General features: G+C 67.2%; 44 protein-coding genes. 20 read left to right on the forward strand and 24 right to left on the reverse strand.

Going from position 1 to position 43,924, the window contains the following annotated elements:
• From Rhe02_RS39430 to Rhe02_RS39445, 4 genes are all read right to left on the reverse strand, one after another.
• The coding region (locus Rhe02_RS39430; RefSeq protein WP_203913606.1) for a hypothetical protein at window positions 1-339 on the reverse strand (339 nt) is incomplete at its 3' end.
• Complete coding sequence (locus Rhe02_RS39435) at window positions 336-1,442, reverse strand: CapA family protein (protein WP_203913607.1); 1,107 nt, start codon at window positions 1,440-1,442, stop codon at window positions 336-338. The genes Rhe02_RS39435 and Rhe02_RS39430, both read right to left, overlap by 4 nt.
• Complete coding sequence (locus Rhe02_RS39440) at window positions 1,439-2,611, reverse strand: YncE family protein (RefSeq protein ID WP_203913608.1); 1,173 nt, start codon at window positions 2,609-2,611, stop codon at window positions 1,439-1,441. Before Rhe02_RS39440 ends, Rhe02_RS39435 begins: the two co-directional genes overlap by 4 nt.
• 27 nt (window positions 2,612-2,638) lie before the next feature.
• On the reverse strand, window positions 2,639-3,385 hold the full coding sequence (locus Rhe02_RS39445; protein ID WP_203913609.1) for a hypothetical protein: 747 nt from the start codon (window positions 3,383-3,385) through the stop codon (window positions 2,639-2,641).
• On the opposite strand from Rhe02_RS39445, the gene lysX reads away from it, so the two are divergent.
• Window positions 3,362-6,631, forward strand: a complete 3,270-nt coding sequence (gene lysX / locus Rhe02_RS39450; protein ID WP_275412679.1) for a bifunctional lysylphosphatidylglycerol synthetase/lysine--tRNA ligase LysX — start codon at window positions 3,362-3,364, stop codon at window positions 6,629-6,631. The two genes, Rhe02_RS39445 and lysX, sit on opposite strands and share 24 nt — an antisense overlap.
• Here the strand turns inward: lysX and Rhe02_RS39455 are convergent.
• The gene (locus tag Rhe02_RS39455; protein WP_203913611.1) at window positions 6,623-7,381 is read right to left on the reverse strand and encodes an AfsR/SARP family transcriptional regulator; all 759 of its coding nucleotides are present in this window, start codon (window positions 7,379-7,381) and stop codon (window positions 6,623-6,625) included. The two genes, lysX and Rhe02_RS39455, sit on opposite strands and share 9 nt — an antisense overlap.
• Before the next feature lie 69 nt (window positions 7,382-7,450).
• Between Rhe02_RS39455 and Rhe02_RS39460 the strand changes: the two genes are divergently transcribed.
• Complete coding sequence (locus Rhe02_RS39460) at window positions 7,451-8,065, forward strand: hypothetical protein (RefSeq protein WP_203913612.1); 615 nt, start codon at window positions 7,451-7,453, stop codon at window positions 8,063-8,065.
• 426 nt (window positions 8,066-8,491) lie between these two features.
• Here the strand turns inward: Rhe02_RS39460 and Rhe02_RS39465 are convergent, their stop codons facing one another.
• Window positions 8,492-9,628, reverse strand: a complete 1,137-nt coding sequence (locus Rhe02_RS39465) for a DNA glycosylase AlkZ-like family protein (protein WP_203913613.1) — start codon at window positions 9,626-9,628, stop codon at window positions 8,492-8,494.
• Between the two features lie 60 nt (window positions 9,629-9,688).
• On the opposite strand from Rhe02_RS39465, the gene Rhe02_RS39470 reads away from it, so the two are divergent.
• Window positions 9,689-10,114: an NUDIX hydrolase gene (locus Rhe02_RS39470; RefSeq protein WP_203913614.1), complete on the forward strand. Its 426-nt coding sequence runs from the start codon at window positions 9,689-9,691 to the stop codon at window positions 10,112-10,114.
• On the opposite strand, the gene Rhe02_RS39475 is transcribed toward Rhe02_RS39470, so the two are convergent.
• Window positions 10,105-11,181, reverse strand: coding sequence for a DUF5925 domain-containing protein (locus Rhe02_RS39475; protein ID WP_203913615.1), 1,077 nt, complete (start codon window positions 11,179-11,181; stop codon window positions 10,105-10,107). The two genes, Rhe02_RS39470 and Rhe02_RS39475, sit on opposite strands and share 10 nt — an antisense overlap.
• A gap of 28 nt (window positions 11,182-11,209) precedes the next feature.
• Window positions 11,210-11,914: an ArsR/SmtB family transcription factor gene (locus Rhe02_RS39480; RefSeq protein WP_203913616.1), complete on the reverse strand. Its 705-nt coding sequence runs from the start codon at window positions 11,912-11,914 to the stop codon at window positions 11,210-11,212.
• A gap of 64 nt (window positions 11,915-11,978) precedes the next feature.
• On the opposite strand from Rhe02_RS39480, the gene Rhe02_RS39485 reads away from it, so the two are divergent.
• The 3 genes from Rhe02_RS39485 to Rhe02_RS39495 are packed head-to-tail and all read left to right on the forward strand — an operon-like array spanning window position 11,979 to window position 14,037.
• Complete coding sequence (locus Rhe02_RS39485; RefSeq protein WP_203913617.1) at window positions 11,979-12,734, forward strand: hypothetical protein; 756 nt, start codon at window positions 11,979-11,981, stop codon at window positions 12,732-12,734.
• 32 nt (window positions 12,735-12,766) lie between these two features.
• Entirely contained in the window at window positions 12,767-13,495 is a 729-nt protein-coding gene (locus Rhe02_RS39490) for an isocitrate lyase/PEP mutase family protein (protein WP_203913618.1), read from the forward strand.
• Between the two features lie 5 nt (window positions 13,496-13,500).
• Window positions 13,501-14,037, forward strand: coding sequence for an XdhC family protein (locus Rhe02_RS39495; protein ID WP_203913619.1), 537 nt, complete (start codon window positions 13,501-13,503; stop codon window positions 14,035-14,037).
• Here the strand turns inward: Rhe02_RS39495 and Rhe02_RS39500 are convergent.
• A complete protein-coding gene (locus Rhe02_RS39500; RefSeq protein ID WP_203913620.1) occupies window positions 14,034-15,242 on the reverse strand; it encodes an erythromycin esterase family protein in 1,209 nt (402 codons plus the stop codon). The two genes, Rhe02_RS39495 and Rhe02_RS39500, sit on opposite strands and share 4 nt — an antisense overlap.
• Window positions 15,239-16,387, reverse strand: coding sequence for an acetyl-CoA C-acyltransferase (locus Rhe02_RS39505; protein ID WP_203913621.1), 1,149 nt, complete (start codon window positions 16,385-16,387; stop codon window positions 15,239-15,241). Before Rhe02_RS39505 ends, Rhe02_RS39500 begins: the two co-directional genes overlap by 4 nt.
• 37 nt (window positions 16,388-16,424) lie before the next feature.
• Here Rhe02_RS39505 and Rhe02_RS39510 point away from each other — a divergent pair, with 37 nt between their 5' ends.
• Window positions 16,425-16,790 (forward strand): PH domain-containing protein, encoded by a 366-nt coding sequence (locus tag Rhe02_RS39510; RefSeq protein WP_203913622.1) that lies wholly within the window; start codon window positions 16,425-16,427, stop codon window positions 16,788-16,790.
• 1 nt (window position 16,791) lies between these two features.
• Here the strand turns inward: Rhe02_RS39510 and Rhe02_RS39515 are convergent, their stop codons facing one another.
• From Rhe02_RS39515 to Rhe02_RS39525, 3 genes are read right to left on the reverse strand one after another with little or no spacing between them, the layout of a single operon-like run.
• The gene (locus Rhe02_RS39515) at window positions 16,792-17,598 is read right to left on the reverse strand and encodes a carbohydrate ABC transporter permease (RefSeq protein WP_203913623.1); all 807 of its coding nucleotides are present in this window, start codon (window positions 17,596-17,598) and stop codon (window positions 16,792-16,794) included.
• Window positions 17,595-18,440: a carbohydrate ABC transporter permease gene (locus tag Rhe02_RS39520; protein WP_239124345.1), complete on the reverse strand. Its 846-nt coding sequence runs from the start codon at window positions 18,438-18,440 to the stop codon at window positions 17,595-17,597. The genes Rhe02_RS39515 and Rhe02_RS39520 overlap by 4 nt, the downstream gene beginning before the upstream one ends.
• Window positions 18,441-18,494: 54 nt before the next feature.
• Complete coding sequence (locus Rhe02_RS39525) at window positions 18,495-19,769, reverse strand: ABC transporter substrate-binding protein (RefSeq protein WP_203913625.1); 1,275 nt, start codon at window positions 19,767-19,769, stop codon at window positions 18,495-18,497.
• A gap of 107 nt (window positions 19,770-19,876) precedes the next feature.
• Here Rhe02_RS39525 and Rhe02_RS39530 point away from each other — a divergent pair, with 107 nt between their 5' ends.
• Window positions 19,877-20,998, forward strand: a complete 1,122-nt coding sequence (locus tag Rhe02_RS39530) for an ROK family transcriptional regulator (protein ID WP_203913626.1) — start codon at window positions 19,877-19,879, stop codon at window positions 20,996-20,998.
• Window positions 20,999-21,042: 44 nt separating this feature from the next.
• Here Rhe02_RS39530 and Rhe02_RS39535 read toward each other — a convergent pair whose 3' ends face one another.
• Window positions 21,043-22,014: a LacI family DNA-binding transcriptional regulator gene (locus Rhe02_RS39535; RefSeq protein ID WP_203913648.1), complete on the reverse strand. Its 972-nt coding sequence runs from the start codon at window positions 22,012-22,014 to the stop codon at window positions 21,043-21,045.
• Window positions 22,015-22,078: 64 nt separating this feature from the next.
• On the opposite strand from Rhe02_RS39535, the gene Rhe02_RS39540 reads away from it, so the two are divergent.
• A complete protein-coding gene (locus Rhe02_RS39540; protein ID WP_203913627.1) occupies window positions 22,079-22,978 on the forward strand; it encodes an ROK family protein in 900 nt (299 codons plus the stop codon).
• A gap of 147 nt (window positions 22,979-23,125) precedes the next feature.
• A complete protein-coding gene (locus Rhe02_RS39545; RefSeq protein WP_203913628.1) occupies window positions 23,126-23,521 on the forward strand; it encodes a hypothetical protein in 396 nt (131 codons plus the stop codon).
• Between the two features lie 24 nt (window positions 23,522-23,545).
• Here the strand turns inward: Rhe02_RS39545 and Rhe02_RS39550 are convergent, their stop codons facing one another.
• Window positions 23,546-24,007 carry a VOC family protein gene (locus tag Rhe02_RS39550; RefSeq protein WP_203913629.1) on the reverse strand — a complete coding sequence of 154 codons (462 nt, stop codon included), beginning with the start codon at window positions 24,005-24,007 and terminating at the stop codon, window positions 23,546-23,548.
• A 151-nt stretch (window positions 24,008-24,158) separates the two neighbouring features.
• Here Rhe02_RS39550 and Rhe02_RS39555 point away from each other — a divergent pair, with 151 nt between their 5' ends.
• The 3 genes from Rhe02_RS39555 to Rhe02_RS39565 all read left to right on the forward strand — a co-directional run bounded on the left by Rhe02_RS39555 (window position 24,159) and on the right by Rhe02_RS39565 (window position 27,162).
• Window positions 24,159-25,001 (forward strand): DUF4397 domain-containing protein, encoded by an 843-nt coding sequence (locus Rhe02_RS39555; RefSeq protein ID WP_203913630.1) that lies wholly within the window; start codon window positions 24,159-24,161, stop codon window positions 24,999-25,001.
• A gap of 65 nt (window positions 25,002-25,066) precedes the next feature.
• On the forward strand, window positions 25,067-25,624 hold the full coding sequence (locus tag Rhe02_RS39560; RefSeq protein ID WP_203913631.1) for a class F sortase: 558 nt from the start codon (window positions 25,067-25,069) through the stop codon (window positions 25,622-25,624).
• Window positions 25,625-25,635: 11 nt separating this feature from the next.
• On the forward strand, window positions 25,636-27,162 hold the full coding sequence (locus Rhe02_RS39565; protein ID WP_203913632.1) for a serine/threonine-protein kinase: 1,527 nt from the start codon (window positions 25,636-25,638) through the stop codon (window positions 27,160-27,162).
• Here Rhe02_RS39565 and Rhe02_RS39570 read toward each other — a convergent pair.
• Complete coding sequence (locus tag Rhe02_RS39570; protein ID WP_203913633.1) at window positions 27,159-30,296, reverse strand: GH92 family glycosyl hydrolase; 3,138 nt, start codon at window positions 30,294-30,296, stop codon at window positions 27,159-27,161. The genes Rhe02_RS39565 and Rhe02_RS39570 overlap by 4 nt on opposite strands.
• 116 nt (window positions 30,297-30,412) lie before the next feature.
• Here Rhe02_RS39570 and Rhe02_RS39575 point away from each other — a divergent pair, with 116 nt between their 5' ends.
• On the forward strand, window positions 30,413-31,510 hold the full coding sequence (locus Rhe02_RS39575; RefSeq protein ID WP_203913634.1) for an aromatic ring-hydroxylating oxygenase subunit alpha: 1,098 nt from the start codon (window positions 30,413-30,415) through the stop codon (window positions 31,508-31,510).
• A 7-nt stretch (window positions 31,511-31,517) separates the two neighbouring features.
• Here Rhe02_RS39575 and Rhe02_RS39580 read toward each other — a convergent pair whose 3' ends face one another.
• Window positions 31,518-32,723, reverse strand: coding sequence for an MFS transporter (locus Rhe02_RS39580; protein WP_203913635.1), 1,206 nt, complete (start codon window positions 32,721-32,723; stop codon window positions 31,518-31,520).
• Between the two features lie 49 nt (window positions 32,724-32,772).
• On the opposite strand from Rhe02_RS39580, the gene Rhe02_RS39585 reads away from it, so the two are divergent.
• Window positions 32,773-33,138: a hypothetical protein gene (locus tag Rhe02_RS39585; protein ID WP_203913636.1), complete on the forward strand. Its 366-nt coding sequence runs from the start codon at window positions 32,773-32,775 to the stop codon at window positions 33,136-33,138.
• Here Rhe02_RS39585 and Rhe02_RS39590 read toward each other — a convergent pair.
• Window positions 33,135-33,551, reverse strand: a complete 417-nt coding sequence (locus Rhe02_RS39590) for an Rv0361 family membrane protein (protein WP_203913637.1) — start codon at window positions 33,549-33,551, stop codon at window positions 33,135-33,137. The two genes, Rhe02_RS39585 and Rhe02_RS39590, sit on opposite strands and share 4 nt — an antisense overlap.
• Window positions 33,552-33,669: 118 nt before the next feature.
• Here Rhe02_RS39590 and Rhe02_RS39595 point away from each other — a divergent pair, with 118 nt between their 5' ends.
• Window positions 33,670-34,410, forward strand: a complete 741-nt coding sequence (locus Rhe02_RS39595) for a CE1 family esterase (RefSeq protein ID WP_203913638.1) — start codon at window positions 33,670-33,672, stop codon at window positions 34,408-34,410.
• Here Rhe02_RS39595 and Rhe02_RS39600 read toward each other — a convergent pair.
• The 4 genes from Rhe02_RS39600 to Rhe02_RS39615 are packed head-to-tail and all read right to left on the reverse strand — an operon-like array spanning window position 34,392 to window position 38,650.
• Window positions 34,392-35,222 (reverse strand): nucleoside hydrolase, encoded by an 831-nt coding sequence (locus Rhe02_RS39600; protein WP_203913639.1) that lies wholly within the window; start codon window positions 35,220-35,222, stop codon window positions 34,392-34,394. The genes Rhe02_RS39595 and Rhe02_RS39600 overlap by 19 nt on opposite strands.
• Window positions 35,223-35,259: 37 nt before the next feature.
• Window positions 35,260-35,703, reverse strand: coding sequence for a hypothetical protein (locus Rhe02_RS39605; protein ID WP_203913640.1), 444 nt, complete (start codon window positions 35,701-35,703; stop codon window positions 35,260-35,262).
• A gap of 30 nt (window positions 35,704-35,733) precedes the next feature.
• Window positions 35,734-36,978 (reverse strand): Gfo/Idh/MocA family protein, encoded by a 1,245-nt coding sequence (locus tag Rhe02_RS39610; RefSeq protein ID WP_203913641.1) that lies wholly within the window; start codon window positions 36,976-36,978, stop codon window positions 35,734-35,736.
• 22 nt (window positions 36,979-37,000) lie between these two features.
• The gene (locus tag Rhe02_RS39615) at window positions 37,001-38,650 is read right to left on the reverse strand and encodes a pectate lyase family protein (RefSeq protein ID WP_203913642.1); all 1,650 of its coding nucleotides are present in this window, start codon (window positions 38,648-38,650) and stop codon (window positions 37,001-37,003) included.
• 261 nt (window positions 38,651-38,911) lie between these two features.
• On the opposite strand from Rhe02_RS39615, the gene Rhe02_RS39620 reads away from it, so the two are divergent.
• The gene (locus Rhe02_RS39620) at window positions 38,912-39,736 is read left to right on the forward strand and encodes a hypothetical protein (RefSeq protein WP_203913643.1); all 825 of its coding nucleotides are present in this window, start codon (window positions 38,912-38,914) and stop codon (window positions 39,734-39,736) included.
• Window positions 39,737-39,738: 2 nt separating this feature from the next.
• Here the strand turns inward: Rhe02_RS39620 and Rhe02_RS39625 are convergent, their stop codons facing one another.
• Window positions 39,739-41,010 carry a glutamate-cysteine ligase family protein gene (locus tag Rhe02_RS39625; protein WP_203913644.1) on the reverse strand — a complete coding sequence of 424 codons (1,272 nt, stop codon included), beginning with the start codon at window positions 41,008-41,010 and terminating at the stop codon, window positions 39,739-39,741.
• A gap of 65 nt (window positions 41,011-41,075) precedes the next feature.
• Between Rhe02_RS39625 and Rhe02_RS39630 the strand changes: the two genes are divergently transcribed.
• The 3 genes from Rhe02_RS39630 to Rhe02_RS39640 all read left to right on the forward strand — a co-directional run bounded on the left by Rhe02_RS39630 (window position 41,076) and on the right by Rhe02_RS39640 (window position 43,286).
• The gene (locus Rhe02_RS39630; protein ID WP_203913645.1) at window positions 41,076-41,225 is read left to right on the forward strand and encodes a hypothetical protein; all 150 of its coding nucleotides are present in this window, start codon (window positions 41,076-41,078) and stop codon (window positions 41,223-41,225) included.
• Window positions 41,226-41,234: 9 nt separating this feature from the next.
• Complete coding sequence (locus Rhe02_RS39635) at window positions 41,235-42,428, forward strand: CgnE/CgnB domain-containing protein (protein ID WP_203913646.1); 1,194 nt, start codon at window positions 41,235-41,237, stop codon at window positions 42,426-42,428.
• An 84-nt stretch (window positions 42,429-42,512) separates the two neighbouring features.
• Window positions 42,513-43,286 (forward strand): alpha/beta fold hydrolase, encoded by a 774-nt coding sequence (locus tag Rhe02_RS39640; protein ID WP_239124346.1) that lies wholly within the window; start codon window positions 42,513-42,515, stop codon window positions 43,284-43,286.
• On the opposite strand, the gene Rhe02_RS39645 is transcribed toward Rhe02_RS39640, so the two are convergent.
• A complete protein-coding gene (locus tag Rhe02_RS39645; protein ID WP_203913647.1) occupies window positions 43,283-43,798 on the reverse strand; it encodes a hypothetical protein in 516 nt (171 codons plus the stop codon). The two genes, Rhe02_RS39640 and Rhe02_RS39645, sit on opposite strands and share 4 nt — an antisense overlap.
• Between the last annotated feature and the right edge of the window lie 126 nt (window positions 43,799-43,924).

Below are 43,924 nucleotides of genomic sequence, written 5' to 3' on the forward strand. Positions count from 1 at the left end.
GACTCGGCGGGCGGTGTGGCGGAGGGTGGCGACTTGGCGGGCGGTGTGGCGGAGGGTGGCGACTTGGCGGGCGGTGGTGTGGCGGAGGGTGGTGGCGCGGTGGGCGGTGGTGTGGAGGCGGCGGGTGAGGTGGCGGAGGCGGGCGGTTGCTGCTCTGCTTGTGATTTCCGCGCGGGCGCGGCGCAGCCTGAGGGCTTGGGCTGCGTGGCGAAGTGGGGATTGCCTGCGCGCCCATGCCGTGAGCAAGGATCGTCCAAACGCGACCCCGGCGGCGAGACGTCGGGTGGACGCGGCGCGCAGGAGGCGAAGCGCGATCGCGCGCAGGTGTGCCGGAGTCATGAATGTCCGATGAGGATGAGGCCGGACTGGTCCGCGCCGCGCGAGGTCAGCCATCCGGCGATGCGGTCGTAGGCGCGGCGGTAGGTGTCGCGTTGGGTCTCGGACAGGCCGGACCGGGCCAGCTCGGTGGGCAGATCGACGACGCGGGAGGCCGGCTGGTACTCCATCCAGGTGGGAAGCGCCTCCACTTTGGACACAGCCCAGCGCCCGCCCGATTTGGTGAAGGTATAGCGGGTCAGGTGAGCGTCCTGGGTGTCCTCGGGCGACCCATCGGGAAAGCGGACCATCACATTGCCCATGCCGTAGGCGACCCACTTGGTGCCGATCTTCTCCATCGGCTGTACGACATGCACATGGGTACCGACGATCAGATCGATGTCGGGCGAGGCCAGCAGCTCACGTGCCAAGCCGAGCTGGCCGTCGTCGGCTTCGTGCTGGTATTCGGTACCCCAATGAAGGCTTAAGACAACCACTTCCGCTCCGGCCTCCCGGGCGCGCCGGGCCTGCGCCTGGATCGCGGCAGCGTCTATGAGATTGGCGCTCCACGGCTTGTCCTCGGGAAGCGGCAAACCGTTGAAGCTGAACGTGTAGGACAGGTGACCAACCTTGATGCCGCGAGCGCTCACCAGCGTCGGGGTGGCCGCTTCCGCGGCCGTGCGGGCGGAGCCGGCGTGTTTGAGGCCGACCCGGTCGAGCCCGTCGAGGGTGCGGACCAGACCTTCCCAGCCGTAGTCCAGGGTGTGGTTGGAGGCGGTGGAGCAGGTGTCGTAGCCGAGGTCGGCCGCGGTGTCGACGAGCGAGGGCGGGGCGTTGAAGGTGGGATAGCCGGTCCACGGATCGCCCGGCGCGGCCAGCGGGGTCTCCAGATGGCAGATGGCCAGATCGGCCGTTGAGACCATGGGTTTAAGCGCGCCAAGGATTTTCGCGAAGCCACCTTCGGCGGTGGCCTGCTCGGACAGTTCCGGCTGGGAGATGAAGTCGCCCGAGGCGACGACGGTGAACTCGGTGACCGGTGGCGAGGCAGCGACGCTTGCCGAAACGGCCGGCTCGGAACCGCATGCGGCCAGCCCCACGGCGAGCAGGGCGACTGCGACCAATCTCATCGAATGTTTCCTGTGTGTCCAAGCGAGTAGCGGCCTGGCTGCGGCCAGACCAGAAGTCCGTGTGGTCCGGCCCCGACCGGGATGCGGCCCTTCAGCTCGCCGGTGGTGGTGTCGAAGGCGTAGACCTCTCCGTGATAACGACCGGCCAGCCACAGCGTGGTGCCGTCGGGAGAGACACCACCCATATCGGGGCTGCCGCCGCCGGGGATGGTCCATTTCGCGATCGGCTGGAGGGTGGCCATGTCGAGCACGCTCACCGAGCCTTCGTTGCGGTTGGACACGTAGGCGATGGCCCCGTCTCGGCTGAAGTAGATGCCGTGCGCGCCCTTGCCGGTGGGGATGTAGCCGATGCGCTGGGTGGCCTGCGCGTCGAACACGTAGACGCCGTCGGCGTGCATGTCGGCGACGAGGAAGACCGATCCGTTGGGTACCAGCCTGGTGTCCTGCGGCATCCCGTTGGGCACCACGTCCAGGTCGAACCGGCGCAGCTGCTCACCCGAGGCCACGTCGAAGGCGATCATCCGGTTGGCGAACTCGCAACTGGCCAGGCCGGTCTTGCCGTCGAGGGTGAAGTCCATGTGGTTGATGCCTTCGCAGTCCGGAAAGTGGCTGCTTTTCACCAGTTCCCAGGTCTGCGGGTGATAGAAGTCGAGCCGCTGGTAGGCCTCGGCGACGACGATGGCGAACTGCCCGTCGGGCGTGTAGTAGAGGTTGTACACGTCCTGGACGTTCACCATCTGGCCGGGTTTGCCGGTACGGGGGTCGATCGGAAGGACGGCTCCGCCCGGTACCCGGGAGGAGGTGACGTAAAGGGTGCGCATGTCGTAGGAGGGCACCACGTGCTGCGGCTCGGGCCCGCCGTAGAACTCGTCGACCACCTGCATCGTGTTGGGGTCGATCACGTGGACGCGGTCGCTGGCCGGGTTGGGCACGTAGACCAGCTCGCGGTCCTCACGCAGATCGGTGCGCACCATGTTGGCCCCGGCGGCGGCGTAGATGTTGCCGCGATCGGGGTAGGCGGGCATCCCTTCAAGCAGGTCCGCCGCGGGGACCGCGTGCGGCTGGTTCGCCTCGTGTTGCTGAGCTTCGGTAGCCAGCGGGGCCCTCACTGTTTCCGCGCAACCAGCGATCGTGGTAGCAAACAGTAATGCCAGCACTACTCTACGCATATGGGACATCTTGCCATATTCAGCGCATCAGGACGGTGGAAGATCATGCCTTCCCGCCACGAGATCCTGCAGCCTGACCTTGGCGCGGATCATCGGGTTGCGCAGGCGCTGCTCGCGCCAGGTGGCCCTTTCCAGCTTCGACCGCGCGCGAAGGTCGGGCCGGGCATAGCGCCAGCGCGACCAAGGCGAACTCGGCCGGGCTAGCCTGATCGCGCCGACGTAGAGCAACACCGGGACGAACAGGCCCACCAGCCCGGTCCAGATCTTGCCCTTGAGCACAGTGATCACCGCGAGCCCGAGATGGAACGCGCCGAGCAGCACGCCGCCGATGCCGGTCAGCCCCTCCAGGATCACCGGACGCAGCCCGAGCACGAGCATGCCGGTCACGGCGACCGCCACGAACACGGCATCGATCGAGGTGCGTCCGCGTTCCTGCCAGTACACGTCGTCGAGATGCAGGATCAACGCGAACTCGTCGAGTACGAGAGCCGCGCCCACGCCGAACACGAAGGCCACCACCGAGCTCCAGAACAGTTCCTCGTTCGGAATCAGCAAGCCGGCCACCCCGCCCACGAGCATGAAGACGACCCCGAAGACGACGTGATGGATGTGCAGGCCGCTGGGATTGACGTTGCCCGGCCACCAGCGCACCTTGGCCCGGATCATGCGTACGGACAGGCGGATGAAGAGAAAGCCGCAGACGACCCCGATGAAGAACCAGAAGAGCGGTAGTCTTCCGGATTCCGCAAGATCCCGGAACCAAGCTCCACTCACAAAGCAACACTATATGGTCAAAACGTGCGTAAATACGTACCTCGTATCTTCGCCACCCTGCTGGCCTTCGTCGCCTTGCTCAGCGCGCTCGGCGCGCTCGGCGGCGCCCTCGGCCGGGGTGCCATGCGCGTTCGGGAGCTGCTGGAAAACGTCCTGCTGCTTACCCCACTCAACCTCGGCTACGCGGCCGCTCTGGCCGTGCTGGCGGGCGCGACCGCCCGGCGCAAGCGGGTGGCCTACTGGGTCCTGATCGCCTACTTCTCATTCCTGTTCCTGGTGGTTCTGCTCGTCATGGGCATCGCCATCAGCGGCGTCGCCGACGAGCCGGGCAAGCCTTACCTGAATCGCGGCGACACCATCGGCCTCGCCCTGGCCGGGCTGGTCAGCATCGGCGCGCTGAACCTGCTGTTCTGGGGACGGCACGAGTTCTATGCCCGCGTGCGCAAGGGCGGCCTGCGCCAGGCGTTCAAGGTTTTCGCCGGGGTGGTCGCCATCGGCATCGGCCTGGGCTACACGCTCGTCAGCGTGTTCCCCGGCTCGCTGGAAGGCGCGGCGGAGAAGCTTCGCTACAGCGTGGACAAGGTGCTCGGCGGCTTCGGGTTCGCCCTGGACACCCAGGGCGCGGCGCCGGGCTGGGTCAACTTCATCCTCGGCCTGTTCGGCGCCGTCGCCGTCTTCGCCGGCCTGTTCACGCTGTTGCGTTCGCAGCAGGTCACCTCCGAGCTGAGCGGCGAGGAGGAGTCCCGGATCCGGGGGCTGCTGGACCGGTACGGCGAGCAGGATTCGCTCGGCTATTTCGCGACCCGGCGGGACAAGGCCGCCGTCTTCTCCCCCAACGGCAAAGCCGCCATCACCTATCGCGTGGTGAACGGGGTGAGCCTCGCCAGCGGTGACCCGGTGGGCGATCCGCAGGCGTGGGACCCGGCCATCGCCGCCTGGATCGAGCACGCCCGGCGCTACGCCTGGGTTCCGGCCGTGATGGGGGCGAGCGAAGAGGGCGCGACCGCCTACGACCGGGCCGCGATGAAGGTGATTCACCTTGGCGATGAAGCGGTGCTGGACGCCAAGGAGTTCACTTTGGAGGGTCGCGACATGCGGCCCGTGCGGCAGGCCGTCAACCGCGTCGAGCGGGCCGGGTACACGGCCACGGTGCGGCGGCACGCCGACATCGCGCCGCCCGAGCTGAAGGAGGCCGCGGACCTGGCGACGCGTTGGCGCGACACCGAAAGCGAGCGCGGCTTCTCGATGGCGCTGGGCCGCCTCGGCGATCCCAACGACGGCGCGTGCGTGCTGGTGAGCGTGCAGGACGGCACGGGCGCGACCAAAGCCCTGCTGTCGTTCAGCCCCTGGGGCAAGCGCGGGCTCTCCCTCGACCTGATGCGCCGCGATCCCCAGGCCGAGAACGGTGTCATGGAGTTCATGGTCAGCGAGCTGATGCGCCAGGCGCCGGGACTGGGCGTCGACCGCGTCTCGCTCAACTTCGCCGTCTTCCGTTCGGTGTTCTCCGAAGGCGGCCGGATCGGCGCCGGGCCGATCCTGCGACTGGCCCGGCGCCTGCTGCTTTTCTTCTCCAAGTGGTGGCAGCTGGAGTCGCTCTATCGCGCCAACGCCAAGTACCACCCGCAATGGGAGCCGCGCTTCCTGTGCATCGGCGAGCGGCGCGAGCTTGCCCGGGTGGGCATCGCCTCCGGTATCGCCGAGGGATTCCTCACCTTGCCCGGCACCCACGCCGCGCCGCTTGACCACTCGTATGCCCCGCTCTTGCCCGCCACGGAGATTCTGCCGTCGCCCGAGGAGGAACAAGAGAAAGTTCCTGAGCAGATGGGGGTACGGATGGAGAAGCTCGATCACCTGAGAGCGGCCGGCTACGAGCCGTATCCGGTGACGTTCGCGCGCAACTCCACCTGCGCCCAGATCACGCGCCACCATCGGGAGCTGCCCCCGGATCAGCACACCGGCGACCACGTGTCGCTGGCGGGCCGCATCATGTTGCTGCGCAACCACGGCAGGGTCTGCTTCGCGACGTTGCGCGACTGGAGCGGCGACCTGCAGCTGATGCTGGAGTCCGATCTGGAGCGCTGGAAGTCGACCGTGGACATCGGCGATCACGTCGGCATCAGCGGCGAGGTCGTCACCAGCAGGCGCGGCGAGCTGACCGTCCTCGTCAGCTCATGGACGTTGACGGCCAAGTGCCTGCGTCCGTTGCCCGACAAGCACGCCGGCCTGTCCGACCCGGAAGCCCGTGTTAGGCAACGCTATCTTGACCTCATCGTGAACCCGTCGTCACGCGACACCCTGCGCACGCGCAGCCTCACCATCCGCAGCCTGCGTGAGTCGCTGGCCGAGCGCGGTTTCATCGAGGTGGAAACGCCTATCCTGCAACGTATCCACGGCGGAGCCAACGCCAAGCCGTTCACCACACACATCAACGCCTACGATATGCGGCTGTACCTACGTATCGCCCCGGAGCTGTACCTCAAACGGCTATGTGTCGGCGGCGTCGAAAAGGTCTTCGAGCTCGGCCGAACGTTCCGGAACGAAGGGGTCGACTTCAAGCACAACCCTGAGTTCACCATGCTTGAGGCCTACCAGGCATATGCCGACTACAACACGATGCGAGAGCTGACCCAATCGCTCGTGCAAGCGCTGCCAGTGGCTCGGGACGACCTAGACCTCTCCGGACAGTGGCCTGTGGTCACAGTCAATGATGCCATCTCGCACGCGCTCGGGGAACAGGTCACCGCCGACACCACGCGCGAAGAGCTGGTGCGCCTTTGTGAGCGGGCCGGCGTCCCGGTGGATCCGGGATGGGGTGCGGGCGCGGTGGTGCTGGAGATGTACGAGCGCCTGGTGGAGTCGAAAACGGTGCAGCCCACCTTTTACAAAGATTTCCCGGCCGAGGTTTCACCGTTGACCCGTTCCCATCGCGACGACCCGCGGCTTGCCGAGCGCTGGGATCTCGTCGCCTTCGGCTCCGAGCTCGGCACCGCCTACTCCGAACTCATCGATCCGGTGGAACAGCGCCGCCGCCTCACCGAGCAGAGCCTGCTCGCGGCGGGCGGTGACCCGGAGGCGATGGAGCTCGACCTCGACTTCCTGGAGGCGCTTGAACATGCGATGCCGCCGTCGGGCGGTCTGGGCATAGGCGTCGACCGTCTGGTCATGCTGCTGACCGGAAAGTCGATCCGCGAAACTCTCGCTTTCCCGTTGGTCCGGCGCACCGTCGGCCAAAACAACCTAGGCTGATCCGCGCAGGATGCTGGCTTCTACCGCGCGAAGCTCAGGGCCGGGTTCAACTCCCAGCTCCTCGGCCAGCAAGCGGCGTGCCTTCTGGTAGACGGCGAGCGCTTCGGCGCGGCGGCCGCAGCCGGCGAGCGCCGTCATCAGCTGAGCGTAAAAGCCTTCATGGTAAGGGAAATCGCTTACGAGAACGGCCAGGTGCGGAATGACTTCGAGATGGCGTCCAATGCGCAGTCCCGATTCGATGTAGCGGGTCCACGCCGTCAATTGGAGTTCCTCCAATCTAGCCACTTCTCCGCGCGCGGCTTGGAGGTCCCGCACATCGCACAAGGCCGCCCCACGCCACAGATCGAGCGCCTGGCGCAATGTTTCGGCGGCCAGCTCCGGGTCGTCGCGCTGAAGCCATCGCGCGCCTTCAGCAACAAGAGACTCAAACTGGAATACGTCAAATTCTTGTGTGCCAACCTCTATGAGGTACCCGGCGGTGGTGGTGATAAGAAGGCGAGCCTCACTTCGCGGAGCTCGGTCGGGTTCGAGTTGCTGACGCAGGCTGGAGATGTGCGCCTGGATCACCAACGACGCCGAACGAGGGGGAGTTCCTTTGGGCCATAGCCAAAACATTAGCTGGTCAATGGGCACGATTTTGTTCGCGTTGGCCAACAACGCGATGAGCAGGGCGCGCCTCTTGGCTCCCCCTATGAGCAAGGGAGCTGTCGCATTGCGCACCTCTAAAGGGCCTAGGATCGCGAAGTACATCTATCTCGCCTCGCCGGAAAGCTAGCACACCACAAACGAATCGCAAGTAGCACCACGAAAGATTTAGATATGTACTCCCACAATGCGGCCTCCGTAGACTGGTCCCCGCGCCAGATTTACCGTCTGGTCCGCAATTTCTATCGCGAGCCCGCCTCCTGGCTGGCGTTGGCGATCTCGACGGTGGTGCTGGTCTATGGCGGCGGGGCGCTCATGTTCTGGTATCACTCCATTTATCTAGGCGAGGGCGGACCCGCGATCAGTCCCGCGCTGCACTGGTTTGTGGACTCAACCGCAGGCCTGTTCTTCCTGACGCCGGTCGTCGCCGTCGTCCTGCCCATCGCCTCCCGGACCGCGTCGCGCTACACCGGCAAGCTGGGTGGCGCCTACTACGCGATGGTGGGCGGCACAATCTTCGCCCTGGCAACGGTGCCGGGGCCGGTAATGCACGACAACCTCGTCGGCCGGGGAACCTGGCTGGCCAACGAGATCACCCGGATGTGGGGCGACGGCCGGATCCCGGGGCCGAATCACCACTACACGGTGCCCGTGTCCCTGTCCCTGCAATTGGCTTTCGCACTGCCCCTCTACATTGGGCTCATGTGGCTGCTGTGGTCAGGCGCTTCAGTCGCCCGCTCGCGCAAGACCGAACAGTCCACTGTGGATAGTGTGGTTAGCCAAGCCTAAGGCGCGAACTGGCCCCGTTGCCCGCGGGGCCAGTTCCCCTTTATTAAGACTTTCTTTCCGGCCCTTTGCGCAGTGACGCCGTGATGGAACGGGGATCGGTGTGCCCATCGGCATACCGATCGGCATACCCATCAAACCGGCCTCGCCGCGGGGTCTTTGGCGATCAGTCCGAAGACGACGGACAGCCAGAAAAGGGCAGCACGAAAGGGCCATCAAGCCGAGCGCAGCTACCCGTTGCAGCGCATCGGCTCACGGCGGAATACCGATGGCGATCGCAAGCCCGGCCACGGCAGCGGTCGGGATGCCCAGCCTCACCACGCTCGCCACGACATGCCCGGTCAGCACGGTCGAGCCAAGGATCGGAAGCGATCGAAATCGGTCAATGGTACCACGGCCCGGCCGCCCGCGGCGGATCGTGGAATCCGGTCAGGCCGAGCGAAGCGCCGCCAGCCGCGGCTCGCGGGACCGCGGCGAGTCGAGGCTGAAGCTGCGCGCGTCACCGAGCTCGTCGCGGATGAACGCGGTCGTGCGATCCAGCTCGGCGTTGAGGGCCTTGTCCGGCTTGCCGTCGAAGACCCAGCTGACGATCTGCTCGTGCTCGGGGTCGTACTGCCACAGACCGATCACCCGCCCCCGGTCGATGATCGGGTGGTCCGGCAGATCGGGCATGTTGAGCAAGCTGTGCTTGTCGCCCGGCACGGTGACATCGACGTCGACGAGCGAGTGATGATCGCGGCGCAACAGGATGAGCGCGTCGATCCCGGCGAGCAGGTTGTAGACCGGCTTACGCGGCGCCTGGTATGCCTCGTACTCCGCGACCTGAGCCCGTGGCAGGAACAGCCCGTCCACCTCGACCAGCTCGGGCAGGCAGGTCTTGGCCTGGCCCGCGCTGAACGCGCTGAACCAGCGCAGGTGCCCGACCGAGGCCGGGCCGATCCAGTCGAAGTAGAGCCGGGCCAGCTCCGCGGCGGCATCGCCGTCGAAGGTGGGCGGATCCCACCGGGTGTACGAGTACCGCTGCTGATCGAGGCGGCCGTTGCTCGGTACCCGTCTAATCTGGCCCTTGGCCTGTAAGAGCCCGAGCGCGGCCGGCAGGGTGGTGCTCTGGCCCTTCTTCTTGCCCTCCTCGCCGAGGCTGCGGACCTTGTCGCCGACTGCCGCCTTGAGCTGGGCCGGATCGAGCGAACCGTTGTCCGGCAGCACTTCCAGCACCGCCTGGCACAGCTGCTCGATCTCTGTGCGGGGCACCCCGAGCTTCTCCAGAACCCGCAGATCGGCTTCGGGCGCACCACGGCCCACGGTCAGGCCGAGCCCGAAGTGCTCGTGCGGCAGGACGTAGGTACAGCCACGCGCCGAGGGCAGCTCGTAGATCTGTAGTGCTTCGACGGCTTTGTCGGCCTGTGCCCGCGATGTGCCGGCACGGGCGAACAGTGACAGATAAGGGTTTGCCCCACCGACCGAACGAGCCCAACCCGTCTTGGCGAGGACGGCCGCCGGATCGGCTCCTCGTAGCGAGCCGTCGAGTCCCTGGCGGTGCCACCACCAGGCACGGAGATCCGTCATGTGCTAACAGTAGGTGCCCGCTCTGGTCGCCGCTGGTTAAACGTGGCAGGCTTTTGCCTCATGACACTGGCTCGGCAGGTGCAGCGGGTGTCGGCCTGCGGGCTCGCCCGTGACGGCGACGCGGTGTTGCTCGTTCAGATAGGCCGGAGCGCCTATGGCGAAGCGGGCAAATGGATGCTGCCCGGCGGCGGCATCGAACACGGCGAGGACCCCCGCGAGGCGGTGGCCCGCGCCTTCACCGAGCAGATCGGCCTGACCGTTCAGGTCGATGAGCTGCTCGAAGTCGCGTCCGATTACCGTCACCTGCCCGGTGGCATCGACTTCCACGGCATCTTCATCGTCTACGGCGTCACCGTCACCGCGGGCGAGCTAAGGCCCGAGCCCGACGGTGCGGTGCTAGCCCCAACCTGGGTAAAACCGTCCGAAGTGGACGGTTTCCCCATCGTCGATCCGATCAAGGCCGTGCTGGCCAGCCGTCACAGGTAGTGCCCCACGCGCGGCTCCGGCGCGACCCGTACCAGGCCGGTCTCGCCGCGCTGCAACGCGAACAGCTCCGCCAGCGTCGCGCCCTGCGAGCCGATCCCGGCCGAGCTGCCCAGCCACGCGCTGGCCTCAGCGAACGGCAGCGGACCCACCTCGATCTGGGCCAGGCACCGGCCGGGCCGCACCACGGCCGGGTGCAAGCTCGCCAGCGGCTCGTTGGTGGTCAGCCCGACCAGCACCGAGCGCCCCTGCGCGAGCAGCCCGTCGGTGAGGTTGAGCAGGCGCGACAGCGACTGGCCGCTGGACTGCTTGGCCGACGCCGAGATCAGCTCGTCGCAGTCCTCCACGATCAGCAGACGCCACTTGCGCTTGTTCTCGTCGTCGAAACCGAGGGCCACCTGCATCAGGTAGCTCGTGCTGGCGAACAGGCTCTCCGGGTCGAGCACGCAGTCGACCTGACACCAGTCGGACCAGGCCTGCGCGAGCGCACGCAGCGCCGTGGTCTTGCCGGTGCCGGGCGCGCCGTGAAGCAGCAGCAGCCGCCCCGGCATGGTCTCCGGCTTGACCTCGAGCAGCTTGTCGATGGAAGCGGCCACGTCGCTGGCATAGTTGCGGCGCAGCTGCTCCCAGCTCTGGGTCGTGATGCGACGGTTGTCCCGGCGCGGACCGTGGCCGGTCATGTGCCAGAACCCCATCTCCACAATGTCCTTGGCCGGTTTGCGGCTGTCCTTGGCGTTGCGGGTCGCCTCTTTGAGGATCCGGGTGGCCAGCTCGTCGCTGGTGGCCGTGACCGTGACCTCGGCGCTGTCGCCCTGCCAGCGCACCGCGCGCAAGGTCCAGCCCTCGCCGCAGACCAGGTGGCTGCGCACACCGTTGTCGGTGGCGACGCGCTGCAGCTGGCCTTCCGCGGGCATGAGCGAGGCGGTTTTGAGCACCTTCGCCAACCGCTTCGTCTGGGCGAAGGGCTGCTCCCCCGTGGTGAAGGCAGACAGGATCAGCGCATCGAGGACGTCCCGAGGGGTATCGGAGTCATCGATCGCGACGCTGAACGGCAGCTGCGGGTTACGCACCAGATGATGATCGCTTAATCGCTGCGGATCAACCACCGGTTTTCGTGACGGCGATATCGATGCCCAGCAGGTCGTGGAAGGCCTGGGCGCCGGTCGCGGTGACCTTCACGGCGCGTCCACTGCCGACCTTCTGCACCCATTTGCGTTTCAGCACATGCTCACAGAACGCGGCGCCGCTGGCGCCGGCGAGGTGGAACCGGCGCTCTGTCCAGTCCAGACAGGGCCGGACCAGTGGCCGTCTTCCGCCCCGGATCGCCTCCACATCGATGCCCAGCTCGCCGAGCCAGGTCACGCCCGGACCCGTCAACGCGAACCCGGAGTCGGTGACCAGCCCGCGGCGGGTCATCGCGTCGGCGATCTCGACGCCGAGCTTGCCGGCCAGGTGGTCGTAGCAGGTGCGCGCCTTGGACAGCGCGTTGGCCTGCACGGACTCCTTGAGTGAACGTGGCACATCGACCACGTTGACATGCGCGGCGATGTCTTCAAGCAGACCGGCGATGGTCGCGTCGGCGATGCGCAGGTAGCGATGGCGGCCCTGATGTTCGTCCGCCAGGATTCCCCCTCTGACCAGCTGGGTCAGGTGGGCGCTGGCCGTCGAGGGCGCGACACCGGCGTGCTTGGCCAGCTCGCCTGCCGTCCACGCACGACCGTCTAGGAGGGCGAGGCACATCGCTGCCCGGGTCTGATCGGCGATCAAACCCGCGAACTGCGCCAGAGCCGATGGGGCGGACACGCCTACATGGTTGCTCAGCGATATTGCGGCGGTCAACGAAACATTCGGGATTTATTTTCTCCTCATGCAGCTGACCGACATGGCCGCAGTTCAGGCCGCATTCGCCAACGAGAAACTCTTTCCGCCCCCGGCCGCGCCGGGCGCCGTCTACTGGCTTCGATCCCGGGTCGCCCGCTTCAGCCACGGCCCCGAGCACGCCCACCGCCGCGCGCTGGCGGTCGCCGAGATCGCCCGGGTCGACCCTTCCCACGCTGCGCGTCTGGCCGTTTCCCGGATCGCCGCCGGGGACTCGGTTCGTCAGGCGATCATCAAGGCTTTTTCCCTGGTACCCGACAAATGCGTGGATTTGATCATCGATGTCGCCCCTTCCTACTTCGATCCTTCCCGCCCGACGCAGTCGCTGGAACCGCTGCTGGACCTCCTCGGCCGCGACGAAGCCACCGCCGCCAGGATCGGCGTGCTGGTGCAGGCGTGCGAGGCCACCGCAGCGCTGGTCGACAACGACCTGGTGCCACCGGCCCGCACCACCAAGCGCGTCGCCCCCGACGGCACGCTGATCACCCTCGACCTCTCCGAGCTGCCCTTCGGCGCCCCACCCCGCGAGTGCCCCGGCAAGGACCTCGCCCTAACGATCGCCTCAGCCATCGTCGAGGCCCGCCGCGACGCCGCCCCCAACACACCCGCCGCAGGCGACGCCGCCACGCCCGCCGCAGGCGACGCCGCGATTTCGGGGAAATCGTCCCCTAGTTTCGCCATGATGCCGCGTTTTCCCCGAAATCGCGATGATCAAGGATCGGGTCACGCCGGAGGCACACTGTGAGCTTCGCTGACCCACCCGCGGCGGAGGCCGCCGTGAGTTTTGCTGAGCTGCATCGGCGGGGGGAGCCGCTGGTGTTGCCCAATGCCTGGGATCACGCCTCGGCGGCGCTGTTCGCGCAGCACTTCCCCGCCATCGGCACGACCAGTCTTGGGGTGGCCGCGGCACACGGCGTGCCCGATGGGGGCGGGCTGACGCCCACTCTCGACCTCGTGCGGCGCATCGCGCACCTCCCCTGCATGATCAGCGTCGACATCGAGACCGGCCCGGTGGCCCTGATCCCCTACCTCGCGCAGCTCGGGGTGGTGGGCGTCAACATCGAAGACGAGCTGGGCCCGATCGGGCCGGTCGCCGACAAGATCACCGCGATCAAGACGATGGCCCCGGGCATCTTCGTCAACGCGAGGACCGACACCCACTGGCTCGGCGCGGACCAGCAGTCCACGATCCCGCGGCTGCGCGCCTACCTCGACGCGGGCGCGGACGGCATTTTCGTGCCCGGGCTGACCTCGCGCAGCGCGATCTCCGAGCTGATCGACACCTTCGACGCGCCGCTCAACGTGCTCTACACGCCGCAAGGCCCGACTCTGCCGGAATTGGCCGCGCTCGGCGTCGCACGGGTCAGCATGGGCTCCGCGCTGTTCCGTGCCGCCCTGCAAGCCGCCCTAGATCAAATCCTGTCGATCTCGGGTCGGCCAGGCGCTCAGATGTTGAACTACGCTCGGATTCAGTCTCTCGCTCTAGGTCAGTTCATGGCAGAGTAGTGGGTATGGCGCACTCCCATCCTTCAGGCGATCCGGCCTGCGCGATGGCACACGGCGAGCTGCCTGCCGACGCAGAGCCTCGCACCCTAGTCACCGTCTTCATGAGCCCGGTCAGCGACTACTTGCTCCACTTTGGACGCGACCTGGGCTTCAAGACCGTCCTGCTGGAGCCCGATTCCGAACGCCTCGCGTGGGGCGAGTGGCGCAACGCCGACGAGGTGGCCACCATCCCCCGCGACGACTTCATCGACCGGTACACCGACATCGTGGTCACCGACCACGACCGGCCCGAGCTCGGCAAGACGATCGACTCCCTGCTGCGCATGCAGTACAGGTGGATCGGGGTCATGGGAAGTAAACGCCATGCCGCGCCGCATGTCGACGCCCTGCGAGCGCTGCGCGTGCCGGAGTACGCCATCGCCCGGGTGCATCGGCCCATCGGCCTCAACATCGGCTCCAAGACCCCGGCCGAGATCGCCATCTCGGTGCTCGCGGGGCTTATCGCCGACCGCAACCGGCGTCCCGGCGGCCACACTTTTTAGGCGCTCTTGAGAAAGATGAGCGCGTCTGTCCGGTCCAGGTGTGCTGGGTCGAGCGGAAAGTAGCCGTTGCTGGAGCTGTTGTCGGTGCGCGGCGTCAGCCTGTCCCGTGCCGCCCCCAGAGCGCCGGCCAAGCGCCTGCTGGAAAAGGCGTAGCGGCTCGCCGGAAGCTGCGACAGCATGCCCTCCAGGGTGTCCGGCGGCGGCTCGGCGAGCCCAAGGCCCGTTGCTGTTCCCAGCGCTGTGGCGGCGAACGCGTACTGCCCGTCGAGCTGCGCGTCGACGATCGCGCCGGCGCTCCACCACCGCAGCAGCTGGCCGCCCAGGTTCCAGGTGCTCTCCTCGCGCTGCAGATGCCGGTTGTGCGCGAACACCAGCGTAGGTCCGCGCTGCGCCTGGCTGCGGACGATGGCCAGCAGGTTGTCGGCCATCATCGCGTCGCGCAGACCCATCAGGCGCGGCACCCTGGCCGGCGAGGTGTCGGCCATCCCCGCGTGGTAGCGCAGCAACCCGGCCGCCGTGCGCCCGTAAAGGTGCGCCCGGTGCCAATCGTCTACAGAGGTGGCCGCCACCAGCTCGGGCGCGCGCGCCAGCAGCTCTGCCTCCAGATCGTCGGCGATCACCCGCAGCTGAGCCACCTCGGGGCGGCCGCCGACCGACTGGGTCGGGTCCATGGTCGCGCCGGGGTTGGTCCAGCCGTCGTCGTCGCCGAGGAGATCGTCGATCAGAGCCGCGGAAACCCGGTCGGCCTCAAGGTAACCGTGCAGCGCGGTGAGCACGCCTCGGGGGCTGGCGGCCCCGGCCATCTCCAGCGGCGCGTCGAACCCGAAGAACCGCAGCCGGTCGGCCGCGGGACAGTTGCGGTTGTACTGCCGCATCCACGAGACCAGCTCGCGGTTGGCGGCGCTGGCACCGAAGCCGTGGCTGAACCCGCGGGCCATCACCTCTTCCAGCGAACCGGCGCCCCGTGTCACGTAGTCGTCGACCAGGCCCCCGGCCACCGCGTCGCTTTCGATCGCGATAGACCTGTACCCCTCGCGCTCCACCAGGTGACGCCACAACTGGTTGCGCAGCTCGGGAAAGGCCTCCACGCCGTGGGTCGGCTCGCCGAGCCCGAGCAGCCTGGGCGGTCTGCTCAACGATCCGATCAGCGCCGCGAACGCGTCATCGCGGTCGGTGAGGGTCCAGCCCGCGTCCTGCCACGTCATGCGATGACCTCCAAGATGGTGGCGTTGGCCATGCCCCCGCCTTCGCACATGGTCTGCAGACCGTAGCGGATCCCGTTGTCCCGCTGGTAATACAGCATGCTCGTCATCAGGCGAGCGCCGGTCGCGCCCAGCGGATGGCCCAGCGCGATGGCGCCCCCGCGCGGGTTGAGCCGCTCCGGCGCCGCGCCGGTCTCTTTGAGCCAAGCCAGCGGGACAGGGGCGAACGCCTCGTTGACCTCGAAGACTCCAATGTCCGAAATGGACAGACCGGCCTTGGCGAGCGCCTTGGCCGTGGCCGGAATCGGGGCGGTCAGCATGATGACCGGGTCGTCACCGGCCACCACCGCGGTGTGGATGCGCGCCAGCGGGGTCAGCCCTTGCTGCGCCGCGAATTCGGAGGTGGTGATCGCCAAAGCGGCCGCACCATCGGAGATCTGCGAAGCCGACCCGGCCGTGACCACACCGTCGGGCCTGAACGGAGTGGGCAGCGAGCCCAGCTTGGCGAGGGTGGTGTCACGCCGGATGCCCTCGTCGGCAAGCACTCCCGCGTAGGGCGCCAGCTCGGCCTCGAATGAGGCGGCCGCCGCCTTCTCGTGGCTGGCCAGCGAATATTCGTCGAGCTGGCCACGGCTCAACCCCCACCGGGACGCCATCATCTCCGCCCCCACGCCCTGGCTGAACGGGATCTGGTCGTGCGCCGCGAAGCCCTCCTCATCGCGATAGCGCTCCCGAACCCGCTCGCCGTAAGGCATCTTGTCCTGGGCGCTGGATCCCATCGGCACCCGGCTCATCACCTCGACGCCGCCCGCCACCACCAGATCGGCCTGACCCGACAGCACGGTGGCCGCCGCGAAGTGGACGGCCTGCTGTGACGAGCCGCACTGACGATCGAGCGTGGTGCCCGGCACCGAGGCCGGCCAACCCGCCGCGAGCACCACATTGCGGCCCACATTCCAGGACTGCTCGCCGCTCTGCGACACACAGCCGAAGATCACATCATCGACCTGCGCGGGATCAAACCCGGCCCGCCGCGCCAGCGCCTGGAGGATATGCCCGCCCAGGTCAACCGGATGCACCTGGGCGAATCCGCCATTGCGCTTTCCCACCGGGGTCCGGACAGCTCCCACGATCACCGCGTCACGCATCTGGCCATTGTTGCGCGGGGTGGGTACCAAGAAGGACGTGAGTGAGATTGTTTTTGACCGCAAGGAGCAAATGAAGCAGATCCAGAGCGGTCTGCTTGATGGTGAAAAGATCATCGCCGTCTACGACGCCATCGGCACCGGCACCGGCTTCATCGGCCTCACCGACCGGCGCGTCATCATCCAAGACAAGTCATTCGTCGGCAAGAAGGTCGCGATCACCAGCATTCCCTACGGGAAGATCACCAGCGTGAGCGTGGTCAGCGACCGTTCCTGGGCGGGCAACTTCTTCTCCACCGGCAGCATCGCCATTCACGTCGGCGCCCGCACCTACGAGGTGAGTTTCCGTGGTGACCAAAAAGGCCACCACGTCCACAACGTCATCTTGCATTACATCAGTAGATAGATCATCCCTTGAGCGCACCGGCCATGAGGCCCCTCATGAAGAAGCGGCCCAGCAGGAGGTAGACCAGCAGGGTCGGGATGCTGGCGAGGAAGGCGCTGGCCATGGCCTGATTGAACGGCACGGTCTGCGCGCCCGCGACGTTGTTGAGCGCCACGGTCACCGGCCAGAACTCGGTACGGGTCATGATGACCCCGAACAGGAAGTCGTTCCACGCCGAGGTGAACTGCCAGATCATCGCGACGGCGAAGGCGGGCAAGCCGAGCGGCAGGGCGATGTAGGCGAAGGTGCGCAGCATGCCCGCGCCATCGACCCGCGCCGCCTCGATGACCTCTTCGGACAGGCCGATGTAGTAGTTGCGGAAGATCAGGGTGGTGATGGGCAGCCCGTAGATGATGTGGATCAGGATCAGGCCGTCCAGCCCGCCCTTGAGGCCGATGTCGGTCATCAGTCCGCTCATCGGGATGATGACCGCCTGATAGGGAATGAACATCCCGAACAGGATCACCGGGAAGACCACGTCGGCGCCGGGGAAGCGCCACTTCGCCAGCACGAAACCGTTGGCCGCGCCCAGCAGTGAGGAGATCACGCTGGCCGGGATGGCCAGCATCAGGCTGTTCACCATTCCGTTCTGCAGCTTGGGCCAGACCAGGCTGAAGCTGTCGAACGACAACGACTTGGGCAGGGTCCACATGTGCACCACGTCGACCTCGCCCGGCGACTTGAATGCGGTCACCAGCAACACGTACACCGGCATCAGGAAGAAGATGGCGAACGCGAAGAGCACCAGGTTTCTGAAGATCCGCGTCATCGCGCCGTCCGCTCTTTGCGTATCGAGTACCAGATGTACGGCACGATGACCACGGCGATCGCGAAGAAGAGCAGCGTCGCGATGGCGGCTCCGCGGGCGTAGAAGTTGCCGCGGAAGGCGGTCAGGTACATGAAGATGGCCGGTGTCTCGGTCCTCGGGTCCAGCGGCGCTATCGCATAGATGAGATCGAACGTCTTGAGCGAGATGTGCGCCAGGATGACCAGCGCGCTCATCAAGACCGGATACATCATCGGCCTGACCACGTGCCAGTAGACCCGGAACTCGGTGGCGCCGTCGACGCGGGCCGCCTCGCGCAGCTCGTCCGGGATTCCGCGCAGCCCGGCCAGGAAAAGCGCCATCACATAGCCGGAAAGGGCCCAGCCGGCGGGCAGGGCGATGGCCGCGATGGCCCACTGCGAATCGGACTTGTGCCAGTCCGAGTGCACGCCCACCAGGCCTAGCAGGTCGTTGACCCCGGTCGTGCCCTCGCCCGGGTCGCTGTTGAGCAGCCAGCGCCAGACGATGCCGGTGGCGATGAACGAGATTCCCATCGGGAACAGATAGATGCTGCGCAGTATGTTCTCGCCCCGGACGCCCTTGTCCATCAGCAGCGCCAGCAGCAGACCGACCGACATCGACCCCAGGATGAAGACCAGCGTGAAGATCAGCAGGTTTCGGGCATCGTTATGGAAGGTCTCGTCGGCGAACAGCTGCTTGTACCAGAACAGGCCCACGTAATTGTCGGTCTCCAGCTGTCCCTTCCAGTCGGTGACCGAAATCTTGATGTTCCATCCGATGAAGCCGTAGACGAAGACCCCGAGCAGCACCAGTGAAGGCGACACCAGTAGCAGCCCGGGGACCCAACGTCCGATTCGACGTTTGAGTTTGCTCATTGGCTATTTGTTGGCCGCATAGGCAGCCGACACGGATGCGGCGAACTTCGCCGAGTCCTTGCCGGTGAAGAAGACGCCGTATGCCTTCTCGATCTCGGACTTCCACGAGTTGTTGGCCACCACGCCGTGGACGAGCGAGCCGACCACCACCGTCTTGGTGTCCTGCCACTGGCTCAGTGCCCAGCCCAGGTAGTCGGTGTACTTCGACTTGTCCGAGTCCAGGCGGGCCGGAACCGAGCCCTTCTTGGGGTTGAACAGGTCCTGGCCTGCCGGCGACGCACACAGTTTGAGCCACGCCTCGGCGTAGGTCTTGTGCGGAGCGTTCTTGGGCAGGGTGAAGGAGTCGGCGAGGAAGTTGTAGACGCCGGTGGATCCGGGCGAGGCGACCACGTCGTAGCCGTCCTTGTACTTGAGAGCCTTCGCGCCCTGCAGGTAACCCGCGGCCCAGTCGCCCATCACGTTGTAGGCGGCTGTTCCGGCGAGCACCTTGTCGATGGTCGGCTGCCAGTCGTCCGTGCCGACGACCGAGACGTCAAGGATCTTCTTGAAGGTGTCCAGCGCGGCAACGACGTCCGCGCCCTTCCAGTCGGTCTTGCCGTCCCACAGCCCGTTGTACTTGGCCGTGCCCAGCTCTCCCAGCAGCACGTTCTCGAGCAGGTGCAGCTGGGTCCAGGTGGCGCCGACCGACAACGCCTTGACGTTCTTGGCTTTGAGCGTCTCGGCCTGGGCCAGGAACTCGGTCCACGTCTTGGCGGGCGCGGCGATGCCCCACTCGGCGAGCTTTTTGGGCGAGAAGAACATGAGGTTGGAGCGGTGGATGTTCACCGGAACCGCGTAGATCTTGCCGCTGATCGACAGCTTCTCGATCAGCCCGGCGGGGAACTTGGACTTCCAGCCGTTGGACTCGTAGAGGCCGGTAAGGTCCTCAAGCCAGCCGGCCTTGATGTCGTCGGCTGCTTCCAGACCGGCGTGCAGCTGGTAGGAGTCGGGCGGCTGGTTGTTGCGCATGCGGTCGCTGAGCACCTGCTTAGCCTGGGTGCCCGAGCCACCTGCGACTGCCGCGTTGACGAACTCGACACCCGCGTTGCTCTGCTTGAAGTTGGCGATGAGGGCGTCAAGACCCTCGGCCTCGCCGGGGCCAGACCACCAGGAGAAGACTTCGACCTTCTTCTCATCCGGTTTGGTCTCGCCGCCGGAGTTGGAACAGGCCGGAAGCACGGCCAGGGCGGACATTCCGGCCCCGGCTGCAAGGAGTTGCCTGCGATTGATTGCTGCCATGCGGAAGAGCGTTCTCCCGATGCGCAGTTCTGTCAACAGATCACAATACTGTCGTGATCAGACCGTAACTTTTGCCAAACGTTTTCAAAACTGGCAGCATGCCTATCGTGAGGGAGGCTGCTCGGCGGGTTGCGGAGATGTTGCGCGGACGGGGTCCGCGCACCAGAGCCGAGCTCATTTCCCTCACCGGACTTTCGCGGCCGACCATCAGCTCGGCCCTCACCGAGCTTTCCACGGCCGGGCTGGTCACGGAAGTGCTCGGCCCACCGGCCGGAGGCCGCCCGGCCGGGGTGTTCCGCCTGACCCGCAAGGCGGGGCTTGCCGTCGGCGTCGACATCGGACGGCGTCACCTCCGGGTGGCCATTGCCGATCTTGGGCACGAAATCCTTGCCTCCCAAGCCATCCGGCTCGACCGTGACGCCGACGACCACCCGTTCAGCGCGCTTGACCTGGCCACCCAGCAGGTCGACAAGGTGCTCGCCGCGGTCGGCGGCAGCCGGGCCGAGGTGGTCGGCGTGGGCCTGGGCATCCCCGCCCCGGTCACCCTCGACGGCCGCATCGGGTCACCTACCCTGCTTCCGGCCTGGGCTGATCTGGTACCGGAAGAGGAGCTGGCCAATCGCCTAGGCGGCCTGACCGTGCGGGTGGACAACGACGCCAACCTCGGCGCGCTGGCCGAACACACCTGGGGCGCCGGACGCGACTGCGCCGACCTCGTCTACGTCAAGATCGCCACCGGCATCGGCGCGGGCATCGTCCTAGATGGACGGTTGTACCGCGGCTCGGCCGGGACAGCCGGCGAGCTGGGCCACGTAACCCTCGACGCCAGCGGGCCGATCTGCCGCTGCGGCAACCGCGGCTGCCTGGAGCTGACCGCGGGCGGACGCGCCCTGCTCGCCCAGGCCGGGGTGCGCGACCTCGACGTCCTCGCCCAGCGCGCCATCGCGGGCGATCCCGGCTGCCGCCGCCTGCTGCTCGACGCGGGCCGGCATCTGGGCATCGCGCTCGGCGGGCTGCTCAACCTGATCAACCCGGACCGGATCGTGGTCGGCGAGTTCGCCGGGCACAAGACCACCACCCGGCTGCTGCTCGAGCCGCTGCGGCGCGGCCTGGCCGAAACCGCGATGGCGGCGGCCGTGGACGCGGTCGAGGTGGTACAGGCCGACCTCGGCGAACGAGCGGCCGCCCTGGGCGGGGTAGCCCTGGCACTCGGCGTGGACCGGGCCTAGTGCAAACCGCGACGGGGGCCGGCGACCCGCTGCGCAGCAGACATTCAGCGCAGGCCGCGGTTTACCAGGCGGGTGGGCAGCACGACCGTGCGCGGCCACAGGTTCTGCTTGGCTATCCGCGCGAAGAGAAGCTCGGCCGCCTGGCGGGCCAGTTCCCTTGTGTCGTAGGCGATGACGGTCAGCGGCAGCGGCATCAGGTGCGACAGCTCGAAATCGTCGAAGCCGACCACCGACGCGGTGCTGTTGCGGTGCCAAAGCTCTTGCACCACACCGACTGTGATGCGGTTGTTCAACGCGAAGAAGGCCGTCGGCGGGTCGGGCGCGTCGAGCATCTGGGCGACGGCCTGGGCGGCGGTGACCGGGTCGCGCACCCCGTCGCAGACCAGGTGGCTGTCGTAGGGCAGCCCGGCGGCGCCGAGCGCTTCCTGCGCCCCGCCCAGGCGCTCACGCATCGTATAGACGCCAATCGAATCCAGGAGCACGCCTATCCGGCGGTGGCCCTCGCCCAGCAGGTGCTCCACCCCGGCTCGGGCGCCGCCGCGATTGTCGAGCAGCACGGTGTCGGCGACGAGCCCGCCCGCCGGGCGATCGAGGAACACGACCGGAATGCCCTGCTCGACCTCTGCGCGCAGGAAGCTGTGGTCGTAACCGGCCGGCACCACGAGCAGGCCGTCGACGCGGCGCGCGCAAAGATCGCGCAGCAGCCTCTCCTCACGCACCGGATCCTCTTCCGAGCTGGCGGTGATGAGCAGCGAGTCGAACCCGGCCGCGACCTCGGCGGCGACCTGCGCGATCGTGGCGTAGAACGGGTTGGCGATCTCCTCGATGAGCAGCCCCACGGTCGAGGTCTGCTGCCCCGAGCGCAGCGCGCTGGCCAGCTGGTTGCGCCGGAACCCCAGCTCGTCGACCGCGGCCAGCACCCTGTCGACCAGCTCCTGCTGGACATTGGGCGCCTTGTTCACCACCCGGGACACCGTTTTCAGGCTGACACCGGCATGCCTGGCGACGTCCACCATCGTTGGCCGATGTGCTCTCACCAGTGCAGGCTAACCGACTTCGACAACGTTGTATGGAGTGGGAATGGCTGAGGTTGCGCTAGCCGTCGATGTCGGCGGCACCAAGCTGGCGGCATGCCTGGTTCGTCCGGACGGGACGGTCATGTCGTATGAGAACACGCCCACTCCCGCCCATGACGTCTGGGAGGCGCTGGAGGCGCTGCTCGTCCGGGTGGCCGGGGACGAAGAACTGACCGGCGTCGGCATCGGCTCGGCCGGGCCGATGGACGCGGTAGCCGGGACGGTCAGCCCGGTCAACATCATCTCGTGGCGCGAATTTCCTTTGCTGTCAAGGATTTCCAAGCTTTTTTCCGGGGTACCGGTCAAGCTCGCCGGAGACGGCATCTGCGCCGCGGCCGGGGAACACTGGCTGGGCGCCGGACGCGGCTACGACGACCTGCTCGTCATGGTGGTGTCGACCGGCGTCGGAGGTGGCCTCATGCAGGGCGGCAAACTGGTCCAGGGCCCGACCGGCAACGCCGGCCACATCGGCCACATGGTCGTGGACTTCGCCGGCCACCCCTGCCCGTGCGGCGGGCGCGGCTGCGTCGAGGCCTACGCCAGCGGCCCGAGCATGGTCCGCTGGGCCCATGCCCAGGGCTGGGCCGGCACCACGGCCGTGGAGCTGGCCGACGCCGCCAGGAGCGGCCAAACCGTGGCGCAGCAAGCATTCCAGCGAGCGGGCCAGGCCTTGGCCGCCGGGATAGTCTCCACCGCAGCGATCTGCGACATCGGCCGTGCCGTGATCGGCGGCGGTGTCGCCCAAGCCGCCGACCTCCTGCTACCCCCCATTCGGCAAGCGCTTGCCGAGCACGCCCGGCTGCACTTCCTGCGCGACCTCGCCGTCACCACAGCCGCCCTCGGCAACCGCGCCGGCCTACTCGGCGCAGCCGCCCTAGTGCTGCAGCCCGAGCGCTATCGCTAGCCCCACCCGATCCCCTGCGCCTCCCATCCGCGAGGCGCAGGGCTTGGCGCGAGGCGCAGGGCTTGGCGCGAGGCGCAGGGGCTTGGGGCGAGGCGGACCGTGGCGGGCGGGGCTGTGGGCGGGGGCTGGGGTGGCTAGGCTCTGGCCATGTTGAGGCTTGGCCTTGCCCTGCTCGCTGCTTTCCATCTGCTTTTCGGGGTGCCCGCGGTTGTTGCCCCGCATTGGTACTTCGACCATTTCCCGGGCGCGGGACATCAGTGGACCGCTGCCTATCCGCCCTACAACGAGCATCTGATGACAGACGTGGGCGCGGCTTTCACCGCCCTTGGCGTGCTTCTCGCCATGGCCGCGGTGATGGCGGATCGCCGCGTTACCAACGTGGTCCTCATCGGATTGCTGGTCTTTTCCGCGCTGCACCTGGCTTACCACACCGGCCGGCACGGCAATATGCACGGCGGTGAGCTGTTGGCGAGCCTGGCCAGCCTGGCGGCGGGTGTGCTTGGCCCCCTTGCTCTGCTCTGGCTCAACCGCCGCCGAACCTGACCGCTTTCCAGGCGCGAAACTCGTTCAGTCGAGGCAGAATTCGTTGCCTTCGGGGTCGGTCATCACGATGAAGCCTGCCTCCATCGGCGGCGCGGGATCAACGCGGCGCACCCGGGTTGCTCCCGCGGCGACGAGGCGCTGGCATTCGGCCTCCAGCGCTGCCATGCGTTGGTCGCCCTGGAGTCCAGGCGCCGCGCGGACATCGAGGTGGACACGATTTTTCGCGATCTTGCCTTCCGGTACCTTCTGGAAGAAGATCCGTGGGCCGTGGCCCTCCGGGTCTTCCAGAGCCGACCGGGAGTTGCGCTCCTCAGCGGGGACGCCGACACGGTCGAGGAATTCGTCCCACGCCGCCAGCGGATCGGCGCCCGGCGGCAGGTCGACCCCGGGCGGGCCCGGGTGAACGTAGCCCAGCGCGTCGCGCCAGAACAACGACAGCGCCTGCGGGTCATTGGCGTCAAAAGTGACCTGAATGTGACGGCTCATTCGCGAAGGCTATCGGGACCCTATGACATCGCACAGAATTTGTGTGACTTCGAAAATTGAGTAAAAGAAATCGCGTGGATAACGCAACTTCCCGAGATATCAGCCAAACGGTCAATGTCGATGTTCAACGCTGTGGGGAATTCTTCGCAGCGTGCGAGTGACGATTCAACGATGCCTAGCTGTCGCCGTTTTGGCGGCACTGTCCACAGTGGGGCCGGCGCCCGCCCAGGCGGCGGCCGACGGCTATGTCCGGTTGGCCCACCTGTCGCCGGACACTCCCGCGGTCGACGTCTATCTCACTTCCCAGTCCGGGGCGGTGAGCAAACAGGTCTTTCCGAGGGTCGGATACGGCGTGGTCTCCCAATACCTCAAGCTTCCGGTGGGCGGCTATGAGGTGTCGATGCGGCTGGCCGGGGCGGCCGAATCCACCCCGGCGGTGCTCACCACGCAGGTGAGTGTGAGCGCGGGCAGTGCCCAGACCGTGGCCGGTGTCGGGCGCAATGCCGAGCTCGGGTTGCGGGTGCTGCGCGACGACCTGAGCCTGCCGGCGGGCAACAAGGCGAAGGTCCGCATTGTGCAGGCCTCGGTTCAGGTGCCGGTGCTGGGAGTGTCGCTGACCAACGGGCCCAGCATCGCCGAGAACGTCGCCTTCGCCACCACCACCGACTACTACATCGTCGACCCGGGCAGCTGGCAGCTGCAGATCCGCCCGGCCACCGGCAGCCAGAGCACCAAGGTTTCGGCAACCCTGGGCTCCGGCAATGTCTACTCCCTCCTCGTGGTCGATGCGGGACAGGGGGCGCTGAAGACACAGCTGTTCACCGACGCCGCAAAGGGACGCGGGCTGCCCTGGGGCGGCGTCGCCACCGGCGGCGGTGGCACGAGCACCAATGGCCGCACGGCCACCTATCTGATCGTCGGCGCAAGTGTGCTGCTGCTCGCCCTGGTTACCGGGGTAGTGGTAAGGCTTCGGCGGCGTCGCACCACGCTGTGACGACCTGGCAAGTACACCGCCATCGTGCCGGTCGGCGAAGGCTTCGGATTGCTTTCGCCATCGGCATGGTGGCGGTTTTGGGTGCCATCACCGCCTTCGCGCTGCTGCGCGAGCGGGATCATTCGCAGTGGCGGCTGGGTCTGCCGCCCACCGAGCAGCTCGCCGACGCCGGCGATGAGCTCACCGGCCCGCCCACGAGGCTGCGGATCCCTGCCATCGGCGTCGATGCTCCACTTGGACCGTTGCATATGGACGAATCCGGCGAGCTTCAGGCGCCGGCCGACTATGCCCTACCCGGCTGGTACGAGGAGGGTGCCACCCCGGGCGATACCGGCCCGGCCGTGATCGCGGGACATCTTGACTCGCAAAAGGGCCAAGCCATCTTTTATCGGTTGCACGAGTTGCGCCCGGACGATTTGATCCTGGTACAACGCGGTGGAAAGTGGCTAACCTTCGAAGTGGTGTCCACGGGAAAGTTTGCTAAGAACAAGTTCCCGACCGCAGAGGTCTACGGTCCGACGCCAGATGCACAACTGAGAGTCATCACCTGTGGTGGAAGTTTTGACCCGGTGCGGAGGTCCTACCGCGACAACGTGGTGGTTTTCGCGGTAGCGGCTGGGTAACTGGGGGGACAATGACAGATCAGCGATTCGGATTGATCGCGGGTCGGTACGCGTTGCGCGACCAGCTCGGCCACGGCGGCATGGGCCGGGTCTGGCTCGCTCACGACGAGATGCTCGACCGCGATGTCGCCATCAAGGAGGTCGCGCCGCCGTCCCCGCTCAGCCCCGAGGAAAGCGACCTGCTCCGCTTCTTGATCTTCCGGGAGGCGCGGGCCGCGGGGCGGATCAACCATCCGCACGTGGTGAAGATCTTCGACGTGGTCCAGACCGAGCGGTGGCCATGGCTGGTCATGGAATACGTGCCCTCGGTCAACCTGCAGCGCTCGGTGCACGAGGACGGCCCGCTGAGCCCGGTCGAGGTCGCCAAGATTGGGCTGTCGATCCTGGAAGCCTTGGTGGCCGCCCACGACGCGGGGGTGTTGCACCGCGATGTCAAGCCGGACAACGTTTTGCTCGCCGACGACGGCCGGGTAGTGCTGGGCGACTTCGGTCTGGCCTCCGTCGACGCCGACGGCAAGGTGACCCGCACCGGCCAGCTCGGGACCCCGCAATATGTGGCCCCGGAAAGGGCCCGGCATGGGATATCCAGCCGGGAGGCCGACCTCTGGTCGCTGGGCGCGACCCTCTACGCCGCGGTGGAAGGGCGTTCGCCCTACGGCCGCGAGTCGGTGCTGGAAACCCTGGCGGCGCTTGCCGTTGACGAGCCCGATCCGATGCGGCTGGCCGGCCCGCTGGCGCCCGTGCTGTCAGGGTTGTTGCGCCGCAACCCCGCCGACCGTACCCAGCCCGAGATTCTGGCCGAGCAGCTGCGCAAGGTGATCTCCGGTGAGGCGCTGCCCCCGGCCCCCACCCCTCCGATCATCGTGTTGCCCGAGCCGGAACCGCCGCGCCCCTCCCGGATCCGCGCCATCGTGCTCGCACTCATCGCGGCCGCGATCGCGGCGGCGGGAGCTTACGTCCTGGCCAAAGGGGATCTGTTCAACAGCGGCCTGCCCAATGCCCCGGCGGTGAGCTTGAGCCCGGCGATCGGCACCGTGGTCGGGGTGGGGCTGCTCGCCTGTGACCACCAGCCGGCGCGACCGGCCACCGTGCCCATCAACGTCGCTCCCCCGCCGGAGGAAAAGCCTCTGGTGGACGGCTGGGAGTGGTTTCTGGGCGAGCCCGAGTTCCGCACCGGCGTGCCCGGCGGATGGAGCTATTGGCGCTCGGGTCAGACCGTGTGCTTTCGCGATCCCCGCAGCAGCCGGGTGCTTGCCGTGGTCAAAGGACGCTCCGACGTCGAAACGCTTCCCGGCTACACCGAGCTGCGCAGCGGCGAGGTGTTCCGCGTCGAGCGGGAGTGGCTGATCGAGTTCACTTACACCGGCATAGATCAGAGTCGATTTGTGATGGCCCTGTTCACCACCAACTTCACCGTGCTGTGGTCCAGCGACACCTTCGACACCGGGCTGACCCGGTCCTACCATGGCGTGCTCAAGGGCTCGTTCCGGGACAGGGCCGGGGCGGCTGGCGCCACCCCGGCTCCGAGTAATGGCTAGGCGTAGACCTCGACCTCGTAGATTCGCGCCGCATTGTCCGTTGTGGACGTTGGCGCGGTGATGTTCAGCCGCGCGTAGCGAGCGGTCGCCGGGGTGAAGGTGTGGTTGGTGACGTTGGCCGTGTTGCCGGTCACCGTCGCCACCGTCGTCCAGGTGGTGCCGTTGGTGGATATCTGCAGGGTGAAGTCGCGGGTGTTCCAGGCGGTGTTCTCGCCGCCGGCCCCCGCGTGCCGCACCGTGATCGACTGGACGGTGAAGTTCGAGCCGAGGTCCACCTGCCAGAACTTGGACGCGCCCGCCGAGCACCACTTGTCGGAGTTGCCACCGGTGACCGAGCCGTTGACCGCCTTGGCCGGACTCTCGTTGGCGTTGCACGAGGAATCGGCGGTGGCCGCCTTGTTGAGCGCCACGTTGACCGGCCCCGAGGTCCCGCCGCCGTAGACCTCGAACTCGTCGATGCGGACCGCGCCGTTGCCGTCATTGGCGGGCGTGGTCACATCGAGCCGGACATAGCGCGCGCTCACCTGGGCGATCGGGTGGTAGGTGCGCGAAGACCTGTTGCCGCTCACCGAAACCCGGTTGGTCCAGGTGGTGCCGTCGGTGCTGGTGAGAATGCTGAACGCGCCCGTGTTCCAGCCCGAGCTCTCCCCGCCGAGGCCGGCGTGCTTGACCACGAAGGAGGAGACGTTCTGCGCCGAGCCCAGATCGACCTGGAGCTGCTTGGTGCCCGCCGCGGTCGAGCACCACTTGCTCGCCGACGACAGGATCCCGTCGAACGCTTTCGCCGGCGCTTCAGTCGCCGCGCAGGCCGCCACATTCGACGTCGCCGGCCGGTTCAGGGCCAGGTTCGTACCCAGCGAAGGTGCCGCGGGAGGCGGGGTCCATCCGTCCTGGAACGACGGCGGCACATCGCCCGCGCCCGTCCCCCACGCCGACGGCGAACCGCCCATCGTGTAGGCCAGGGTGGCGCCCGCCGCGAGCTGCGAGTAGCGCACGAAATTCTGCGTGCGCCCGGAACCGTTGAGGGAGGACGACTGCACGTACTGGCCCGAACCGGTGGAGGTGATGGTGACATCACCGCTGGGCCGGTCGATGAGGATGGACGGGAACAGCGGGCCGTGCTGCGCGAGCACGTCCGTGCCCGGGGTGGACGGGTACATGCCCAGCGCCGCCCATACGTACCAGGCGCTGGTGGCGCCGAGGTCCTCGTTGCCGGGCAGGCCGCCGGCCCCGGTGGTGTAGGACTCGGTCATCACCCGGCGCACCGTCGACGACGTCCCGGCCGGGTAGCGGGCGTAGTTGTAGGCCCACGGCACGCCGTGCTCAGGTTCGTTGCCGATGTAGAAGAACGGCTGGGTGAGCCCGCCGTTGAGCTGGGTGAAGTGATGGTCGAGCCGCTGTTTGGCGGTTTCGTGGCCGCCCATCAGGTTGATGAGCGAGGCGAAGTTGTAGGTGACCATCCACGTGTACTGGGACGCGTTGCCCTCGGTGTATCCCGAGTCGCTGGCCGGGTTCAGCGGCCACGTCCAGGTGCCGTCGGCGTTGCGCCGGTGGATGTAGGAGGACTCGGTGGAGAAAACGTTGGCCCACCACTGCGCCCGCGCGATGTAGGTGTTGTACAGACCGGTGTTGCCCTGCCGCTGCGCGAACTGGGCGATGGCGAAGTCGGAGGCCGAATATTCCAGCGAGTCGGAGGGATCCTCGGAGATGTAGTGCCGCGAGGCGTATCCGCTTTGCCTGCCGCGGATCGAGCTGCCTTGCTGGGTACCCCCATTGGAGGAATTGTTCATCAAAGTCAACGCGGAGGCGGTGTCGAAATTGGACACCCCGAAAGCGTTGATGGAGGAAACAATTATCGGCCCGGGGTCACCTGTCATCACGAAGTGCTCGTTGCTGTTGTGTGACCACTTCGGCAGCAGGCCGCCCTGCTGGCCGTCGAGCACCATCGACTGGGCGATATCGGCGGCCTCATTGGGCGCGATGAAAGCGATCAGCGACGCCCAGGAGCGGTAGATGTCCCAGCCCGAATAGTTCTGGTAGACCGTGCGCGAGGAGCTGTGCACGGCCTGGTCGAAACCGCGGTACTGGCCGTTGGTGTCGCTGGCGATGTTCGGGTTGATGAGCACGCGGTAGAGCGCGGTGTAGAACTTTTGCGTGTCCGCCGCGGATCCGCCGGTGACCTGCACCCGGTTGAGCATGTTGTTCCACTCGGTGTCGGCGTTGGCGCGCACGGTGTCGAAGGCGAAGCCACTCTGCTCCGCGTTGAGGTTGCCCTGCGCGTTGGCCACGCTGACGAACGAGATGCCGACCTTCATGTTGACGGTCGCGTTGCCGGTGGTGTCGAAGTTCAGCCAGCCACCCGAGTTGGTGCCGCTGGTGCTGGTCGAGCCGTTGGAGATGGTGCCGCCCAGGAACGTGCCCACACTCGTTGGGGCGCGGTCGAATTGGGCGTAGTAGTAAACCTGGTAGGTCTTGGACGAGCCGCAGAATCCGCCGCCGGTGAACTGACCGGAGACAGTCGACCCGCTGATGGTGATGGAACCGCTGCGGTTGCCGGTCGCGCTGCGACTGGTGTTGATCAGGACCTTGGCCGTCGTGGTGCCCGGGTAGGTCAGCCGCATAATCCCGCTGCGCTTGGTGGTCGACAGCTCGACCTGGGTGTTGCCGTAGGTCGACAGCACCGCCCGGTAGTACCCGGCCTGTGCCATTTCACTGCCTTTGACCTGGGTCGCCTGGTAGTTGGTCCAGGACGAGCCGGGTGAGGCGCTGAGGTTTCCCGTGATCGGCAGGAAGCCGATGTCCTCGTTGTTCGGGCAGCCCGCCCCGTTGAAGTGGGTCAGGCTGAACTCTTGGATCTGGGTATCGGAGAAGCGGTACCCAGATGGGGAGGCTGTTGGGGTATCTGGACTGAATTGCACCATCCCGAACGGGGCCACCGGCCCTGGAACCGTGCTGCCGCCCGCGCCACCCGGCACCGGGTTGGGCGAATTGCTGTCATCGGTCCCGATGAACGGGTTGACGTGCTGGGTGAGCGGCAGGATCGCTGCCTGCGCCGCCGTGGGGGCTTCGATGGCCACCAGCGACGCCGTGGCCAGGAGCAGGGACAGAACCTGGGCGAGGGGTTTGCGAGACATCTGTACTCTCCTTCGAGACAACGTTGTCAACGCGTGGAAACAGATAAGTACTCTTATTAATCGATGTCAAGCCCACATGCTTTCCAACTGAGTCACGAGTCAGGAATACTGTGCAGGTGAACGCCCCTATCGCCGCCGAGGAGTTGGCATCCGCTCTCCTCCCTTTCGGCGAATCAACCATGCTGCCCGGCGCCGCATACACCAGCGAGGCGGTGCTCGCCTGGGAACGCCGGCACCTCTTCGCCGGCTCCTGGACCTGCCTCGGCCGCACCGCCGAGCTGAGCACCGGCGGCAACCAGCACGCGCTCACCGTGGGTGACCTGGCCGTGATCGTGACCCTCGCCCCGCAGCCGCGCGCCTTCGCCAACGTCTGCCGGCACCGGGCTCATTCACTTCTGCCGGTGGGTACGTCATGCGACCGCCCCGCGATCGTCTGCCCCTACCACGGCTGGGCCTACACCCTCGACGGCTCGCTGCGCTCCGCCCCCCGCATGGAATCGCTTCCGGCCGGGCACGGCCTGGTGGAGCTGCCCTGCGTCGACTGGCACGGCTGGCTTTTCGTCAACGCCCTGGGCACCGGCGAATCATTCGGCTCCCACCTGGGCACGCTCGACCGGCTCGTCGCCCCCTACGATCCCGCCGCGCTGGTGCCCATGGCACGCCACTGCTACGAGGTCGCCGCGAACTGGAAGATCCTCGCCGAGAACTACCACGAGTGCTACCACTGCCCGCTCATCCACCCGGAGCTGTGCGCGGTTTCGCCGCCCAACTCCGGCAACAACTGGCACGAGCCCGGAAACTGGGTCGGCGGCTCGATGGACCTGCGCGAGCACGCCGTCACCATGTCCCGCGACGGCAAGTCGCACGGCGTGATGCTCGACGGCGTCGACCCGCGCAGCGTGCGCTATCTCGGCCTGTTCCCCAACCTGCTGGTCTCGCTGCACCCCGATTACGTGATGACCCACCGCCTCGAGCCCGTCTCCCCCGCGCTGACCCGCGTGGAGTGCGAGTGGCTGTTCCATCCGTCCACAGTGGACATCGCTTACGCGGTGGATTTCTGGGACCTGACCAACAAGCAGGACTGGGCCGCCTGCGAGTCCGTCCAGCTCGGGGTGTCCTCCCCGCACTATCGCCCAGGCCCGTTGGCGCCCAACGAAAACGCCGTCTACGACTGGATCCGCCTCATCGCCACCGCCTACACCGCCCAGCGGTGAAGGCGGGTCAGGTGGTGGAGACGAGGCGGCGCACGGCCGGGGTGGCCAGCATGGCGGCGACGGTGACGGCGCTGAGCGTCGCGCCGAGCAGGATCACGGCCTCGCCGCCGATGCGGTCGTAGAGCTGGCTTGCGGCCACCTGCCCGACCGGGATGGCGATGAACGAGCCCAGACCGTCGATGGAACTCACCCGCGACAGCCGATCCGGCGGGATCTCGCGGCCGAGGGTGGCGCGCCACGAGGCGGAAAAGTAGCCGATGCCGCCGCCCGCGAGCAACGCGAGCGGGGCGATCACGGCCAGACGCGGGAAGCCAAGGGCGACAAGGGCTGGAACCTCCAGCGCCGCCGCGGCCACACCCGCCCTGAGCAGATGCCTGGGCTGAATTCGCATCAGGGCGAGGTTGCCGATGGCCATACCCGCCGAGAACAGCGCGAGGGTCAAGCCCCAGCCCGCTTCGCCGACACTGTTCGTGGCGATGATCGGGCCGAGTGTTCGCCAGATCCCGGATGACACCATGTTCAGCACACAGAATCCGGCCACGACCACCCACAGCCAGGGCAGCCCGATGAAGGTTCGCCAGCCTTGGGCCAGCTGGTGGCCCAGGTGGCCCGACGGCGCATCGGTGGCCGCCGTGGGCACCGAGCCCAGCGGTATGAGCAGCAGGGTTCCGGCAAGCACGGCGACCGCCGCGGCCAGGAGCGCGACACCGCTGCTGACATAGCCGGCGACGAGCCCGGCCACCAGCCCACCCAGGACAAAGCCGGTGAACCGGGCAAGGCCGGTGGTCGAGCTGGCTCGGGCCATTTGCGCCTTGCTCACCAGCAGCGGCAGCATCCCGGCGATCGCGGGATAGGAGAAGGCCGCGGCGGCGCCGTTGACCGCCTCGAGCACGGCGAGCTGCCAAAGCGGCCCCGAGCCGACGAGGATGACCAGGGCAGCGGCAACGTGGGTGACGACACCGGCCGCGCCGCAGACCATGAGGATCAGGTGACGCGGCCACCGATCCGCGATCACCCCGCCGACCAGGAGCAGCAGCGTTTGCGACGCCGTGCGCGCGGCGAGGACCAGGCCCAGCTGGCTGGCGGACCCCCCGATTTCGATGACGCCGAAAGCGATTGCCACCGGGGCGAGCGCGTTCGACAACGAGATGAACAGCAAAGCGGCCGTGTACCACCGCAGCGCAGACGATCCAGCAGGCCCTTCCCCAGGCATTCCGACAGGGTTTCACAGATCGTCGAGAAATCCATTAGCATCTCCGGCCATGACGGAATCGACGCCGAGCGAAGCTTCAATGCCCGCCGGCCCCGCGGACCCAGCCGATCCCCCGGCACCACAGGCAGCGGCCCCCGCGAAGGACAGGCGTCGGATGCTGGTGTTGGTGCTGGCCGGCGTCGTCGTGGCGGCCCTGTTGGTGGCGGCCATGATCGCCATGCTCATCTCGGAGAACAACAAGTCCGAAGTGGGCGACTGCGTCAACGACACCACAGTGGTCGGCTGCGACCAGCCACACGACAACCGGATCACGCAAATCGTGAGCAACGTGAACGACTGTGTGCCACCGGCCACCCATGCCATGAAGGATCCCGACGGCCGCTACCTCTGCCTTGTCGAGGAGGTGCCGAGCTAGCCCTCGCCGCGGATGCCGCAGACGCGCCAGTCGCCCTCCTCACGCACCAGCGTGAATCGCAGCTTGCCGCTGTTGGTCACGGTCAGCACCCGGTAGGTGACGCGGGCGGTGACCGTGGCCGACTCGTCATGGGTCTCGCTGTCGAGGATGTCCCAGTCGATGATGTCGGTCCAGCTGGTGAGCGCATTGGTGACGTTGGGAAAGGCGCTGTTGCGCCAGCTGTCGCAGACGAACTCGCGCGCCTGCCCCGCGTTGTCCTCCTGGACTGCCTCGAGATAGTCGACCACCACGTCCTTGGGGTCGCCGTCGCGCCTGAGCCAGAGCAGGCCAGCCACGGATGCCGCGCAGCAGAAGACGGCGAAGACAAGCCCGGCGGCTCCAGCGATCAGCCAGATCTTCTGCTTCTTGGTCATGGGTGGACCGTCACCTCATCCAGCGGCGTGCGGGCGACGCCGGGAGCCCGGACATCCTCGGCAGAATAGCTGACCAGACCTTTACCTGCCGCTGACGATCCGGAGGCAGGATGACGGCATGCGGTATGCATTAGTGCTCATGTTGCTTATTCTCGCCGGATGCCGGGCAGCCCCGAGCGAGGGCGAGACGTCGACCCACACCGTGACGGTGAACGGCCGTGAGCGCAGCTTCCGCGTTTATACGCCGCCCGGCGCAAGCGACAAGGCGCCCCTGGTCGTCATGCTGCACGGCGGGTTCGGCAGCGGAACCCAGGCGCAACGCGCCTACGGCTGGGACGGTCTGGCCGACAAGGAAGGCTTCATCGTCGCCTACCCAGACGGGCTCAACCGCGCGTGGAACGCAGGCGGCGGCTGCTGCGGCCAGCCGGGCCGGGAGAACCTCGACGATGTGGCCTTTCTGGAACAGATGGTCGCCGGCCTGAAAGGGATAGACAGCAAGCGGGTCTATGCCACCGGGATGTCCAACGGCGCCATGATGGCCTATCGATTGGGTTGCGACAGCAGGGTTTTCGCCGCCATCGGCCCGGTTGCCGGCACGCTGCTGGGCGAATGCCCCGCGCCGGCGCCGATCCCGGTCATCCATGTGCACGGGCTCAAAGACACCAACGTGCGCTTCGACGGCGAGCCGGGCTCGGGAGTCGCGGGGATCGACGGGCCGCCCATCCCCGAGGTGGTGAAACTGTGGCAGGACCACGGCGGTGGCAAGGTCCAGCTGGTCACGGTGCCTGAGGCCGGGCACGAGTGGCCCGATGGCAGCACCGAGAAGATCTGGGCCTTCTTTCAGGCGATCTCGAAGTAGTGGTCGAAGAAGGCTTGCACGGCAACGGATTGCGCAACTTCATGGGTTCCGGCCGGATCGGCGGTGAACTTGGTGGTGCCGTCTTCTTCGACCGTGATGCTGCCTTTCTGGTACCCACAAAGGGGTTCGAAAAGCGTGGCAGCGGCCAGCGGATCGTGGAAGGTGACCCGGTCTCGCCGGGCGAACCAAGGGCCGCTGAAGTCCAGCAGCAGCCCGCCGAACCTGTGCCGGAAGTCTTGCTCGGTAAGGAAAACCGAGCGCGTGACGTCCAGACCGACCGCGCGCAGATGGGGAATCGGGGCGGCGAAGACAATGGCCGCCGCCGCGGGATCGTTGCGGATGTTCCACTCCGCGGTTTCGCCGCCGGTGAAGAACCGCCCGCCCATCAGCACCAGCGATTTGAGCTGTGACGCGGTTTCCGGGTGGTCGCGCAGCAGTCTGCCCACATTGGTCAGTGGCCCGATCGCGATCAGCGTCACCTCGCCGGGATGGGCCAGAATGGCCTCGGCTAGGAACGGCACCGCGCCGCTGGGAAAGGCCGTCTCATGGGGCCAGCGGGAAAGCAGCTCGGCAGCCGAAAATGGCGGCTCCTGCAGCGGCTCGCCCGCCAGCGGCAGCTCGGCGCCGGGACGGATGGGGACCGTCCGGCCCAGGTCGGCGCAGACGGCACTGGCCAGCTTGGCCCGGTCAACGGCGCCCGGGGTCACCGTGGTGATACCGAGCAGCTCGCAGTCGGGCTGCTTGAGCAGGTAGCTCAGAGTGATCGCGTCGTCGATGTCGTTGCCGAGATCGGTGTCGAGCAGGATCTTCACGCCCGCCATGGTAGGCGGGCGTGAAGGCCGTCGTGGGTCAGGCTTTGGCGATGAGCTCGTTGACCGGCACCTTGAGGTTGACCGTGTCGTTGGCGACGTCATCGATGTCATCGGCGGCGGCATAGCGGTCGGGGCTCAGGAACCCCTTCGACTTGACCTTGACATAGCCCGTGCGCAGGAGCCTTTGCGCGGCTTCGTCGGGCACGCGCGGCTCGGGACCGGCGACCCGCTGGGCGACGTTGAAAAGGTCCCCGCTATCGGAACCTCCATCACCCATCTGCACCATGGCGACGGATCCGACGAGTTTGCCGGAGCTGTCGACCACACTCATGCCTTCGGTGACGGCGGCGATCGGGGTCCGGGTCACCTGCGTCGGGACAGGTGGCGGGAATGGCGGGTTGGGATTGGGATCGGGATCTGGCGGTGGCGCGGGTGGACCTGGCGGCGTCGGCGGCACCGGCGGAATCGGTTCTGTACCCATGCCGCGCGCTTTACCCCAGGAAACGCGGTTCTAAAGATTCACGCTGACCACGGTGGCGTCGCGGCGTGCCCGCTCCGCGGCGAAGACGGCCAGGTGTGTGTGCAGCGACTCGGTCGCATCGGAGAGCACCCCGGACCGGTCGCCGGTGGCGACCGCGGTGACGAAGGCGTCCATCAAGCCCGCATCGCCGCCGCCGTGGCCGCCCCCGGCGGTCGCGTCCCCGGTCGGCTGGGTGTCGATGGTCGTCGTCTCCGCGCTGAGGAAGTCATAGCAGCGCAGGTAGCGGCCGTCGCCCTCGATGGAACCGCGGGTGCCGAAGATGCGCGTCTGCCGGTCGCCGCCGGAGTTGAACGCGGTCATCGTGAACGTGCCGGTGGCCCCGCCCGCGAACTGCAGCGCCACCACCTGATGATCGACGACGTCGTTGTCGCAGGCGTAGACGCAGCGGCCGTAAGGGCCTTCGCGCAGCGCGTCGGTCAGGCTCCGCTCGGTGAACTCGTCGACGACGACGTCGAGCGGCCAGCCGTGCCGGCCATCGGCCAGCCGTCCAAAGTAGAACCGCTTGGCCGAGTAGGCGCAGCCGCTTTCGACCGCGCAGTCAAGGCAGCGCTCGGCGGCGCCCTCGGGCCGGTTGGCCGGTGTGAAGTGGCTCAGCGAGCCGAAGCTGGAGACGTGCTCGATGGGCCGGCCCATCACGTAGCAGAGCCAATCGATGTCATGGCAGGACTTGGCCATCAGCATGAAGCTTGACTCCGCCTCGCGCCGCCAGTTGCCACGCACGAACGAATGCGCCTGATGCCAGAAGCCCACCGGTTCCAGATGCTGGACCGAGACGATGTCGCCGATCGTGGTGACCGCCTGCTTGAGCGCGGCCGTGTAGGGGGTGTACCGCAGCACGTGCCCCACCGCGAAGATGACACCGCTTTGAGCGGCCGCCTCCGCGATCGTCCGGCATTCCCGCTCGGTGGGCGCCATCGGTTTCTCGAGCAGGATATGGGCGCCGGACTGGGCGAAGGCGACCGCGGGCGCGACGTGCTCGGCATCCGGCGTCGCGATCACCACCGCGTCCGCGATCCGGCCCTTGCCGAGCAGGTCACGCCAATCTGCCACCGCGCTGGAAGGATCGATGCCATGCGCGGTGGCAAAGCGTTCCCGCCGGACAGGGCGTGGCTCGGCCACAGCGACGACCCTCGCCCTGTCCGGGTGGCGAAGGGCCCATCCCCCGTAGGCGCCTTCGCCTCTACTTCCCGCACCTATCACCGCCAGTGTGATCATGCGGAAAAGATAGCGGTATCGCTCAGATCTTGCCCACCCCCGCTCCGGCCGGGATAAGGCTCGGCACGATCTCCGGTGGATCCGCGGTGTAGCGGTAGAAGGTGGCCGGGTCGGCGACCGTCCCCCGCACCTCGATCGGATGGTTGCACTCGACCAGGATGTTGTTGCGTTCCACCATCCGCCCCAGCGGCCCGCTGAACTCGACCCGGCCCGGGTTGTTGACGCTGAAGAAGTAGTTGCCCTCGACGAACAGCCCGGACTCGTTGGTGGAGGCGATGCCGTAGGAGTTGTCGAAGTAGTAGTTGTTGTAGACGTGCACCAGCGGCGAGAACCGCACCCGCGGGTTGCGCTGGTCGGAGCGGTCGAAGAAGTTGTGGTGGTAGGTGACGCGCAGGCGTCCCACGTCCTGGGCGGCGTTCTCGTCGTCGTGGCCGACCAGAGTGGTCTTGTCGTGGTCGTGGAATCTGTTCCACGACACCGTGATCAGGTCTGAGCCGCGCTTGATGTCCACCGCGCCGTCCCCGCCGTCGGACAGATCGTTGTGGTCGATCCAGACGTGGTGCGAGAACATCTGCACGTTGATCAGGTCGTCGGTGGCGCCGGTGATGGTCAGGTTCCGGATGATGATGTTGTGCACGGCGTTGGCCGGGGGCGAGGTGATCGCGTCGCTGACCGGGATGCCGATGTTCAGGCCGCCGCCGACCAGGCGCGCGGTGGCGCCCACCCCGATGATGGTCTTGTCGGAGGAGACGCTGTGCATGCCGTCGGTCGAGCCGGTGGGCAGCGTGATGGTTCCGGAGACGCGGATGATGTAGGGCCCGGGCCGGGCAATGTAGTCAAGGAACGCCTCGGTGGTGGAGACGGTGACCGTTGGCCCGCCAGCACCTCCGGTCGTGGTGCCGGTCCCCTGGCCCGCGACGGTGGCGAACCCGTCCGGCGCACCGGGAAGCGGCGGAATCGACGGGCTCGGGGAGATCGACGGCGACGGCGAAGGTGAAGGTGACGCTGACGGCGACGTACTCGGCGACGTACTCGGCGACGTCGAGGCAGAGGCGGAGGGAGAGGGCGCGGTGGAGGAGCTGACCACCACGTCATCGAAGCTGGCCGCTGTGTTGAAGGTGGCCACCCCGATCTGGCCGGTGGCGAACTGGCTGTCGGTGGCCTGCAACGCCGCGCCGCCGTTGACCGAACCGCGGATCGTGCTGCCGGCGACCTCCAAAGACAAGGTGTGCCAAGCGTTCAGCGTGAACGTGGCCGGGCCGGTGGCCAGCGTGGTGGACGAGCCGCCGACCAGCTTCTTCAGCTCGACCGTGTTGTTGCTGCGCAACGCGAGATAGTAATAGCTCGTGTTCGACTGGACCCGGGCCAGCAATGCGGCGAAGCGGTTGGTGCCGTTGACCGCTGTGGGCTTGACGCGCGCGGTTACCGTGTAGTCGGCCCACGAGGTCGAGCCTGCTCGCGCCCGCGCATCGCTGCTCGTGCCGCTTTGCCGCAGCACGCCGGAGCCATCGGTCACCACCGACCAGGTTCCGCCGGAGGTCGTCCAGCCGGAGCTGTTGCCGTCGTTGAAATCATCGCTGAACAGGGTGGCCGCACTGGCCGTGGTGACCACCAGGACGGTGGCCGTCACCAGGCCGGCGGCGGCCGAGACCGCCAGTTTGATTTTGGACATGCGAAATTCCGCCTCTCCTGGGCGTGGAAAGAGATCGAAACATGCGCCTTGACCCGAGTCGTCCCAAGCCTATGGAAAGCGCTTTCCTCCACGCAAGGTCTGACGTTTGCAGGTTTGTTGCATAGCGAGGCGCGGCCATCGCACACCAACGGCCGCGCCTCGCTGGGTACTCTACCGTGCCGCGCAAGCCGTCTTGAATATCGCTTCACATTCTGTTATCCAATGAGGACTATCCGCATCGCCCATCACAGTAGGAGCACCATGGCCCCGCGTCAGGGCAACGCCTCCGGGGCGAGCGGCGCAAGGGTGCGCCGGCGCGCTACCACCGATCGGCTACGGCGGATCCTGCCGGAATTACTCACGCTGCTGCTAGGTGCGCTCCTGGGTCTGTTCTGGGAGGAGCTCAAAGCGGTCGGGATAGCGGCGGCGGTGCTCACGCTGTCGGTGCTCGCCGCGCTGGCGGTGGTGTCGCTGCTGATGCTGCGGCGGGTCACCGACGTGCCGCCGATCTACAACTACCTGTACCCGGACATCGAGTTCCCCTACGAAGTCCTCTCCCGGAAGATCACCTACCACCTGCGCGACGGAGAGCTGCACTACTCAAGGACCATCCGGGTTCTCGCCCTGCGCGACGGGCAGAGCGGCTACCTCGACCGGTTCCTGTGGACCGGTCCCGAACAGGTCATGCCGCTGGTCAAAGGACATGGCGTCAACGGCATCACGGCCTATGACAAGGTCGGCGTGTTCCGCTACTACCGGGTCGAGTTCAACCGGGCCCTGCGCCGCGGGGAGGAATACGAATTCGAGGTGATCTGGCCGCCTGTCGACCATTGGGCCAAGTCCCGCCCGTTCGTCTCCACGTCCACCGACGAGCCAACCCATCAGCTCATCTTCGACCTTCTTCTTCCGCCTGGTACCTGCAGAGACGGCCACGCCGAGGGCGAGGTGATGCGGGCCACGGAGTCGGTGCTGCCCCTGCAACCGGTAGAGGTGCTGCCGATCGCCGACGACGGCAGGGTGGTGTGGACCATCGACGAACCCAAGCTCTACCACCATTACCGGCTGCGCTGGTTCTGGAGCGAATAGCGCTAGTGCAGGCGGGCGGTGGCGATGTAGCTCGCTGGGTCGCCGTGCCAGTGGGCCAGGGTGCGTTCGGCGAAAGTCTGTCCACTTTGGAGGATTTCGCGCAGCGGCTCCAGCAACGGCAGCGCGTCGGGCTCCACCTCGCGCAGGCCCGTTTCGGCGATCGTCAGCAGCTCGGTGGCGATGGGCCGGATCGGGTGGCCGAGCCAATGCGCTTCCAGGCCACGGCGGGCGATGTCTTTCCACGCCGCCCGGTGGTCGGCGATGGTGGCCGGGCCGGCCAGCTCGCGGGCGGCCAGCCGGGCTTGCGTGCTGTAGACCAGCCCTGTCCAGAAGGCGGGCACGGCAGCGATCGCGCCGGCCGGCGGCCCGTCCAGGGAACGCGCCTCGATGGTCTGCCGCACCCGCACATCGGTCCAGATCTGGGAGAGGTGGGCGAACCAGTCCTCCTCCGACGCCTGGCCGGCGAGTTCGGAGAACGGCCGGTGCACGCTTTGGGCGTGGCCGTCGGGGGATTTGCTGTACAGCATCGGCACCTTTACCGCCCAGGCGATGAGGTCGTCGAGGGTGCTGTGCGGGTCGAGGCCGGCCGGCAGCGGGCCGGTGCGCTCAGGGTCGATGGCCGCCCAGTAGCGCATGCGCTCGGACAGGTAACCGGTGGGCTTGCCCCCAGCCAGCGGGGAGTTGACGAACAGCGCCGCGGCGATCGTCGACACCGCCGACAGCGCACGAACCTTGTCCATCAAGTCATCCGGGCTGTCGTAGTCGAATGTCGCCTGGGTCGAGGTGGTCAACGCCATCACCTCGGGGCCGTAGGCGCTTTGCGGGCCTTGGTGGGCGAAGTGTTCGCGCAGGATCTGGCCGCGCGCGTTTGGTACCCAGAAAATGTCCTGGATTTTGGTGAAAGGCAGGTTGGCACCGGGGACGAGAGCGAAGCCCAGCTCATCGGCGATCGCGGCGAGCCTCTTGAGCGCGTCGCCCAGCAGGGAGGTCAGCTCGGAAAGGCGCGGCATCGGCGGCGAGGAGAACTCCACCGCTCCCCCGTTCTCCAAGCTGATCTTCGAGCCGTCGGGCAGCGCCAGCCCGACCATCGAGTCACGCTCGACCAACGGTTTGGCGTCGAATTCGCCCGCGCACAAGGTCAGAAACGCGGCCAGCCCGCGCGCGCCGCCATACCCAATCACCTGTCCGGTGACCGGATCCAACGGCGCCAGCTCGACCTCTGTGCCGATCCGCCCGGGGCCGGGCGACCCGCAGAAGATCTTATTGAGCTTCACCCGAACCACATTACGTGCTGCATATACTGGCCAACCGTAACCGCTGAAACGGAAAGGGTGAGCTTATGCCACTGGCACAGACGGAGGCCGTCGAGGCGGCGTCCGATATCGACGCTGGGCCTTCCGGTGTGGAGCCGGGCGAACAGGAGCAAGAGCGTTCGCCGATCAGCGAGCGGATCACGCGATATGGCGCATACGACCGGCTCGAGGGCTGAGCACCAAGGGTGAATCTTGACGTTAGCCGCGGGAACTGCCCGTGTTCGGTCAGGCAGGCACGCGAGCTCGACGACGGTTGCGACCGGGCGGACGTGTCCTGCCCCTCCGGGCTGTTCGCCGAGGTCCGCGTGCCAACGCCGCGCCCCGCGCAGGCGCCCGTGCGCTTCGACCCCGCGGACCTCACCGAGCTCTACGGCGGCACCCTCGAAGACGTCTTCCTCCTGGTGGCCTCCCCCGCCATCCGCGAATCGCTCAGCCTGAGCAACTCCACCGGCGTGACGATCGAGGAGCTGGCTTGGCACGGCCCCCAATCGCGCGCCGCGTTGGTCGACGCCCTTGCCGAGCATCATCGTTCGGGTCGTGGCGTGGCCGTGCTGTGGATAGCCGACGATGAGTTCGAGCACTTCCTCGACGAACAGCTCGTCAACGCACGGATGGCCGCGATCTCCTTCTTCTCCACCGGTTTCACGGCTTCACGGCTGGAGAATTATCTTCGTGTACTGCGCGCGGCCGACTATCGCGGCGAGCTGCGCCGCGAGTCAGCCTTGCTGAAAATCCTCGACCAGGCAAGAAAACTGGAGTTCCACACGCCTGCCTTCGGGACGAGCGCAGTCTTCGAGCATCAGCGAGCCCTGCACTGGTTCTCCCTCAACGGTGGGCTCAGCCGCGGCCAGCAGACGGTCCTGCCGACGGGCGAGCTTTCCGCGCTCACCGACGCCTCCGGCCGCTTCTCGATGGGCAATCCGTTCAAGCTCAACGGCGAGCTGGTGTTCTACGGCGCGCCCATCGTGCATCGCGGCAGCCGGCTGGTCAGCGTCGAGGAGACCACCCAGGCCTACCAAGCGTTCGCGCCGATGCGCCGCCATCCGGCGATCGTACGGGTCGAAGACGGGCTCATCACCTCGGTCCGCGCGCCTTCTTCCGCGCTGGGCAACGACTTCACCCGTGCGCTGGAGACCCTCTTCGCTTCCGATGAGCGCTACCGCAAGGTGCACGAGATCGGTTTCGGCACGAACACGGCCTGTGTCACGCTGGAGCCGGAGAACTTCTTCCCCAACGAACGCTGGCCGGGTGTCCACTTCGGACTAGGCCTGGGCGGCCACACCCCCTTTCACATCGATCTCACCTGCAGCAGCGTGGAGTTGCGCGCCCACACCGGCGCCGGGCCGATCGACGTCTTCCGCTCTCTTGGCTTGCGCTAGTTGCTTTTGGCTCGGGTGTGTCGAAGATCGCTTCGCAAACCGTGGCCGCGCCGCCGATCGGGCCGTGCCCGTAGGCTTTGGCCGTTGTCGAGCAGGAGCGGGGAAGCAATGCGGGACGCGCTGGCCGGCCCTGGCGGGGCACGCATCCGATGGGTGGAGATCGACGGCACCGAACCGGTCCGGGTCTGCGTTCACGGGATCGGTTCGCAGGCGGCCGCTTACTTCACCCACGCGATGAGCCTGCCGCCCGCGGCGGGCAGGCGCACGCTGATGATGGACCTGCTGGGTTTCGGGCTCAGTGACCGCCCTGCGGATTTCGGCTACCGGCTTGAAGACCACGCCGATGCGGTGGCGCAGGCCCTGGACAGCGCCGGTGTCAGCGGCGTGGAGGCGATCGGTCACAGCATGGGCGGCGCGGTCATGATCGTGCTGGCCAGCCGCCGGCCGGACCTCGTCTCCCGGCTGATCGTGGCGGAGGCCCCGCTCGATCCTGTCCCCCCACCGCCGCCCGGCAACGTCGGCGTGACCACCTTCACCGAGGCCGAATTCGCTGCGGGCGGGATGACCCAGATCCTCGACCAGGTCGGGCCGCAGTGGGCCGCGACCATGCGGCTAGCCGATCCCATAGCGCTGCACCGCAGCGCGTTCGGCCTGCGCGCGGGAACCCGACCGGCCGTTCGGCAACTGCTGATGGCACTGCCCATCCCCCGGACGTTCCTGGTCGGCGCGCTCTCCACGCCGCTGGCGGGAAAGCAGGAGCTGGAGGCGGCGGGAGTGCTGGTCGTGACCGTCCCCGACGCCGGCCACAACATCATGCTCGACAACCCGCACGGGTTCGCATCCGAGATCGCCCGCTAGGTCAGACACCCACCGCTTGTTGGCAGCTCAGCGATCACGGCGACGACGGTCTTCGTTGGCATGTATACCCCCGCGACACAGGTATCGCCGGTGGAGCCGCCGAACCGGATGCCGTCCGCGGCCGCGACAACCTGCACTCGCCACAGCCCCAGCCACTCGAGCAGCACGCGAACAGTTCCAAGCGACACGCCGCCCTGCCGCCGGTAGGCGTCGAGGCTGTCCATAACCGTGCGGACGCAGGAATGGTGCAGGATCGTGTCCTGCACGTCGAGCCGCGGGCGCACGCCGAAGGCGGCCGCAGCCACCCGGTTGCGTTCCAGGTAGGCGTCCTGCGGCTCCGACATGGCCACAGCCGACGGCACACCGCAGGCGCGGCCATGTTCCGTCAGGTAAGCAATGATGACTGCCCGCTGCACTCCACCATGATCAGATTCTTGTTTGACAGGGTGCGGGCGCATGTCGGCGGCGAGAAGGAGCAACACCGCCAGCGCCATATACAGTCGCCATCCCATGGGCGCCAATCGTAGGGCAGCGGCCGTTGGTCGCGCTGACTCCAGGTTGCGCGGAACTCGACGTGGCCACGGCACGGACCGACGGGCCACCGACCGACGGGCCACCGACCGACGGGCCACCGACCG

This window comes from Rhizocola hellebori (genome assembly GCF_016862955.1).
Taxonomy (GTDB): Bacteria; Actinomycetota; Actinomycetes; order Mycobacteriales; family Micromonosporaceae; genus Rhizocola; species Rhizocola hellebori.

Excerpts from the sequence above, each read along its gene's own strand:
- Rhe02_RS39435 (WP_203913607.1), bottom strand. The coding sequence starts at position 1,442 with ATGAGATTGGTCGCAGTCGCCCTGCTCGCCGTGGGGCTGGCCGCATGC.
- Rhe02_RS39440 (WP_203913608.1), bottom strand. The coding sequence starts at position 2,611 with ATGCGTAGAGTAGTGCTGGCATTACTGTTTGCTACCACGATCGCTGGT.
- Rhe02_RS39455 (WP_203913611.1), bottom strand. The coding sequence starts at position 7,381 with ATGTACTTCGCGATCCTAGGCCCTTTAGAGGTGCGCAATGCGACAGCT.
- Rhe02_RS39460 (WP_203913612.1), top strand. The coding sequence starts at position 7,451 with ATGTACTCCCACAATGCGGCCTCCGTAGACTGGTCCCCGCGCCAGATT.
- Rhe02_RS39465 (WP_203913613.1), bottom strand. The coding sequence starts at position 9,628 with ATGACGGATCTCCGTGCCTGGTGGTGGCACCGCCAGGGACTCGACGGC.
- Rhe02_RS39470 (WP_203913614.1), top strand. The coding sequence starts at position 9,689 with ATGACACTGGCTCGGCAGGTGCAGCGGGTGTCGGCCTGCGGGCTCGCC.
- Rhe02_RS39485 (WP_203913617.1), top strand. The coding sequence starts at position 11,979 with ATGCAGCTGACCGACATGGCCGCAGTTCAGGCCGCATTCGCCAACGAG.
- Rhe02_RS39495 (WP_203913619.1), top strand. The coding sequence starts at position 13,501 with ATGGCGCACTCCCATCCTTCAGGCGATCCGGCCTGCGCGATGGCACAC.
- Rhe02_RS39500 (WP_203913620.1), bottom strand. The coding sequence starts at position 15,242 with ATGACGTGGCAGGACGCGGGCTGGACCCTCACCGACCGCGATGACGCG.
- Rhe02_RS39505 (WP_203913621.1), bottom strand. The coding sequence starts at position 16,387 with ATGCGTGACGCGGTGATCGTGGGAGCTGTCCGGACCCCGGTGGGAAAG.
- Rhe02_RS39515 (WP_203913623.1), bottom strand. The coding sequence starts at position 17,598 with ATGACGCGGATCTTCAGAAACCTGGTGCTCTTCGCGTTCGCCATCTTC.
- Rhe02_RS39525 (WP_203913625.1), bottom strand. The coding sequence starts at position 19,769 with ATGGCAGCAATCAATCGCAGGCAACTCCTTGCAGCCGGGGCCGGAATG.
- Rhe02_RS39535 (WP_203913648.1), bottom strand. The coding sequence starts at position 22,014 with ATGGTGGACGTCGCCAGGCATGCCGGTGTCAGCCTGAAAACGGTGTCC.
- Rhe02_RS39540 (WP_203913627.1), top strand. The coding sequence starts at position 22,079 with ATGGCTGAGGTTGCGCTAGCCGTCGATGTCGGCGGCACCAAGCTGGCG.
- Rhe02_RS39545 (WP_203913628.1), top strand. The coding sequence starts at position 23,126 with ATGTTGAGGCTTGGCCTTGCCCTGCTCGCTGCTTTCCATCTGCTTTTC.
- Rhe02_RS39550 (WP_203913629.1), bottom strand. The coding sequence starts at position 24,007 with ATGAGCCGTCACATTCAGGTCACTTTTGACGCCAATGACCCGCAGGCG.
- Rhe02_RS39560 (WP_203913631.1), top strand. The coding sequence starts at position 25,067 with ATGGTGGCGGTTTTGGGTGCCATCACCGCCTTCGCGCTGCTGCGCGAG.
- Rhe02_RS39565 (WP_203913632.1), top strand. The coding sequence starts at position 25,636 with ATGACAGATCAGCGATTCGGATTGATCGCGGGTCGGTACGCGTTGCGC.
- Rhe02_RS39570 (WP_203913633.1), bottom strand. The coding sequence starts at position 30,296 with ATGTCTCGCAAACCCCTCGCCCAGGTTCTGTCCCTGCTCCTGGCCACG.
- Rhe02_RS39580 (WP_203913635.1), bottom strand. The coding sequence starts at position 32,723 with ATGCCTGGGGAAGGGCCTGCTGGATCGTCTGCGCTGCGGTGGTACACG.
- Rhe02_RS39585 (WP_203913636.1), top strand. The coding sequence starts at position 32,773 with ATGACGGAATCGACGCCGAGCGAAGCTTCAATGCCCGCCGGCCCCGCG.
- Rhe02_RS39590 (WP_203913637.1), bottom strand. The coding sequence starts at position 33,551 with ATGACCAAGAAGCAGAAGATCTGGCTGATCGCTGGAGCCGCCGGGCTT.
- Rhe02_RS39595 (WP_203913638.1), top strand. The coding sequence starts at position 33,670 with ATGCGGTATGCATTAGTGCTCATGTTGCTTATTCTCGCCGGATGCCGG.
- Rhe02_RS39605 (WP_203913640.1), bottom strand. The coding sequence starts at position 35,703 with ATGGGTACAGAACCGATTCCGCCGGTGCCGCCGACGCCGCCAGGTCCA.
- Rhe02_RS39610 (WP_203913641.1), bottom strand. The coding sequence starts at position 36,978 with ATGATCACACTGGCGGTGATAGGTGCGGGAAGTAGAGGCGAAGGCGCC.
- Rhe02_RS39615 (WP_203913642.1), bottom strand. The coding sequence starts at position 38,650 with ATGTCCAAAATCAAACTGGCGGTCTCGGCCGCCGCCGGCCTGGTGACG.
- Rhe02_RS39620 (WP_203913643.1), top strand. The coding sequence starts at position 38,912 with ATGGCCCCGCGTCAGGGCAACGCCTCCGGGGCGAGCGGCGCAAGGGTG.
- Rhe02_RS39630 (WP_203913645.1), top strand. The coding sequence starts at position 41,076 with ATGCCACTGGCACAGACGGAGGCCGTCGAGGCGGCGTCCGATATCGAC.
- Rhe02_RS39645 (WP_203913647.1), bottom strand. The coding sequence starts at position 43,798 with ATGGGATGGCGACTGTATATGGCGCTGGCGGTGTTGCTCCTTCTCGCC.